General features: G+C 70.7%; 40 protein-coding genes (1 of these 40 running past the window's edge). 12 read left to right on the top strand and 28 right to left on the bottom strand.

Annotated elements, in window-relative coordinates; all coding sequences use genetic code 11:
* From AS96_RS00425 to AS96_RS00405, 5 genes are all read right to left on the bottom strand, one after another.
* Positions 1-2,852, bottom strand: part of the annotated coding region (locus tag AS96_RS00425; protein WP_231477021.1) for a LamG-like jellyroll fold domain-containing protein (this coding region is incomplete at its 3' end). The annotated region extends 814 nt beyond the left edge of the window; 2,852 of its 3,666 annotated nt are in view.
* 139 nt (positions 2,853-2,991) lie between these two features.
* Positions 2,992-3,690: a DUF4352 domain-containing protein gene (locus tag AS96_RS00420; RefSeq protein WP_036284396.1), complete on the bottom strand. Its 699-nt coding sequence runs from the start codon at positions 3,688-3,690 to the stop codon at positions 2,992-2,994.
* 31 nt (positions 3,691-3,721) lie between these two features.
* On the bottom strand, positions 3,722-4,669 hold the full coding sequence (locus AS96_RS00415) for a glycosyltransferase family 2 protein (protein ID WP_051498703.1): 948 nt from the start codon (positions 4,667-4,669) through the stop codon (positions 3,722-3,724).
* Between the two features lies 1 nt (position 4,670).
* Positions 4,671-5,402: a CDP-alcohol phosphatidyltransferase family protein gene (locus tag AS96_RS00410; protein ID WP_036284392.1), complete on the bottom strand. Its 732-nt coding sequence runs from the start codon at positions 5,400-5,402 to the stop codon at positions 4,671-4,673.
* A complete protein-coding gene (locus AS96_RS00405; RefSeq protein WP_036284389.1) occupies positions 5,402-6,391 on the bottom strand; it encodes a glycosyltransferase family 2 protein in 990 nt (329 codons plus the stop codon). Before AS96_RS00405 ends, AS96_RS00410 begins: the two co-directional genes overlap by 1 nt.
* 124 nt (positions 6,392-6,515) lie before the next feature.
* Here AS96_RS00405 and AS96_RS14845 point away from each other — a divergent pair, with 124 nt between their 5' ends.
* From AS96_RS14845 to AS96_RS00360, 8 genes are all read left to right on the top strand, one after another.
* Positions 6,516-8,792 (top strand): glycosyltransferase family 4 protein, encoded by a 2,277-nt coding sequence (locus tag AS96_RS14845; RefSeq protein WP_081767937.1) that lies wholly within the window; start codon positions 6,516-6,518, stop codon positions 8,790-8,792.
* A 97-nt stretch (positions 8,793-8,889) separates the two neighbouring features.
* A complete protein-coding gene (locus tag AS96_RS00390) occupies positions 8,890-9,351 on the top strand; it encodes an adenylyltransferase/cytidyltransferase family protein (RefSeq protein ID WP_005054525.1) in 462 nt (153 codons plus the stop codon).
* A 22-nt stretch (positions 9,352-9,373) separates the two neighbouring features.
* Entirely contained in the window at positions 9,374-9,724 is a 351-nt protein-coding gene (locus tag AS96_RS00385) for a hypothetical protein (protein ID WP_036284387.1), read from the top strand.
* A gap of 154 nt (positions 9,725-9,878) precedes the next feature.
* On the top strand, positions 9,879-11,018 hold the full coding sequence (locus AS96_RS00380) for a polysaccharide deacetylase family protein (RefSeq protein ID WP_036284384.1): 1,140 nt from the start codon (positions 9,879-9,881) through the stop codon (positions 11,016-11,018).
* Between the two features lie 118 nt (positions 11,019-11,136).
* Positions 11,137-12,270: a glycosyltransferase gene (locus AS96_RS00375; protein WP_036284382.1), complete on the top strand. Its 1,134-nt coding sequence runs from the start codon at positions 11,137-11,139 to the stop codon at positions 12,268-12,270.
* Complete coding sequence (locus AS96_RS00370; RefSeq protein WP_036284379.1) at positions 12,267-12,527, top strand: glutaredoxin family protein; 261 nt, start codon at positions 12,267-12,269, stop codon at positions 12,525-12,527. Before AS96_RS00375 ends, AS96_RS00370 begins: the two co-directional genes overlap by 4 nt.
* Before the next feature lie 116 nt (positions 12,528-12,643).
* Positions 12,644-14,425, top strand: coding sequence for an aldehyde dehydrogenase family protein (locus AS96_RS00365; RefSeq protein ID WP_036284376.1), 1,782 nt, complete (start codon positions 12,644-12,646; stop codon positions 14,423-14,425).
* Positions 14,422-16,068, top strand: coding sequence for a GMC family oxidoreductase (locus AS96_RS00360; protein ID WP_036284406.1), 1,647 nt, complete (start codon positions 14,422-14,424; stop codon positions 16,066-16,068). The genes AS96_RS00365 and AS96_RS00360 overlap by 4 nt, the downstream gene beginning before the upstream one ends.
* Before the next feature lie 31 nt (positions 16,069-16,099).
* On the opposite strand, the gene AS96_RS00355 is transcribed toward AS96_RS00360, so the two are convergent.
* From AS96_RS00355 to ypfJ, 3 genes are all read right to left on the bottom strand, one after another.
* Positions 16,100-17,689: a DEAD/DEAH box helicase gene (locus tag AS96_RS00355; RefSeq protein WP_036284374.1), complete on the bottom strand. Its 1,590-nt coding sequence runs from the start codon at positions 17,687-17,689 to the stop codon at positions 16,100-16,102.
* Between the two features lie 310 nt (positions 17,690-17,999).
* Positions 18,000-18,977 (bottom strand): prolyl aminopeptidase, encoded by a 978-nt coding sequence (gene pip, locus AS96_RS00350; RefSeq protein WP_081767936.1) that lies wholly within the window; start codon positions 18,975-18,977, stop codon positions 18,000-18,002.
* Positions 18,974-19,843: a KPN_02809 family neutral zinc metallopeptidase gene (gene ypfJ / locus AS96_RS00345; protein ID WP_036284371.1), complete on the bottom strand. Its 870-nt coding sequence runs from the start codon at positions 19,841-19,843 to the stop codon at positions 18,974-18,976. The genes pip and ypfJ overlap by 4 nt, the downstream gene beginning before the upstream one ends.
* A gap of 44 nt (positions 19,844-19,887) precedes the next feature.
* Here ypfJ and AS96_RS00340 point away from each other — a divergent pair, with 44 nt between their 5' ends.
* From AS96_RS00340 to AS96_RS00330, 3 genes are read left to right on the top strand one after another with little or no spacing between them, the layout of a single operon-like run.
* Positions 19,888-20,892 (top strand): malate dehydrogenase, encoded by a 1,005-nt coding sequence (locus AS96_RS00340; protein ID WP_036284369.1) that lies wholly within the window; start codon positions 19,888-19,890, stop codon positions 20,890-20,892.
* Between the two features lie 7 nt (positions 20,893-20,899).
* Positions 20,900-22,726, top strand: coding sequence for a cation:proton antiporter (locus AS96_RS00335; protein ID WP_036284367.1), 1,827 nt, complete (start codon positions 20,900-20,902; stop codon positions 22,724-22,726).
* Between the two features lie 48 nt (positions 22,727-22,774).
* On the top strand, positions 22,775-23,212 hold the full coding sequence (locus AS96_RS00330) for a dehydrogenase (RefSeq protein WP_036284364.1): 438 nt from the start codon (positions 22,775-22,777) through the stop codon (positions 23,210-23,212).
* Positions 23,213-23,215: 3 nt separating this feature from the next.
* Here the strand turns inward: AS96_RS00330 and AS96_RS00325 are convergent, their stop codons facing one another.
* The 19 genes from AS96_RS00325 to AS96_RS00235 all read right to left on the bottom strand — a co-directional run bounded on the left by AS96_RS00325 (position 23,216) and on the right by AS96_RS00235 (position 54,572).
* Positions 23,216-23,842: a hypothetical protein gene (locus AS96_RS00325; RefSeq protein WP_036284362.1), complete on the bottom strand. Its 627-nt coding sequence runs from the start codon at positions 23,840-23,842 to the stop codon at positions 23,216-23,218.
* Positions 23,839-24,219, bottom strand: a complete 381-nt coding sequence (locus tag AS96_RS00320; RefSeq protein WP_231477020.1) for a hypothetical protein — start codon at positions 24,217-24,219, stop codon at positions 23,839-23,841. Before AS96_RS00320 ends, AS96_RS00325 begins: the two co-directional genes overlap by 4 nt.
* Before the next feature lie 101 nt (positions 24,220-24,320).
* Positions 24,321-25,925, bottom strand: coding sequence for a hypothetical protein (locus tag AS96_RS00315; protein WP_036284357.1), 1,605 nt, complete (start codon positions 25,923-25,925; stop codon positions 24,321-24,323).
* Complete coding sequence (locus AS96_RS00310; protein WP_051498702.1) at positions 25,925-26,251, bottom strand: hypothetical protein; 327 nt, start codon at positions 26,249-26,251, stop codon at positions 25,925-25,927. The genes AS96_RS00315 and AS96_RS00310 overlap by 1 nt, the downstream gene beginning before the upstream one ends.
* Before the next feature lie 104 nt (positions 26,252-26,355).
* A complete protein-coding gene (locus AS96_RS00305; protein ID WP_005054492.1) occupies positions 26,356-26,652 on the bottom strand; it encodes a WXG100 family type VII secretion target in 297 nt (98 codons plus the stop codon).
* A 127-nt stretch (positions 26,653-26,779) separates the two neighbouring features.
* Entirely contained in the window at positions 26,780-31,288 is a 4,509-nt protein-coding gene (locus AS96_RS00300; RefSeq protein ID WP_036284354.1) for an FtsK/SpoIIIE domain-containing protein, read from the bottom strand.
* Positions 31,285-32,082 carry a hypothetical protein gene (locus tag AS96_RS00295; RefSeq protein ID WP_036284352.1) on the bottom strand — a complete coding sequence of 266 codons (798 nt, stop codon included), beginning with the start codon at positions 32,080-32,082 and terminating at the stop codon, positions 31,285-31,287. The genes AS96_RS00300 and AS96_RS00295 overlap by 4 nt, the downstream gene beginning before the upstream one ends.
* Positions 32,079-33,743: a serine/threonine-protein kinase gene (locus AS96_RS00290; RefSeq protein WP_036284350.1), complete on the bottom strand. Its 1,665-nt coding sequence runs from the start codon at positions 33,741-33,743 to the stop codon at positions 32,079-32,081. Before AS96_RS00290 ends, AS96_RS00295 begins: the two co-directional genes overlap by 4 nt.
* Positions 33,740-35,131, bottom strand: a complete 1,392-nt coding sequence (locus AS96_RS00285) for an FHA domain-containing protein (RefSeq protein ID WP_036284348.1) — start codon at positions 35,129-35,131, stop codon at positions 33,740-33,742. The genes AS96_RS00290 and AS96_RS00285 overlap by 4 nt, the downstream gene beginning before the upstream one ends.
* Positions 35,131-35,973, bottom strand: a complete 843-nt coding sequence (locus AS96_RS00280) for a PP2C family protein-serine/threonine phosphatase (RefSeq protein WP_036284346.1) — start codon at positions 35,971-35,973, stop codon at positions 35,131-35,133. The genes AS96_RS00285 and AS96_RS00280 overlap by 1 nt, the downstream gene beginning before the upstream one ends.
* A complete protein-coding gene (locus AS96_RS00275) occupies positions 35,970-37,148 on the bottom strand; it encodes an RDD family protein (RefSeq protein ID WP_036284344.1) in 1,179 nt (392 codons plus the stop codon). The genes AS96_RS00280 and AS96_RS00275 overlap by 4 nt, the downstream gene beginning before the upstream one ends.
* Entirely contained in the window at positions 37,141-39,567 is a 2,427-nt protein-coding gene (locus AS96_RS00270; RefSeq protein WP_036284342.1) for a transglutaminase family protein, read from the bottom strand. The genes AS96_RS00275 and AS96_RS00270 overlap by 8 nt, the downstream gene beginning before the upstream one ends.
* A complete protein-coding gene (locus AS96_RS00265) occupies positions 39,564-40,958 on the bottom strand; it encodes a DUF58 domain-containing protein (protein WP_036284340.1) in 1,395 nt (464 codons plus the stop codon). The genes AS96_RS00270 and AS96_RS00265 overlap by 4 nt, the downstream gene beginning before the upstream one ends.
* The gene (locus tag AS96_RS00260; protein WP_036284339.1) at positions 40,958-41,929 is read right to left on the bottom strand and encodes an AAA family ATPase; all 972 of its coding nucleotides are present in this window, start codon (positions 41,927-41,929) and stop codon (positions 40,958-40,960) included. Before AS96_RS00260 ends, AS96_RS00265 begins: the two co-directional genes overlap by 1 nt.
* 38 nt (positions 41,930-41,967) lie before the next feature.
* On the bottom strand, positions 41,968-48,072 hold the full coding sequence (locus AS96_RS00255; protein ID WP_036284337.1) for an Ig-like domain-containing protein: 6,105 nt from the start codon (positions 48,070-48,072) through the stop codon (positions 41,968-41,970).
* Between the two features lie 140 nt (positions 48,073-48,212).
* A complete protein-coding gene (locus AS96_RS00250) occupies positions 48,213-50,579 on the bottom strand; it encodes an ATP-binding cassette domain-containing protein (protein WP_036284333.1) in 2,367 nt (788 codons plus the stop codon).
* Positions 50,580-50,639: 60 nt separating this feature from the next.
* Positions 50,640-51,218: a DNA-3-methyladenine glycosylase I gene (locus tag AS96_RS00245; protein ID WP_036284330.1), complete on the bottom strand. Its 579-nt coding sequence runs from the start codon at positions 51,216-51,218 to the stop codon at positions 50,640-50,642.
* A gap of 9 nt (positions 51,219-51,227) precedes the next feature.
* Entirely contained in the window at positions 51,228-52,268 is a 1,041-nt protein-coding gene (locus tag AS96_RS00240) for an epimerase (RefSeq protein ID WP_036284327.1), read from the bottom strand.
* Between the two features lie 198 nt (positions 52,269-52,466).
* The gene (locus AS96_RS00235) at positions 52,467-54,572 is read right to left on the bottom strand and encodes an acyl-CoA dehydrogenase family protein (RefSeq protein ID WP_036284324.1); all 2,106 of its coding nucleotides are present in this window, start codon (positions 54,570-54,572) and stop codon (positions 52,467-52,469) included.
* A 162-nt stretch (positions 54,573-54,734) separates the two neighbouring features.
* Between AS96_RS00235 and AS96_RS15560 the strand changes: the two genes are divergently transcribed.
* Positions 54,735-55,487, top strand: coding sequence for a TetR family transcriptional regulator C-terminal domain-containing protein (locus AS96_RS15560; protein WP_051498701.1), 753 nt, complete (start codon positions 54,735-54,737; stop codon positions 55,485-55,487).
* 106 nt (positions 55,488-55,593) lie between these two features.
* Here AS96_RS15560 and recQ read toward each other — a convergent pair whose 3' ends face one another.
* Positions 55,594-57,612 carry a DNA helicase RecQ gene (recQ, locus tag AS96_RS00220; protein ID WP_036284318.1) on the bottom strand — a complete coding sequence of 673 codons (2,019 nt, stop codon included), beginning with the start codon at positions 57,610-57,612 and terminating at the stop codon, positions 55,594-55,596.
* Between the last annotated feature and the right edge of the window lie 59 nt (positions 57,613-57,671).

The following is a 57,671-nucleotide window of genomic DNA, read 5'->3' as shown; positions in this document are numbered from 1 at the left end:
CAGGTGCCGTCGTTGTACGCCGTCGCGGTGGTGACCGTGTTGGTCTGGCCGGTCCAGGTGCCGAACACAAGCCGTCCGTCGTCCTGCATGTAGACGTGGCGGTCGTAGGCGCCCGATCCGCCCTTCTGGTTGCCACTGAATCCGATCAGTCGACCACCGCGGGTCGAGGTCGTCTTGAACCAGGTCTCCACCGAGTAGACGGTGGGGTTGGCGTAGGCGATCGCCGAGGCCGCAGTTCCACCGTTGGTGGAGGTGCAACCGATCTGCCACCACTGGCAGGTCGTCTGGCGGAACCGGATGCCGGTGCCGACGCCGCCCGCGAGCGCGCCCGCGTCGCCGCGCACATAGTCGCCGTCGAGCACGCCCGCGACGTCGTTGCCCGACGAGTCCGCCGTCGTCGCGCCGGCCGTGTCGTCGTAGCGCCAGTAGAGATCCGGCGACGAATTGAACACGAGCGCGCCGTAGGCGTCGGTCGGCGCGACCACGGGGGTCGACGTTCCACCGGCGGCGACGTAGTGCGCACGCACCGTCGCCGCGGGCAGGACGGTCGGATACACCGCCACGTCGTCGATGTCGCCCGCGAAGGTCGACGACGACGGCTGGGAGTCCCACCCGTTGATGTTGTCGCCGCCGACGCGCCAGAAGCCGGTGAAGGCCTGCCCGGAGGTGACGTCCGCCCGCTGAGCCACGCGCGAACCGTCGACGTAGAGGTTCATCCCGTTGGAGCCGAGGCTCGCGACGATGTGGTGCCACGTGCCGTCGTTGTAAGCCGACGCGCTGGTCACGGTGCGCACTCCACCCGGGTACACACCGAATACGATGCGCCCGTCGTTGGTCATGTACACGTGGCGGTCGTAGCTGCTGGAGTTGCCGGTCGCAGCGTCGCCGTAGCCGATGATCTTGCCGCCGGAGGTCGAGGTCGTCTTGACCCACGCCTCGACGGTGAACGTGTTCGGCGCAGCGCTTCGTGCGGTCGTTCCCGCGGATGCCCCGGCGAACGTGGTCGCCGTGTTGGTGTCGCCGGAGATGGCTCCGCCCGCACCGCGCGTGTAGGTGCCGTCAAGGGTGAGCGGGGATGCCCCGGCCCAGTCGATGACGCCGGCTCCCGAGGTCTCGCTCAGTCGCCAGAAGTTCTGGGCACCGCCGTCGATGACCGACTGCGCGTACGCGGAGAGGTTCTCCGAGGAGACCGTCACCGTGATCCACGACGACTTCGCGACGTTTCCGTAGGGATCCGTGGCGGTCACGCGGTAACGGTGCGAACTGCCGGGCGCCAGGCCGGTGTCGTCGATCGTCGTCGTCTGCGGCTCCCAGAACGGTGCGCCGATCTGCTTCTCCAGGATCGGGGTGGACGTCTCGGAGTCACGGAACACGCGGTAGGTCAGCGTGTAGTCGTCGCGGTCCCAGTTGGTCCCGAACGACAGGCGCACGCGACCCGAGGAGAACGAGATGACCGAGGGGTCCCACGCCGTGCCCGACAGGCGCGGTCCCTGCTTGTTCGGTGCGATCGTCCGCTTCGCGAAGCGGACGAGGCCGTACTGCTTGGTGCCGTTGACGCTGGGGAACTCCCCGCCGTACACGACGTAGTCGCTGTTGGCCGCCACCGACCAGACCGCCTGGCCCTGTCCGGTGTAGCTTCCGGGCGTGGTCTGCGGGAACCAGTTCAGCAGCTCGGGGCGCGGCGTGCCCGGGTGGTCGGGGTAGCCGTAGATGTCGCCCGTGTTGACGCCCCGGACATCCGTCGTCCACGCCGTGGCGTGGTTGAAGCTCCACGGATCCGTCTGCGGGAAGCCCCCGCTGTTGCCGCAGTAGTGCTTGTGGCTCGCCGAATAGGCGACGCCGTTCGCGACGGCGATGTCGTACGTGTCGCCGTGGCAGTCCTCGATCCACACGCGGCTGCCATCGGCCCAGCTACCGGCGAAGGTCCCCTCGAGGTTTCCGCCTCCGCCGTAGTGCCAGCCGGTCCCGTAGAACTTCGTGCCGTCGGTCGCGAGCGACATGATGCCCGACGACTCGCCGGCGTCGCGGATCTCCGTGTTCACGCCGAGCGGGAGCCCGGCGCCGGACTGACCGTCGGCGCGGTAGAGACCGTACCCCGGATTGTCGCTGCCGCCGACGGTGGTGAAGTTGCCCGAGATGACCACCTGCGTGCCGGTCGGGTCCGCGACGATGCTCTGCACCTGGCCGTTGTCGACCGGAACCGCGAACGGCAGCACGGAGGTGCCGGTCGGAACGAGCTTCGCGACGCGCATGCGCTGGGTGGAGCCGACCGCGGTGAAGTACCCGCCGACGTAGACAGCGTCGGCGGTGGCGTACACCGTCTTGCCGATGTTGTTCAGGCTCAGCGTGCCCGGCAGCAGCCCCCCGGTGGTGAGGTCGATGATGGCGAACCGCGAGCGGTTCTGGCCGTTGACCTGACTGAACGAACCGGTGACATAGAGCTTCTTGCCGTCCGGTGACGCCGCGACGTCGTTGATCCGGCCGTTGAAGGACGGGCTGAAGGAGCTCACCAGCGCGCCGGTGGTGACGTCGTACGCCACGATGTTGCCGCGCGCGGTGAGGTTCTGCCCCGCCGCCGACCCCGCCGGGCGGACGTTGGAGAACTGACCGGCGGCGTACACCGTCGTCCCGACGATCGTCTGCGCCCACACGACACCGTTGTCCAGCTGGAGCGTGGGCAACGCATCGGCGGAGACCGTGTCGGGAAGCGGCGCCGGCGTGTCCGCCGCCGCGGTGACCGACGAACCGTCTGCAGCCACAGCGGCGACCGGCGCCGTCAATGCGGCGGCCACGACCGCGGAACAGATGAGTACGGCTGCAAAGGCGCGACGGCGCCACGTCACAACGGACACGAATTTTCCCCCCGGAAAGCCGCACGGCGACCGTTGTCCCCATACGACGTGCGAATCGACCCACCCCATAGGGTCGCGCTCATCCTAGGGCAACTCGACGCGTCGAGCAATCGCGAGGTGGCCCCGAATGCGCGGGAGGTCAGCCTACGGATCCCTCGAAGGCGACGATCGGGTCGTCGATCGAGAGGTCGACGGCGATCTGCACCCGGTCTCGCTGGTCTTTCGGCACTTCGAAGACGAACGTCCCCGACGCCGTCTGCCCGGGCTCGACGCTGTCGGGGAAAGCCGCTCCCGCGGGCTTCGAGATCGGGTTGCCGGGCTGGAGGGGATCGCCGTACGACAGCGTCACCGTCGCGGTACGCAGGTCGATGGCATCCGCAGTGGTGTTGTCGACCTCGACCGTCACGCGCAACGCGGGGCCGGCGATCTCGCCCGGGACGACCGCTTCGCCCTCGACGGCCTCGATCGAGGTGACGCGCACGCCGGGGCCTGCGGGAACCTCGGCGGTATCGTCGAGCGAGACGGGCGGAAGGGTCTCCCGACCCGGTGCGGGGGCGTCGGTCGACGCCGGCGTGCCCGAGCCGGACGGCGCCGGAACGGATGCCGTGGGCGACGCCCCGGGGGACGTCGCCGCGCCGGAGGTCGCTGCCGGCGTCGGTGATGCCGCATCGGACGCGCCGGTCCGCGCGGCCATGACCCCAATGACGATTGCGATGGCCGCCACCACAACGGCCACAGCGCCGCCGATCAGCACCCGATTCCGTCGGGCGCGCGCTGTCGCGTCGTCCGCCCGGTCGGCGTCGTCACCCGAACTGTTCTCGGAACCACTCTCGGACATGATCCGCCCCCGCTCTCGTCATCCGCAGATCTTAGTGCCCGCTCCTGCGGGCATCGACGTCTGCGCGCCCACCCCCGCGCCCGCGATCGCGGAGGCGGAGCGCCGAGCGCACGCCCCGGATCCCTCCTCGCCACGGCGCCGCCGAGAAGAGGAACTGCTTGCGGCCGCCGCGGAGGAGGACTTCGCGGGCCGACGCCCAGATCGAGTCGCCCCATGCCCGGGCATCCTCGGCCGGAAGATGCTTGCGGGCGAACAGCATGCGGTTGCGGATGTTGTAGAAGTAGTAGTTCTCCGACTTGGCGGCCGCGCCGGCGGCGCGTCCTTGCGTGCCGCCCTCGTCGTGCACGGCGACCGCGTCGGAGGCGACCGCGAGCCGGGCACCGGCACCGACGACGCGCCGCGAGAAGTCGACGTCCTCCCAATAGAGGAAGTACTCCTCGTCGAAACCTCCCGTCGCCCGCCAGACCTCGACCGGGATCCACAGGCACGCGCCCGTCAGCCACTCCCAGCGCCGGGCGCCCGCGAAGCGCTCACGCTTGGCCCTGCCGCGCGTGACGCCGTCGTCGAGATAGAGGTCGGCGCCCTCGAACCATGTGGCGCCGGCGCTCGTCACGATGCGGGGCGCACAGACCGCGTCGTGTGTCGGGTCGGCGGCGCGCAGCCGCTCGACGCACCCCGGCAGCAGGATCGCATCGGGGTTCAGTACGACCAGATCCTGCACGCCCGCGCTGAGCGCCGCTTCGACGCCGGCGTTGACACCCCCGCCGAACCCGAGGTTGCGATCCGGTTCGACGACCCGCCATTCGTGGCGTCGCGCCAGCTCTCGCACCCGCTGCCGCTCGTCGGGGCCGGTCGGGTTGTCCACCACGACCACGACATCGGCACGTGCCCGGTCCGCCGATGCCACGAGGTTCTCGGCGAGCAGGTGGGCCGATCCGTAGTTCACGACGACCAGCCCCAGCGGTCTCGATGCGTCCACGTCAACCCGCTCGGCGCATCTCGCGGAACCACCTGACGGATGCCGCAGCGAGGAACAGTGTGCTCACGAGGGCGAGCGCGCCGTAGACAGGGAGGAACGCGGGGGTGCCCCACAGCGCAAAGCTCAGGCAGAGCATCCCGAAGTCGGTGGGCAGCAGAAGCAGCGAGCGCCGCACAGTGCCCCCACCGCGGGCGTGCGTGGAGGGGATGCCTCGTGCGCCCTTGAGCAGATCGTTCAGCAGCATCCCGAAGAACGTCGTCGTCGCCACCGCCGAGAAGCACAGCGGAAGCAGGAGGACGACCGGCGGAAGGTCGGGGACGAACCGGAACAAACCGATCGCCACGGCGAGATGCAAGGAGCTGATCTTCGCCGCATCCACGAAGTGATCCAGCCATTCGCCGGCGACACTGCCACCCCCGCGGAGCCGCGCGACCTGGCCGTCGGCGGAGTCCCACGCATACCCCAGCACCAGCAGAACTGCCACGAGGATGCCGAGCCACACACTCACCGGCACCGTCGCCAACAGCACGATCGCGGTGAAGGTGTGCAGCGAGCTGACAGCGGTGACCTGATTCGGCGTCAGACCCCAGCCGTGCGCGAGAGCGGCCAGCACCCGGCCGATACGGCGGTTCACGTAGACGGAGTAGGCGGGAGCGCCCCGCGCGTGACCCTTCTGCGCGGACCGCAGTGTCTTCATCGTCTCTCGGAACCCCTGCGTCGTCGCTGTCGCCATCACGCCGCGCCCTGCCTCTCGCTGCTCATGCTCTCAGTGCTGCCGATGTCGTCGCCGTAGAGGTGCCGGCTCCTTCCCACGGCTCCTTCCCACGCACCGAGACCGCGCGCGATGTCGCGTGCGCCGCGTGCGTCGGATCGGGTAGAGCCCGTCAGCCATCCGACGATGCGACGCAGCGCCCCGACGACGAGACGCGTGGAGCCGATGGCGGCGGCAGACGCGCGGACGTACCCACGCCGCGCCCGTGAAGGGCCAGCCAGGACCGCGGTGACCCGTGTGCCTGCGGCCTCCATCCCCCGCGAGCGCGCGAGCGCATACTCCCGCGTCCTCCGCTCGGCGGGCAGGTGGTCGAGCACCACGGCATCCGCGCACCAGACCATCAGCACCCCCGCCGCACGCAGTTGCGAAGTGAACAGAGAGTCCTCTCCGCCCGATCTGCCGAACCGTTCGTCGAATCGCGCGCCGACCCGGCGCACGTCGGCGAGCCGGAGGAGCAGGTTGTTGGATGCGGCGGACCCGATCGGGTCAAGGGTACGAAGGCCCTGCCGATGTGCGCGGGCGTAGAAGCCGCCCGCGACGATCCAGCGGTCGAGTCCGCCCGGCACGACGGTGCGCACCGGTCCCGCGACGACACCCGCGCCGGACGACTGCTGCGCGGCCAGGAGGCGCTCGAGCCAGGACTCTTCGGCGGGTGTCTCGTCGTCGTCGATGAACACCAGGATGTCCGCGTCGGCCGCTTCGTCGAGCGCGCGGTTTCGCACCGCGGCGAGACCCCGGCGCACTTCGCGGACATAGCGGACGGGCACGTCACCCGCGTCGGCGATCGCGGCGGCATCCCCGGCGTTGTCGATGACGAGCACGTCGACGGACGCGCACAACCCGCTGGCTCGCTCGATCACGGGAGGCAGTGCGGTCAGAAGCCGCGTGAGATCATGCGGCCGTCGATACGTCGGGATGGCGATGACGACGCGTGGATACGCACTGATCATCGACGCCCCCCGACGCACTCACGGAGCCCCGAGACCCCATCCCCTGAGAACAGTATGGCGCCTTCACCCGCCTCGCTGAACACTCCGTGTCGAGTAGGCTTCCTGGCGACGTTGGGGGACGGGCATGGATCGTACAGACATACCGGGCGGCGATCGGGGCGAATCGGGGGCATCGGAGCAGCACCACCCGCGCCGAAAAGTCCTCCTGAGCGCCTACGCGTGCGGGCCGAACTCCGGACCCGAGGCGGGCGCCGGATGGGAGATGGCGGTCGCCGCCGCACAGACGAGCGACGTGTGGGTCTTCACGCGCCCGCGGTTCCGGACCATGATCGAGGACGCCCTCGCCACTCAGCCCCAGATTCGCGAACACCTGCACGTCATCTATCACGACCCCGCCCCGTGGATCGTCAGGCTCAAGCGGCGGTCCTGGGACCTCTACTGGTTCTATCTCCTCTGGCAGCGCGGCATCTCGCGCCTGGCCGTCACGTGGCACGCCCGGGTCGGTTTCGACGTCGCCCACCACGTCACGTTCGCGAATGACTGGATGCCGGCCGGGCTCACCCGACTCCGCGGCGTTCCGCTGGTGTGGGGTCCCGTCGGCGGATCGAGCGGCCTTCCCATCCTGCGCCTCGCTCGCTGGCTCGGCCCCCGGGGGACGCTCACGGAGCTCGCCCGCGCCGTGTTCACGACGCCACTACGGGCGTGGGGCGGCCTTCCGTCGGCGCGCCGGTCGAGAGTCGTCGTCGCGCAGAACCCGCAGGTCGCCGACTACTTTCGCCGCCACGGCGCGCACACGGTCGTCGAACCGAATGCGTGCCTCACCGCCCTGCCGCCGCGAGCCGCCGTCATCGATGAGAAGACCGCCGTCTTCGCCGGACGGCTCCTCGGTTGGAAGGGCGCCGCACTCGCGATCGACGCCGTCGGCCGCCCGGAGCTCGCCGACTGGACGCTCGAGATCTACGGAGACGGCTACGACCGGCGCCGACTTGAGCGTCGGGCCGCCGCCCGCGGAGTCAACGGGCGCGTGCGGTTCCACGGTCACGTCGACAGAGACCGCCTGTGGGAGGCAATGCGCACGGCGACGGTCTTCCTCTTCCCGTCGATGCACGACCAAGCGGGCTGGGTGGTCGCCGAGGCGAGTTCGATCGGATGCCCCGTCGTCTGCCTGCCGCTCGGCGGTCCTCCGGTACTCGCCGAGCCGAACGGTTTCGTCGCCGACATTTCCGGCGATGTGCCGCGCTCGATCGCCGAGCAGGTGCTCCGCGCTGCAGCGACGGGCGGGACGCCCACCGACCGCTGGTCGGTGACCCGCCTCCCGGCGATCGTCCAGGGCTGGTACGACCGCGCGACGGCGAGTGCGGCCGCGGACGCACCGACCCCCTCCGCCTCCGGCGACGACCGCGCACGCCCGCTGGCGATCCTGGAGTCGTTCCGCGAACCCAAGGACACGACCAATCCGTATATCACCCAGCTCTACCGGGCACTTCGCCGGTCGCGGGACGCCGAGGTGTCCGCATTCGACTACCGGACGGCGCTGCTCGGCCGGTACGACGTCGTGCACGTGCACTGGCCGGAGCTGCTCGTCGGGGGCCACAAGGGCATCGGTCGCCTGACCCGTCGCTGCCTCACCGCGCTCACCATCGCCCGATGGCGCCTGCGCTCCACCCCCGTCGTGCGGACGTTGCACAACCTCGAACGCCCTCAGGGGATCAGCCGTGTCGACCACCGCATCCTGGATCGCATCGATGCCCTCACGCGCCTCGACATACACCTGAATGACCGCACGCCCGCACGGCCCGGCATCGCGACGACGACGATCCGGCACGGCCACTACCTGAACTGGTACGAGCGCTTCCCGACCGCCGAGCCGACGCCCGGTCGCATCCTCTATGTGGGACTCATCCGCCGGTACAAAGGGGTCGAAGACCTCGTCGACGCCTTCGTAGGCAGCGACCGCGCCGACCTGTCGCTGCACGTGGCGGGCAAGGCATCCTCCGATGAGCTGATCCAGACGCTGTACGAGCGTGCGCGGGACGATGCCCGCGTGACGATCGATGCGCGTTTCCTCTCGGATGCCGAGATGGTGAACGCCATCACCTCGTCCGAGCTCGTCGTGCTCCCCTACCGGCATATGCACAACAGCGGGACCGCTCTCGCCGTGCTGTCCCTCGGCCGCGCCGTGCTGCTGCCGGAGAACGAGGTCAATCGCGCTCTCGCGGACGAGGTCGGCCGCGGATGGGTGCATGTCTACACCGGCACTCTCTCGACCGAGGACATTCACCGGGCGTGGGAGGCCTCGCGATCACGCACGGGTCTGCCGGACCTGTCCGCTCGAGGCTGGGACGAAGCGGCCTCCGCCCACCTCGCCGCATTCCGGCGCGCCGCAAGAGGCCGCCGATAGAGTATCGTCGCGTGTGTGGGTCGGGGGACCCGCATCGAGCCGGGGGGCTCGGATCGGAGCGGGGGCTCCGATTTGGAGGTCAGTTGCTGGGGGGCACATGACTGTTCGCATCGGCTATGCCGCGGGGGCGTTCGACCTTTTTCACATCGGACATCTGAACGTGCTGCGTCACGCGAAGGAGCAATGCGACTATCTCATTGCCGGCGTGGTCAGCGACGAGATGCTGCGGGCGGTGAAGGGCGTCGAACCGTTCGTCCCGACCGCGGAACGCGCTGAGATCGTTCGCAACCTCCGCTACGTCGACGACGTCCATATCGAGGTCGTGCCCGACAAGCTCGACGTCTGGCGCGAGGTCAGGTTCACGCACTTCTTCAAAGGGGACGACTGGCGCGGCACCGAGAAGGGCGCACGCCTCGAGTACGAGTTCGCCGCCGTGGGAGTGGAGGTCGTGTACTTCCCCTACACCGCCCACACGTCGAGCACGAAGCTTCGCCGCGCCCTCGACGCGGCTGTCGTCGCCGGCGAAGAACGGCGCGCCGCGCGCTCCGGGTCCGCATGATCGCTCGCGCGGGAGCCCTTCGATGACGCGGGATGCTCTCGACCTCTTCGTCGGCCAGGTGATCGCGCTGCTACCTGCGCGCAGCGCCGAGGGTGAAGACCCGGTGCGGGCGCGCGCCACAAGAATGCTCTTTCCTCGTGTCGGCGGGCTGCCCGTCGCACAGCAGACAAAGGCACCCCGGCCCCGCGTGTATTCGCTGATCACCAACGGAAGGGATCTGGGGGTGCTGACCGTAAGCGGCACCGAGATCCCGGTTCGCGTGCTGCCGCTCGACCAGGCCACACCCTCGGAGGCAACGGCCTTCCGGATCACCGAGATGGCGGGGCGCGCCCTTCGCGTCCGCGGTGTAGCCGAAGGAGATTCGGCTGCCTGACGTCACGGAGGTCGCAGCCCCCCCGAGCGGCGGGAATCTGCGACGAAAGTCGAAGAAAAACCCCGCCCATCCGGTCATTTCTGCTGCGTGACACCCTGTCCTCCTAGGATGAGCGCGGCGCGGGGGCGCGCCGTCGACCTTGGGGGTTGTTTTCATGGGTTTCGTGCACCGCCACCGCGGCCTCATCCGCGCGCTCACCATCGGCGTGGTCCTGACGGCGACGGCGAGCTTCGCCGGCTGCGCCACGGAGAACACGGATGCCGCGACGTCGTCACCGCGACCGACCACGCACACGCCTTCCCCGACCCCCACGCCGCTCACCCCGGCTCAAGCGCTCCTGGCGGCGCATGCCGATGTCCCGGGAGCGTGCGCGGTCAGCTTCAGCATCGACGGCACGACGCTCGAGCCGCAGCTGCAAGTGCAGGACCGCCTCTACGACCACCTGCCGATCCCGCGGGCGGCCGACCGCGTGTTCGCAGGCTGGTACGCCGACGCGGCGACGGCGGCCGCGGCATCCGCCGATCCCGCTGCACATGCCGGCAGTCCCGCGACGCGGATCAACGGCTCGCGGCCGGTCGCCTGCACCGCCCACCAGCAGACGCTCTACGGCGCGTGGACGACGACGGATGCCGTGGCCGCCGCCAAGGCGCGCGTGCCGATCCTCATGTACCACCAGTTCACCGCGAAGCCCGAGGGCGAGTCCGGCTGGCTGCGCGGCAACTACGCGTACATCGAGGACTATCGCGCCCAGATGCAGTACATCAAGGATCAGTCCTTCTATCTGCCCACCTGGGACGAGCTGAGCGCGTTCATCGACGGCGCGCTCTACCTGCCCGACCACGCGGTGATCATCACCGACGACGACGCCGATCCGAGCTGGCTCACGATGGCCTCGCCGATCAACGAGCAGCTGCAGCTCATGGCGACCTCCTTCGTGATCACGGGATCGGGCGTCCCCACGCAGAACCGCTTCATCCTGCAGCGGTCCCACACCCACGACATGCATCATGCGGGAGCCAACGGCAAGGGCCAGATGGTGAACCTGACCGCTCCCGAGATCGCCGCAGACATGACCGCCTCGGCGGCCGCGCTGGGCGGCGTCAAGGAAGTGATGGCGTACCCGTACGGGCACAACAACGAGACCTCGCACGAGGGCCTGCGCCAGGCGGGCTTCGAGATGGCCCGCACGATCGAACAGGGCTACGTCTCGGTGGGCAGCGACAAGCTCACCCTCCCCTGCGTGCGCATCAACTACGGCATGGGCGTCGCCGCTCTCAAGAAGCAGATCGGCTGACGCCGGCGCGAGAGCCGCAGAGACCAGAAAGAACTGACAGAGCACGCACAGGAGTTGCCCAACTCCGCCTCGGTAGGCTGAGACGGTTCTGTCCCTGACCGATCGCGAGCGCATCCCCATGGATCTTTCCGTCATCGTTCCCACCTTCAACGAAGGCGGGAACGTCGCAGAGCTGGTCCGCCGCATCGGTGCGGCTCTCCACGACGTCGACTTCGAGGTCGTCTTCGTCGACGACTCCACCGACGACACGCCCGCGACCATCCAGGCCGTCGCCGCAGCGACGGAGTTCCCGGTGCGACTGATCCATCGCGATGAGCCGGAGGGCGGATTGAGCGGTGCGGTCCTCGAGGGCTTCCGCAACGCCCAGGCCCGCTGGTGCCTGGTCATGGACGGCGACCTGCAGCATCCGCCCGAGGACATCCCGCGCATGCTCGACCGCGCCGCCCTCGGCGACGTCGACATCGTCGTCGCCTCTCGCTACGTCGCTGGCGGGACGGCGGGCGGCCTCGCCGGCGCCACGCGCACCGCGGTCTCGCGGACCTCGACGCTGCTGACGAAGGCGATGTTCCCGCGGAAGCTCCACGGCTGCACCGACCCGATGACCGGCTTCTTCCTCGTCGACCGCGACACCGTCGATCTCGACGACCTCCGCCCGCGCGGCTTCAAGATCCTGCTCGAGATCCTCGCGCGCCGTCAGATGCGCATCGGCGAGATCCCGTTCGCGTTCGCGACCCGCTTCGCCGGTGAGTCCAAGGCCACCTTCAGCCAGGGCATGCGCTTCCTGACGCAGCTGGCGATGCTGCGCTTCGGCCGCATGTCGGCGTTCGCCCTCGTCGGCGGTGTCGGGGCGATCGCGAACCTGGTGATCATGTGGGGCCTGATCCACCTCGGCATGAACTACCTGACGGCCGCGATCATCGCGAGCGAAGTGACGATCATCGGCAACTTCCTGCTGCTCGAGTACCTCGTCTTCGCCGACATGCGCTCCGAGTCCGGCCAGATGTGGGTGCGTTTCCTCAAGTCGTTCGCGTTCAACAACGTCGAAGCCGTCGTCCGCATCCCGATCATCCCGCTGCTCGTGCAGGGCGCGCACATCCCGAGCGTCCTGGCGGCAGCGATCACACTCGCCGCGGCGTTCGTGGTGCGCTTCGTCTACCACGCGCTCTGGGTCTACGCCCCGAAGAACAAGTCCACCTCCCGGGTGGCGACCCGGGGCGTCACCCGCGCGGCCGAGCGTACGCTGGAATCATGACCTCCGAGAACACCCCGATCACGATGTTCGGTGCCGATTGGTGCCGCGACTGCGTCCGTACCAAGAAGCAGCTCGACGAGCTGGGTGTGCCGTACACCTACGTCGACCTGGTCGCCGACCCCGCCGCGGCGGACGTCGCCCGCGAGATCTCCGGTCGCACGAACATCCCCGTCGTCGTCTACCCCGACGCCTCCCACCACGTCGAGCCGACCAACGCCGACGTCGAGGCGAAGCTGCGCGAGCTCTCCCTCATCTGAGGGGCGTCGGCGAGACGACGCGACATCGCGTCGCACCTTTTCGGGAACTGCGTCTCATCCGGTCGTAAGCTGGAGGCCCGCGCGCGAGCGCGACCACCGCTTCGAAGGAGAACGCCGTGACCGCAGAAGCTCCGAGCGCACCGAAACGGTCCACAGTCGCGCCCACCCTCGACGATGACGTGCGCGCCGATCTGGATGCCGCGATCACAGCTCTGCGCACAGGACAGCGCGCGTGGCGCGCACTCACTCTCGCCCAGCGGCGCACGTTGCTGCAGCGCGTGCGCGTCGCGACGTCCGCGGTCGCAGCGGAATGGGCGGATACGGCATCCGTGTCGAAGGGCCTCGCCCCCGGACACCCGCTCCGCGGCGAGGAGTGGCTGTCGGGCCCGTACGCGGCCATCGTCGCACTCGACGCCTACGCCGACACGCTCCGGGCTCTCGCCGTCGGACGCTCGCCGCTGGACGGCGTCCGTATCGGCGCGGCTCCCGGAGACCGCACGGTCGTGCACACCTCGCCGCTGTCGGCGACCGACGCCCTGCTGCTGTCGGGCTACGCCACCGAGGTCTGGCTGCAGCCGGGGGTGGATGCCGCGACGGCGCGCCGAGAGGCGGGGCTCGGCCAGCTCGATCCGGCGAGCGCGGGTGGCGTCGGGCTCGTGCTGGGTGCCGGCAACATCACCTCCATCCCGTACCTCGATGTGCTGTACGAACTGCTGGCGTCCAACCGTGTCGCAATGCTGAAGGTCAATCCGACGCAGGACGCGCTCGTGTCCGTCTTCGAGCGGGCGCTGGCACCGCTCATCGAGCCCGGATTCCTGCGGATCGTCCGCGGTGGCGGCGACGTCGGCGCCTACCTCACTCAGCATCCGGAGATCGACCACGTCCACATCACGGGGTCGGAGGCGACGTTCCGCTCCATCGTCTGGGGCCCGTCGCACACCCCCGCCGCCGCCGGTGCCGCCACACGGCGCCGCCGCGACGGCAGGCCGCTGCTGAAGAAGCCGATCACGGCCGAACTGGGCGGCGTCTCGCCGATCATCATCGTGCCGGGGAGGTGGTCGAACGCCGACCTGCGCTTCCAGGCCGAGCATGTCGTCACCATGCGTCTGCACAACAGCGGTCACAACTGCATCGCCGGGCAGGTCGTGCTGCTCTCGGACGATTGGGAGCAGCGCGACGCGTTCCTCGATGAGCTGCGCGCCGCGTACGACAGGGCGCCGTCCCGTCCGGTCTGGTACCCGCAGAGTCAGGGAAAGCTCGACGCGGCCCGCACCTCCTACCCGGATGCCGCGTGGTGCGGCGGCGGCACGCGCGCCCTCGTCGAAACGAGCCCGGCCGACGCCGGGGCCCTCGAGACGACGGAGTACTTCTCGCCGGTTCTCGGGGTGGTAGCCCTGCGCGGAACGGGCCAGGAGTTCCTCGACAACGCCGTGGCGCATGCCAACGAGCGCCTCGTGGGAACCCTCGGCGCCAACGTGCTGATCGATCCCGAGACGCAGAAGGCTCTGGGCGACGGGTTCGAGAGGGCGCTCGCCGACCTCCGCTACGGCACGGTCGCGGTGAACGCATGGACGGCCTTCGGCTTTCTCACACCGACCGCCACCTGGGGCGCCTTCCCCGGCGGCACCCTCGAGGACGCGCCCAGCGGCATCGGCGTCGTGCACAACGCCCTGCTGCTCGACCACGTCGAACGCACGGTCGTGCGGGGACCCTTCCGACCGTTCCCCCGCTCGGCGTCTTCGGCGATGCGGGGCTACGGGCTGTCGGTGCTGCCGAAGCCGCCGTGGTTCGTCACGTCGCGCACAGGCGCTGCCGTCTGCGAGGGCTTCACCCGCTTCCGCATCGACGGCAATCCGGCCAAGATGGCGCTCACCCTCGTCAAGGCCTTCGGCGCATGAGCCCGCGACGGGCAGCGACGGGCGGCGCCCCCGACGCCGACTACGTGATCGTCGGAGCGGGTTCGGCGGGCGCCGGGCTCGCGGCCCGACTCACGGAAGACCCCGCCGTCAGCGTGCTGCTGCTCGAAGCCGGCCCCACCGATGCCGCCCTCGAACTGCACGTGCCGGCGGCATTCTCGACGCTGTTCCGCGGTCGCTACGACTGGAACTACGACACGGTCCCCCAGCGGGAGCTCGAGGGGCGCACGATCTACTGGCCGCGCGGCAAGACCCTGGGCGGATCGTCATCGCTGAACGCCATGATGTGGATCCGCGGGTTCGCGGCCGACTACGACGCGTGGGCGGAGGCCGCCGGCGACACGTGGTCGTGGGACGCCCTCGCCGCGTACTTCGTACGGGCGGAGGCCACCCAGGACGCCGCCGATGCCACCCAGGGCACCGGCGGGCCGCAGCCCGTCGAGCACCAGCGCGACCCCCGACCGCACACGGCCGCGTTCCTCCAGGCGGCGCGGGAGCTGCGGCATCCGGTCACTCCGGCGAACCTCCCGACACGGCAGGGCTTCTCGCAGACGATGGTCACGCAGCATCGCGGAGCCCGGGCCTCGACCGCCGACGCCTACCTGCGCCCGGCGCGCAGGCGCCCGAACCTGCGTGTGCTCACCGATGCGCTGGTGCGGCGGGTCACCTTCGCCGACGACGACACGGATGCGGCGCCACGGGCGACGGGCGTCTACGTCGACCTCGGCGGCATCACCCGGCACGCCCGTGCCCGTCGCGAAGTCATCCTCTGCGGCGGCGCGATCAACACCCCGCAGCTTCTGATGCTGAGCGGCATCGGGCCCGCCGACCACCTCGCCTCCCACGGCATCCGCGTTCGCGTCGACGCGCCGCAGGTGGGCGAGAATCTGCAGGACCATCTGGTCGCCGGTCTCGCGCCCGCGGCGCGCGGGGGAACGCTCTACGGAGCGCGCAGGCCCGCCCAGCTCGCCCGCTACCTGAGCGCCCGGCGCGGCATGCTGAGCTCCAACGTCGCCGAAGCGTACGGCTTCGTGCGCACGGCCGTGGCCGATCGCACCGACGCGCCCGCCGACCTGCCCGACATCGAGATCATCTTCGCGACGGCGCCGTACGTCGGCGAAGGCCTGGTACCGCCGCCCGCGGAGGGCATCACGGTGGGCGCGATCCTGCTGCAGCCGCGGAGTCGCGGTACCATCCGCCTCGCCTCCAGCGACCCGACGGATGCCGCGATCATCGATCCCGCGTATCTGACCGACCCCGCAGGCATCGACGCCGAGACCCTGCGCGCCGGCCTCGCGGAGTGCGAGCGCCTCATCGAGGCCCCGGCACTGCGCGCCGTGACGACGGGCGGCTGGGTGCAGCCGGTCGGTGGCGAGCGGATGAGCGCGGCGGAGCGGATCGAGCTGTCACTGCGGCGCTACTCCCACACGCTCTACCATCCGGTCGGGACGGCGCGGATGGGGCTCGACGCGGCATCCGTCGTCGACTCCGACCTGCGGGTGCGGGGCGTCGACGGCCTGCGGGTCGCGGACGCGTCGATCATGCCGACGGTCATCCGCGGGCACACGAACGCGCCCGCCATCATCATCGGCGAGCGCGCCGCCGATCTGATCCGCGGCATCTGAGCGCACGGATCGGATCAGCGGGCGATCGAGATCAGCGCCCGGCGCGTCGCGGTCCGCCGTTCTGGCGGACGACGGAGCCGACCATGAGCTTTCCGCCGCCGGTGCCACCGCCGTGCGAGGCACGACGGCCGGTGGCGCGGGCGTTTCCGGATGCCGCGGGCTGCGCCGACCGCTCGGCAGGGCGGTGGTCGCGAGCAGGACGCTGCTCGCGCCCGGCGGCGGAGCGCTCGGCGGCCGGACGACCGGAACGGTCGGTGCGAGGCTGACCCGCCTGCGCTCCCTGACCGGCGCCGCGGCCACCACGGCCGCCCTGACCACGAGCGCCGCCCTGATTCTGGGCGCCTTCGCGCGCGGCGCGCTTGCGCTGTGCGTTGGCGCCCTGGCTGCGACCGCCGCCGCCCTGGCCACGGCCGGGCTGCTCGGCCTTCGGCGCGGGAGCGACATAGGGGGCGACCTCGCCGACGAGCGCGGTGACCTGGGGCGAGGTCGGCGTCACGGGCACGGGGGTCGCGGTGATCGCCGCCTTGCGGAGGAGGTCCTTGACGTCCTTCTCCTGACCGGGCAGCACGAGTGTGACGACCGAGCCCTCGGCGCCGGCGCGGGCGGTGCGGCCGGAGCGGTGCAGGTACGCCTTGTGCTCCATGGGCGGGTCGACATGGATGACGAGTTCGACGTCGTCGACGTGCACGCCGCGCGCCGCGACGTCGGTCGCGACGAGCACCTTGGCGGCACCGGAGCTGAAGGCGGCGAGGTTTCGGTCGCGGGCGGGCTGCGAGAGGTTGCCGTGCAGGTCGACCGAGGGGATGCCCTGCGACGTCAGCTGCTGCGCGAGCTTCTTGGCGTGGTGCTTCGTGCGCATGAAGAGGATGCGACGGCCGGTGCCCGAGGCGAGCGTACGCACGAGCTCCTTCTTCTCCTCGACGCCACCGACGTGGAACACGTGGTGGGTCATCGCGGCGACGGGCGAGTTCGCCTCGTCGACCGAGTGGAGCACCTCGTTCTGCAGGAAGCGCTTCACGAGCTTGTCGACGCCGTTGTCCAGCGTCGCGCTGAACAGCAGACGCTGGCCGTCGCGCGGGGTCTTGTCGAGAATGCGCGTGACCGAGGGCAGGAAGCCGAGGTCGGCCATGTGGTCGGCCTCGTCGATGACGGTGATCTCCACGGCATCCAGCTTGACGAAGCCCTGCGAGATGAGGTCTTCGAGACGGCCGGGGCAGGCGACGATGATGTCGACGCCGGCCTTGAGCGCGGCGACCTGACGGTTCTGGTTGACGCCGCCGAAGATCGTCGTGGTCGTCATGCCGTACGCGGCCGCCAGGGGCTCGAGGGTCGCGTTGATCTGCGTCGCGAGCTCTCGGGTCGGCGCCAGCACGAGCCCGAGAACGCGGCCGGAGCGGCGGGTGCCGCCGGCGAGCGGGCCGCCGAGGCGGGCCGCGAGCGGAATCGAGAAGGCGAGGGTCTTGCCCGAGCCGGTCTTGCCGCGGCCGAGCACGTCACGACCGGCGAGTGTGTCGGGCAGGGTGTCGACCTGGATGGGGAACGCGGTGGTCTTGCCGTCCTTCGCGAGGACGTCGAGGAGGGGGGCGGGCACGCCGAGCGCGCCGAAGGTGATGTCAGACATGGTGGTGTTTCTGGGCACGGGGGCCCGGATCGGTGGCCTCTGCGCGGATGCGCACAGGGTCGCCGTACGAAGAATGTCAGCCGATCATCCGGTCAGAACCGGGCGGCGAGGGAAGCGTTCTACGACGCGAGAAGCACCCGAGTGGTGCCGCAAGTGGTTCCAGCCTACCAGCGCCGCCGGTTCTCCGGCGGCGGAGCCACGGCATCCACCCCGCCGGTGTCCCACTTTCTGTCGCCCGCACCCCGCTCGGGAGACAGAAAGTGGGACACCCGCCGCCGACAGTGGGACACGGCGTGCGGGGGTGGGGGTGTCAGGTGGCGAAACGGTCGGTGGCTGCGCGGAGGGCGCGAGCGATGCCCGGCTCGGATGCCGCGTGGCCCGCGTCGTCGACGACGACGAACTCGGCCTCCGGCCAGGCCCGGTGCAGATCCCACGCCGTCATGATCGGCGTGCAGATGTCGTACCGGCCCTGCACGATGACCGCGGGGATGCCGCGGATCGCGCCGACGTCGTCGATGAGCTGCCCTTCGCGCAGCCACCCGCCGTGCATGAAGTAGTGGTTCTCGATGCGCGCGAACGCGACCGCGGTGGCCGCATCGGTCATCGAGGCGACGAGGTCCGGGTCGGGATGCAGCGTCAGCGTCGACATCTCCCACGTGGTCCACGCGATCGCGGCCGGCTCGTGGACGGCGGGATCCGGGTCGGTGAGCCGGCGATGATACGCCTCGATCAGCCGCGAGCGCTCCAGAACCGGGATCGGTGCCAGATAGCTCTCCCACCGGTCGGGGAAGATCGCCGCGGCGCCCCCCTCGTAGAACCACTCCAGCTCGTGGCGTCGCAGGGTGAAGACGCCGCGCAGGACGATCTCGCTCACGGCATCCGGATGGCATTGGGCGTAGGCCAGCGCGAGCGCCGAGCCCCACGAGCCGCCGAAGACCTGCCACGTCTCGATGCCGAGGTTGCGTCGCAGCAGCTCGATGTCGGCGACCAGGTGCCAGGTGGTGTTGAACCGCGGGTCGGCGTCGGGTGCGCTCATGTGGGGCGTGGACTTTCCGCACCCGCGCTGGTCGAACAGCACGATCCGGTACTTCTCCGGGTCGAAGAACCGCCGGTGCCACGGGGAGGTGCCCGAACCGGGACCCCCGTGCAGGAACACGACCGGCTTGCCGTCGGGGTTGCCGGACTGCTCCCAGTAGACGCGCTGCCCGTCGCCGGCCAGCAGGTATCCGCTCTCGTACGGCTCGATGTCGGGGTAGAGGATGTCGTCCAGGTGGGCGGGGCCGTTCACAGTTCTCCTCCCGACACCGAGAAGGTGTCACAGGCTCCGAGCCCGTTCTGATATCCCGCCGTGAACCAGCGCTGCCGCTGGGCGCTCGAGCCGTGGGTCCAGGTCTCGGGGTTGACGCGGCCCGACTGGGCCTGGATGTTGTCGTCGCCGACGGTGGCCGCGGCGTCCAACGCGTCGCGCAGTTCCGCGTCGGTGGGCCGCTGGAGGTAGGCGACACCGTTGACGTCCTTCGCCTCCGTCGCGTCGGCGATCCACGCGCCGGCGTAGCAGTCGGCCTGCAGTTCGGTGCGCACCCCGTTGCTGGCCGGGCCGGTCCCGTCGTTCGGGTAGCGGTCCATGATGCCGGTCAGCTGCTGGATGTGGTGACCGTACTCGTGGGCGAGGACATACAGCTGGGCGAGGCTGCCGGCCTGCGCGCCGAACTGGCTGCGCAGCACGCCGAAGAACGTCGGGTCGACGTAGATGGTCTCCTCCGGCGGGCAGTAGAACGGACCGGTCGCGTTCGAGGCGGTGCCGCAGCGGGTTGAGGCGGCACCGTCGACGATGATCAGCTGCGGCGCGCGATAGCCCTGCACGTGCGTGGACCAGTACACGTCGAGCGCCTTCTGCCCGAAGACCAGGCGGCAGTCGTCGTTCGCGTTGGCGTCCGCGCCGGTGTCGCAACCCTGGATCGCCGAGTCCTGCGCGGTGCCGCCGGCGCCGCCGAGCAGGCTCGTGACGTCGCCGCCGGTGAAGAGGATGAGCAGCAGCACGGCGATGCCGCCGAGCCCGGCGAGCCCGCCGCCGGCGACGGCTGCGGTGCCTGGCCCGCGGCCTCGGCGCCGTGCGGTCGTGCCTCCCAGCTCTGCATTGCTGTTGAAGGTCATGCCCCACCGTATCGTCCCGTGACGCGTCGCCGTAGGCTCGAGGCATGGATGCGACGACAGTCACCGTGACCGGAGCCGGCGGACAGATCGGCTACGCGCTGCTGTTCCGCATCGCCGCCGGCGCCATGCTGGGGCCCGATCGCCCGGTGCGCCTGCGCCTGCTGGAGATCCCGCAGGGCCTGAAGAGCGCGGAGGGCGCGGCGCTCGAACTGCAGGACTGCGCGTTCCCGCTGCTCGCGGACGTCGAGATCACCGACGACCCGCGCGTCGCCTTCGACGGAGCGAACCTCGCAATGCTCGTCGGGGCGCGCCCGCGCGGCGCCGGCATGGAGCGCGCCGACCTGCTCGCGGCCAACGCGGGCATCTTCGGACCGCAGGGCGCGGCGCTCAACGAGGTCGCCGCCGGCGACATCCGCGTCGTGGTGGTGGGAAACCCCGCCAACACCAACGCGCTGATCGCCGCGGCAGCCGCGCCCGACATCCCGGGCGAACGCTTCGCCGCACTGACTCGGCTGGATCACGATCGGGCCCTCGCCCAGCTCGCCGCCGCTCTGGAGGCGCCCGTGGCGGCGGTGCAGGGCGTCGCCATCTGGGGCAACCATTCCGCGACGCAGTTCCCGGACGTCGCCCACGCGAGCGTGGACGGTCGTCCGGTGCTCGACGCGCTGGCGGAGAAGCTCGGCGGGGCGGATGCCGCGGCATCCTGGCTCGACGACGTCTTCGTGCCCCGCGTCGCCAAGCGCGGGGCGGAGATCATCTCGGTGCGCGGCTCGTCCTCGGCGGCCTCCGCGGCCAACGCCGCGATCTCCCACGTCCGCGATCTCGTCCACGGCACGGCGAACGGGTGGACCTCGGCGGCGGTGCTCTCCCACGGCGAGTACGGCGTGCCGGCGGGGCTGTACTCCTCGGCACCCGTCACGAGCGATGGCACGGCTTTCCGCGTCGTGGAGGGGCTCGACCTCGACGCCCGCGGCCGCGCACGCCTGGACGCCTCCGTCGCCGAGCTCGTCGCCGAGCGCGACGCGGTGCGGGCCCTCGGCGTGATCTGAGTCGACCGTGACCGACCTCACGTGGCTGATCGCCGGCATCGCGGTCATCGGCGTCTCGACGGTGCTCGCGCGCCGACTGGGTGTCGCCGGCCCGCTCATCCTCGTCGCGATCGGGCTCGTCGCCTCACTCCTGCTGCCCGAGTTCTCGGTGCCCCCGGAGCTGATCCTCGTCGGCATCCTGCCCCCGCTGCTGTACGCGTCGGCGGTGCGCCTGCCGGCGATCGAGTTCCGCCGCGACGCCCTGCCGATCGCCGGGCTCGCCGTCATCCTCGTCGTCATCAGCGCCCTCGCGCTGGGAACGCTGTTCTTCTTCGCGATCCCGGGACTGAACTTCGCCCTGGCCGTCGCGCTCGGGGCGATCATCAGCCCCACGGATGCCGTGGCCACCTCCATCGCGAAGAAGCTGGGCATCTCCCCGCGCGTCATCACGATGCTCGAGGGTGAGAGCCTGCTCAACGACGCGACGGCGCTCGTGCTGCTGCGCAGCGCCGTCGCGGCATCCGCAGCGGGATTCTCGCCGGGCAGCACGATCGGCGCCTTCGCCTGGGGCGTGCTCGTCGCCGTCGTGATCGGCGTCGCGGTGGGCCTGCTGACCCTGCGGGTGCGGCGGTGGATCGGCGAGCCGGTGGCGAACACCGCCGTCGGCTTCATCGTGCCCTTCGTCGCCTACCTGCCCACGGAGCACCTCGGCGGGTCGGGACTGGTCGCGGCGGTCGCCGCCGGCATCACCGCCGGCCAGGGCGCCGCGCGATGGTCGACTCCCGAGCAGCGCGTGTCGGACGAGCTGAACTGGCACACGCTCGAGCTGCTGCTGGAGGGCGCGGTCTTTCTCATCATGGGGTTGGAGTTGCGCGACATCGTCAGCGCCAACGTCCAGAAGCACAGCGGTGTGGGCGTGGGGATCGGCCTCGCCCTCGCCGCCCTCGCGATCGTGCTCGCGGTGCGGGCGCTGTATGTGTCGGGGCTGGTGACGCTGATCGGTCGTCGCGCCCGCCGGATGCAGCGCGACAGACTGCAGGCCTTCAGCGATCGGCTGGACGCCTTCGACGTCGAGAAGGGCGACCTCCGCGACCTGCGCCCGCAACCGGGCGAGAACCCGAACGCGGCGCCGCGCCGCGGCGGACTCGTCCGCCGCACGACCGGTCGTGCGGCGGGGAGCGTCGCGAGGCGATGGGCGCAGCGCACGCCGGATGCGGCGTCCGCTCAGCGCCGGGTCGAGGGTGTGCGCGCCCGCGTGGGACGCGTCCTGAACGACATGGACTACTACCAGGCATCCCCGCTCGGCTGGAAGGAGGGCGTCGTCATCGTCTGGGCCGGGATGCGGGGCGTCGTCACCCTCGCCGCCGCGCAGACGCTCGACCCGGAGACGACACCCGCCCGCGAGCTCCTGATCCTCATCGCTTTCGTCGTCGCGCTCGTGAGTCTGATGGTCCAGGGCCTCAGTCTGCCGTGGGTGATCCGCATGCTGCGCATTCCGTCGGCCGCCGGCGACGGCAGTAGCAGCGAGGAGGCCGAGCGTCTCGCCGACGAGCTGCGGGAGGCCGCGCTGGCGCACCTGCGCACACCCGGGCTCGCCGATTCCTCGGGCCAGCCGTTTCCGCCCGAGGTGCTCTCCAAGCTCGCCGAGCGCATGAGCAGCCCTCCGATCGAGGCGCCCGAGATCAGCACCGCGAGTGTCATCGACCTGCGGATCTCCCTGATCGAGGCCATGCGCGAGCGTCTCGTCGACGTATCCAGCGAGGGGTCGTACTCCTCGGCGACGCTCCGACACGCTCTCGCGCAGCTGGACGCCGACCAGCTCAGCATCCAGCTGCGACGCGACCCCGACGACTGAACCGGATCGCGCAGCGGATCGGCTCGCGTGTCGGCGCGGTAGGACACAATGGATGCCGTGAGCACCGATCAGCCGGACGACCAGCGCGCCCCCGCCGACTACGCCGAGTCGGTCGCGCTTCCCGCCGTGACCTCGGCCGTGCCGGTCGTGGTGTCCGGCACCGACTGGTGGGCCGCTCGTCCCGCCGGCTCACGCCTGGTGGGACTCGTCGTCGCGCGCGACGATCTGCCCTCGGTGATCGCGCAGCGTGACGCCCTCGCAGACTTCGGGGTGCCGATCGAGGGCTTCCGTCATCCCGCCCCCGAGACCGGGGAGAGTTGGGCCGAGCGCCTCAACCGCCTCTTCGGCCGTCTCGTGTCGGGCGACGTCGTCGTCGTCGCCGACAAGCATGCCCTCGGTCGCACGGTCGACGAGGAGACGCACGCCATCGCCGAGCTGCGGCGCCGCGGCATCATCGTGAAGGTGCTGGGCCACTACCGCAGCTGAGCGTCAGGCCGCGTCAGCCGCGCCCCACGACGATGCGGCGACGATCGCGTCGAAGAAGCGCAGCATCGCGTGCGGGATGTCACCGAGCGGCGTCGACATGTTCACCAGCGCGACTTGTTTGCTGTTCGGAACGGTGTACCAGTAGCGCGCGACCAGACGTCGCTGCACGGCCGACTGCCCGTCCTCCTCGATCACCTGCGTGCTCACGGCGTGCAGACGCAGCACCGCCGAGCCGGCGGCATCCATTCGTGTCGCCGTCTCCAGATCGGGCTCGCGGGTGTGGGGCAGGCTCAGCTCGAAAGCGCGCATCACCGACTCGGGAGCCGTTCCCACGGCAGGCGTGATCGTGATCGGGGTGTGGACCGTGATGGCGACAGGAGTTGGCACGCCCGGCGCGATCTCGCGGCAGATCAGCAACAGGCGTGCCGAGGCCTCGCGCGCTGCGGCAGCCGCATCGTCCAATCCGGACTGGATACGGCGACGGAGCAGCGGCGCATCGTCCGCGGGCCCGACGATCTCCCGGGCGAGCGACGCATTGTGATCGCGAGCCGCGTCTTCGTCTCGCGGGTCCACCGAGATCCACTCCCCCGGCAGGCGGAAACGCAGCTGTGGGCCGACGCTTTCACTCATTGCCGACCGGCGAGCCGGCGAACATCAGCGGCGCTGAGCTCGAGGAACTCCTCGGCCCCTCGACCACCCACGGTCTCCGCGACCGCCGCCATGACGGGAACTCCCGACGATCCCAGCACGACGCGGTCGGTATGGTCGGCCGGCGAGCCCTCGACAGCGGCGAGGGTGAGGTCCTTTCCTGCCAAGTCCGGGTCGTTGGCTGCCACGCGCGCGACGCGGGTGACGTCGTCGGCAACGGCCGGAGCGCTCGTGTCGTCGACGAACATCCACACCACGATCTTCTCGTTGGTGGGCAGACCGGGGTGCTGCACTTCCACGAGCGCACCGTTGAGACCAGCCTCGCGGCCGAGCCGGTCGGACACATCCTTTTCATTCATTCCCGAACATCCCGTCAGAATCAGCGCGAGGACTGCGGTGGCAGCCATCGCGTGCCAGAGTCGATTCCTGGACATCTCTCGTCACCTCTCTGCCGCTGCGTTCACCCGCGCACGTAGACCTCTTCGTGCACGTGCTCCGTGGTTCCGACCGCGTTGCCGGCGAAGAAGATCTCGTCTCCGGGGCGCACGTCGGGGACCACGTCGTCCGCGAGCTCACCGTACATCGTCGAGTCGTGTATCCGCGGGTCGACGGGATGGAAGGTCTGCCAGTTCGGCCCGGGAACGTCGTCACGACCGTACCCGACGAGCTCCAGGTGGTGCACCGGATCCCAGACGTTGTTGACCTGTGTGACGCGCACCGACGGATCGATCGCGTCGGCATACTTGTCGATGGCCGACCCGGCCGTCACCACGGACTGCACGCGCCCGTCGAGGGCCGGATCGGTGGCGATGTCGCCGGCCATCATCCCACCGAGGCTCCACCCCGTGAGCATGATGGGTGCATCGCTGTCGAACACACCCGCCCGGCGCATCGCGTCGTACACCGCGCGTTCGTACTGCGTATGCACGGAGGGATTCAGGGCGAGCATCGCATCGGTGGAGAGGTCATTGAGTCCTCCGTGCTCGTTGAAGGGGCTCCAGTTCTGGGTGCTCGGCAGCTGCACCCGCCAGGCCACGACCTTTCCGTCCTGCATGATCGCGACCACCCGGATGTGCGTCGAGTCCTGCCCACCGCGAACGTCCTGCCTCCCGACATCCTCGAACAGGTCTCCGTAGTCGGCCGGGGCTTCACCGTGGGCGTCGGGGGCGGCCGGCGACCGGTCGAAGGTCTTGGACGCATCGTCCACGTGTCGAGGCTGGCGCGAAGAGCTGCCGTCGCGCAGGGTGAACAGAAGCAGGAGGGAGCCGACGATCAGTACCGCGAGCACCGCGAGGGCGATCCAGCCGATCACGGCAGCGATCGCTGCGAGCAGGGCGACCACGATGACGATCGCGACGAGGATCACGACGATCGCCACCAGAACCGCCAACAGCTGGCCGAGGAACTCGAGCACGCCCTTCAGCACGTTGGCGGCCCAGTCGCCGATCCACTTGGCAGCGCCCTCCCAGAACTGGTTCCAGTTGTCGTACGCCGAATCGCTGTCGCCCTCGATGGCCGTTTCGATCTTGGCGATCGCGGCGTCGGCGATCGCGCGCAGGCGGTCACGAGCGGAGGAGAGCTGCTGCCGGGCATCCTGCAGCTGGGCGTAGGCGTTCGACTCGGACTGACGCAGGCGCCGCAGATCGTTCTCGATCTCGTCGATCTGATGTTGCGGCGCGTCGACGGCCTCGGCGCGCAGCAGGTCGCCCTCGCGCCGTGAGATGTCGTTCGGTAACGTCGCCGACCTCTGGTCGTAGTATTCCGCCGTGGCGATCGCCGCGCGGGCGTCCTTCTGGATGGGGCGCAGATCCGCGGCGTAGGTCTGCAGGGCCTCCCCGGTGTTGCGGTATCTCGTGCGGGCCTTGTTGAGCGATCGCGCGACCTCCGTCGCGGTACGGGCCAGGGCATCCGTGGACTGCGAGATCTGCCCGTCGATGAGTCCTCGGAGCGACTGCGCCGCCTGCTCGATCGCTGCCGCCGCCGTGACGAGGTCGGCCGCGCGGGGGTCGAGCTGGTCGGGGTTACCGAGAAGGACATCCTCGAACTCAACCGAGATGGCGCTCATCAGCCCTCCCCCTCGCCGTCGGTCTGCGTCTCGGGCGCGGCCTCTTGCGCCTGCCGCGCGAGTTCGTCGTCAACCTCGGTCATGCTGTCGACGATCGCATCGATGCTGTCGCGCAGGAACTGCAGCTTCTCGGTGAGCTTTCCCCGGTTGTAGTCCCAGTTGTCGGCGAAGTCTCGGACCTTGCCGGCAAGACGATCCTCGCCGGTGAGGACGGCAAGGTCGTCCCCGACCGTTCCGGCCGACCCGAATGTCGAGAGCGCCTCATCGACGCGCACGCGCGCGGCGCGCAGGGCGTCGAAGTCGAGCTGCACATCTGTCATCGTCATCCCCCAAGGTTCGCGAGGCCCTCCACCTGCACACTCGGCGCACCGGCGCGAGGTGGAAGGCCTCGTGAACCTGCGGGGCGCGCGAGCGCCCCGCAGGTTCCCGATCACTGACCGAGCTGGCTGGCGAGCTGCTCGTCGGTGGACTGCAGGGCCTGAGCGGCCTTCTCGAGGAACGAGGCCATGCCCTCGATGCCCTGGACCGTCTTGGTCGCACCGGTCGTGAACTCGGTGTAGGAGGCGTCGAAGGCGCCCGAGGCGCGGCTCGTGGTGAAGCCGTCCTGGACGAGCTGAGCGACGAGCTGACGCAGGCGCTGCAGGTTCGCCTCGAGCTCGTTCTGTCCGTCACGCAGGCGCGAGGCGGCCGAGTTCATCTGGTCGTAGGTGACATTCAGATTGGCCATGAGGGCCCCTTTCATCTGGCCCGGCCGGTGTGCCGGGAGGTCTTGTTGTTTCGAAGATAGGCGGCGTCGCGGCCGGTGACCATGGGGAGAACTCCCCATGAGCGCCCGCGCGCCCGGCCCACCGCGGTCATGTCTGCGCCCCCGAGGAGGCGAGGGTACCCGACTCGACGCCGACCGGGACGTCCCCGACCACCAGCGGGAACTGGATGCGCACGGTCTTGCCGCGATGAGCCAGGATTCCGCGTCCCACCGGGAGCTCGCCCCGCACCAACCGGGGGAACGGCGTCTTGAGAACGACCTCGCCGTCGATCGTCTCCGGCTGCAGCACGACGCCGCGCCGCGCCGCCTTGATCTCGCCGAGCAGCCCGAAATTCGTCGTCCACTCGCTCATCTCCCCGACCACGACGAAGAACACCTCACCGCGACCGGCGCGTTTGACGAGCGTGGAGAGGTTCATCTCGATGATCGACGTGGCGAACTCTCCGATGCCCTCCAGCACGACCAGCGGCACGGGTCCGCCCGCCTGGGCGCGGTCGGCCGCCTCATCGACGGCGCCGAGCACCGCCATGGCCGCCGAGGGAGACTCGGCGGTCGCGGTCCACGCGACGACGTCCTGCACGGGCGATCGACGGTCGCCGATGTAGAACGCGGGCGTGTCGGGCCGCGCGCGCAGCGTCTGCCGCGCGATCGCGGCGGCGGCGGTCGAACGGCCCGCGCCGGGCGAGCCGGCGACGATGAACGTGCCGTGGGCGTCGATGCCGAACGGACCGAGGTCGAGATCGGACAGCCCGATGGCCACCCCCGTCGGCGTCGCGGGCGGCAGCTCATCGGCCGTGTACTCGGTGGGCAGCGCGCGGATCGCGGGCGCAGCGACCGTGCCGCGGCGGATCATCACCTCGGCCATCCGATCGATCGCCAGCGACTGGTCCTTCGTGCTGGAGGTGCCCCCGATGACGGCGATCTGCGCCTCGTGGTCGTCGACGATGGCCCGACCGGGCGCTGCGTCGACGCCGAGGATGTCACGCGGCATCCCGAGGAGTGCATAGCCGTCTTCGTCGGCCATCCGCAGCACGATGCGGCGTTGGATCATCGCCTGAAGAGAGGTGGGCACGCTCTGGCCGCGGTCGGCGGTGAGGGCCACGTGGATGCCGAGGCCGCGACCGTCGGTGAGCACCCGCTGGAACGCGCGGTAGGCCTCCGCGCGCCCGGACACACCCTCGAACGCGGTGCGGAACGCGGGGAACCCGTCGATGAGCAGCAAGATGCGCGGCTCGTCGGGGCGACCCGCGAGGGCGCGGTACTCGGTCAGGGTGGAGGCACCTGCCGCGGCATACGCGTCACCGCGACGGTCGAGCTCGCTGCGGAGCGTGGCGAACAGGCGATCGATGCGTTCCGTGTCGTCGCCGGAGATGACGGCACCCACGTGCGGCAGCGACTCGAGCATGCGCAGGCCCCCGGTCGCGGCGTCCAGCCCGTAGACGTGGACGGGACCGCCGCGCGGGGTGATCCCGGCCGACACGGCGAGCGTGCGCAGGGTCACCGACTTTCCGGAGCCGCCGGTGCCGAAGATCGCGAGGTGGCCCTCGGTGTCGGGTTCGAAGAAGAACGGCACCTGGTCCTGCCGCTCGGGCACGTCCACGACGCCGAGCACCAGCCGGGCGTCGGTGCGCTGGTGCAGCTTGGTCTGGTCGAAAGTGGTGGCCAGCTCGTCGAGCCACGGCCGACGGGGCGGCGCGATGCGGGCCAGCTGCGCGGCGTCGCCGAAGCGCGCCACGAGCAGCTGCTGATCGTTGGGGCCGAGGTCTTCGGTCTCGGCAGGCGCCTCGACGGCGGGCTTCTCCCACGCCGGCGCGTCGCCGAGCAGGAACGGGCGCACCTCGACGGCGGGTTCGGCTTCGGCCCGGAGGCTCCAGCCTCCCGAGTAGGCCGACTGGAAGAGGTTCATGCGACCGGGACCGGTCTTGGCGATGCCGCGACCGGGGATGCCGGGATCGAACAGGGCGGCCTCCTTCGACCCGATGACGTCGTCGGAGTCGGTCTCGTCGGCCATGCGCAGCGCGACGCGGAGGTTGGTGTTGGCACGCAGGTTGTCCTTGATGACACCGGCGGGGCGCTGCGTCGCCATGATGAGGTGGATGCCGAGCGAGCGCCCGCGCTGGGCGATGTCGACGACGCCGTCGACGAACTCGGGCACCTCCTTGGCGAGTGCGGCGAACTCGTCGATGACGAGGACGAGTGCGGGGGGAGCGTCGGGGTCGGCGGCCTTCTCGAGCTCGAGGAGGTCTTTCGCCTTCTTCCGGTTGAACAGGTGCTCGCGGTGGTGCAGTTCGGCGCGGAGGCTCGTCAGCGCCCGACGGACGAGATGCGGGCTGAGGTCGGTCACGAGGCCCACGCAGTGCGGGAGGCTGACGCAGTCGGCGAAGGCCGAGCCGCCCTTGTAGTCGACGAAGAGGAACGTCACGCGCTCGGGGCTGTACTCGGCGGCCATGCCGAGCACCCAGGCCTGCAGGAACTCGCTCTTGCCCGAGCCGGTCGTGCCGCCGACGAGCGCGTGCGGACCCTGCTGGCGCAGATCGAGGTGCAGAGCGCCCTGCGCGCCCTGTCCGACGAGGGCACGAAGCTTGGGCTGGTAGCCGGCGCCGGAGCGCGTCGCACGGATCGACGCATTCTGCGTCCACCGGTCGATGACGGCGTCGGCGCTGGTCGCCATGTCCGACCCCAACAGCTGTAGCAGGGGGATGGTGCGCGGCACGTCCCCGGCGTCCTCCGCGACATCGCCGATGTCGGTGATGCGGGCCAGGGCCCGGGCCACGACGCCGAAGCGCGCGGCATCCAACGCCTCGACACGCAGGGGGGCGATGACGGTGCCGAGGCGCACGAAGTTGGCGCTCGCCTCCCCGTCGGCGGGAAGCTCGACCCACGTGCGGCAGGCGGCGGGCAGGTCGGACACGCGCGAGGTCGCCCACACCGGGATGACACCGCTGCCGGCGGCACGCTCACTCAGCTGGATGAGCCGACCCCGGTCGACGGGCGCGTCGGGCGTGATGATCACGACGTATGCCGGAAGCGGCATCTCTTCCTCGCGCCCCCGCGACTCGCCGACCTCGGCGCCGGCGGCGGTCGCGGCATCCGTCGCCTTGAGCGCCCGCAGACGCCGCAGCTGCTTCGTGCGGGTGTCGACCAACTCCTCCAGCTCGGCCAGCAGGCGCGAGGCGGTCGCCGCGTTGTCGGCGATGGGGGCCGTGCCGAGGGCGTCCTCGGCGGCCCACGTGTGCGGCAGCCACTTGAGGTCGGCAAGCGCCGCACGGGTGGCCGGGCCGACGAAGGCGACGATGTGGACGTCGGACGGCGCGTGCAGCCCCGCCGTCTGGGCCAGCAGCGCCCGCGCCGTGTCACCGACGCGCGCCGTCGAGCCGGCGATGCCGATCGCGCCGGCCTCGGCCAGCGACTCGAGGATCGGCACGTCGTCGACCTCGCGGAACGCGTCGACGACCTCGTCGAGGCGGTCGACGTACGACGGGATCGCCGCGTCGCGCTTCGTCGACTCGGCGACGGAGTTGCGGCTCGGGGCGGTGCCGTCGCCGAGACGGACGTGCAGGAACGACCAGTGCTCGGGCCGGCGCGTCCACACCAGAGGCCCGGCGGCGAGCGCGTCGGCGCAGATGGGATCGAGCTCGGGCACCTCGCCGCGGCGGACGCGGCGCTCGGTCTCGCGCTCCTGCTCGAGGCGGGTGGACAGGCGGGTGAGCTGCTGCTCGAAGCGGTCTTTGTCGCGCTGCAGCTGCGCGCGGCCCTGCAGGCGCGTCGTCAGCCAGGTGCCGAGCATGAGGAGGGGCGACGCCGCGACGAACACGAGCGCCATCGGATTCTTCATGACGAAGAAGAGCACGACGCCCATGATCACCGGAGCGATCATCGCGAGCCACGGGAACATCTGCGGCGCGGGCGGTGCCGGCAGGTCGGTGCCGGGCAGCTCCTCGCCGAGGTAGCGCGCCTCCACCCGCGGCGAGCGCACGAACGGCACCTGCCGCCACGTGGAGGGCGCCGCCGTGGCGTCGGCGGGAGCCGCCGTGATGCGCAGGCGCGTGTCGCCCAGCACGGCGTCGATCTGGCCGTCGGCGGCCGTCAGGTAGGTGACCGGCGCCCCGTCGACGAGGATGCCGTTGGCGGAGTTCAGGTCGACGAGTTCGGCCCGGCCCTGCCCGACCTCCAGCCGCGCGTGCCGCTTGGAGACCAGCGGATCGTCGAGCACGATGTCGCACTGGGGGTCTCGTCCGATGATGACCACCCCGCGCTGCAGCGGGATCGTGGTGCCGGCGCCGGCACCCGAGGCGATCTCGACGTCGCCGAGTTTCTGCGGCGGCTGATAGCCAGTCGGCACGATGCGCACGGCCGAGCCCGCACCCAGCTGGACGTGCGACACGGATGCCGCGGCATCCAGCACCTCTCCCGGGCCCGGAGCGATCGTGCCGAACGCCTCGAGCGTCACCTCGTCGCCCGCCGCCGCCCCGCCGCCGCGCGGATCGAGCTCGGCGATGGTGCGTGCGAGGTCGCCGACGGTCGCATCGGCATCGGCGTTGATGACGAGATCTTCCGGCTCGCCTCCGGGGCGGACCAGCGTGGTGCGCAGCTTCATCCCTGTTCCTTCCTGCGCGGTGCGTCATCGGCGGCGTCGCGATCGAACGCGGCGGGGTCGTCCAGCATGGCGAGGTCCTCTCGCACCACCAGTCGCGAGGCGACGGCGTGCTCCACCAGGCGCACGCGGCGGTTCGTGGCCGAACTGGTCACGCCGCCGCGCAGGCCCGGCACGCCCTGACGGTCGAGCTTGTCGCAGACGTTGTCGAGCTTGCGATTGAAGCGGGTGATGCTCCAGCCCAGGCGCTGCGCGGCAGCGGCCGAACTGGGCAGCTCGCTCATCCCGGTGCCCTCGCGCCGCAGCACCGGCTCGGCCAGAGCGAGGATCAACAGCTTCTGGCTCGGTGTCAGGGGAACGGCGCCGATCGTCGACTCCCCGTCGAGGACGCTCTCGGCCGCCGTCTCGCGGAAAGCCGGCTGCGCCGTGTGCACGGACAGCTCGTAGGTGGTGGGACCGGCGCTGAAGACGACCGTGGTCACTCCGAACACGATCGGCAGGCGGGCGCCCGGGGCGAGTTGGGCCTGCACCCGCCCCTCCGTGTCGGTGACGGTGGCCGACAGGCGCGAACCGATGTTGACCAGCCACCACAGCCCGGCGGACTGCTCGATCGAGAGGAAGTGGCGGTGCAGGAACCGGTTGTCGTCGATCGCGAGATCGCCCTCCCGGCCGATCGTGAACCGTGTGCCCGACGGCACCGTGATGTACTCGCCCGCGAACTCCACCGTGATGTCGCTGCTCGCAGCATCCGCTGCGGCCTCGTCGAGGGGCGGAACCGTGTCGTGAATGTCGGTCATGGGACGCACTTCCGCATCTCGGTGCCCGCCACGCCGCTCTTGCGGACAAGAGTGACCGCGACGCAGGTGGTGCCACCGGCATCCACGGGAACGGACACCGTGGGCTCGGTGACCTTGCGGACGTCGCCGTTGCCGGCCAGCGTGTACGCGTACCAGAGGTAGCCGTCGCCGTCCTTCGGGTCGGGGTTCGTCCAGGTGAAGACGACGTTGCCGCCCTCGATCCGGCCGGCGAGCTGCGTCACGGCAGGCACGACGTCTTCGAACGGATCCTGCGCGACCGCGGTCGTCGACGGCGTCGGAGACGCCTGCGGCTCGACGGCGGGCGTCAACAGGCTCGCGCCGACGGCGACGGCTCCCACAACGACGACGGCCGCGGCGATGCCCAGACCGATCCACAGACCGCGGCGAGACCGGGGGGTCGCCGTCTCGTCCGCACCGGCAGCGGTCTCCGGGGCGGTCGCCGTGCGTGCGTCCGTGGGATCGAGCGTGTGCGCGGGCAGCGGTGCACCCGTGGCAGGGCGGCGGATGGTCGACGAGGTGTCGATGTCGACCTGCGGGGCGATCGAGACGGGTCCGCGCAGCAGCGTCGGCTCGGCCGTGTCGGCCGGGGCCGCCGCGACGGTGGATGCCGCCGGCAGCGTGCCCGTCGTCTCGGGCGCCCACGGGTTGTCCCTGTCACGGCGGCGCGTGGGGCCGGCGGCCGGGTTCGTGTTCGGCTCGATGCTCACGATGCCGCGGACCCGGGTGAGCTCACCGTCGGCGTCGTCCTCTGCATCCTCGTGCGGGGCATCGTCGAGGATGTCGATCGGGGTGACCGAATGGGCGAGCTCGATCTGCACGCGCTGCAGGGCACGGGCGAAGGCGAGGGCGGATTCGTACCGATCGCCCGGACGCTTGGCCATCGCGCGCTCGAGCACCAGTTGCAGCGAGGCAGGGGCGTCGGCCCGCGTCAGCGGCGGCACCGGCTGCGACTCGATGCGCTGGATGAGATCGGCGCCGCCGTTACGGCCGCCGGGCTGCTCGAACGGCGAGCGCCCGGCCAGCAGCGTGTAGACGGTCGCGCCCAGCGCATAGACGTCGGTGGCGACGCCGGATGCCGGTGCATCACTGAACGCCTCCGGCGGCGACCACGGAATCGACATGCCTCCCGACGACTCCTCCGACTCCGCCGTCGTCGCGATGCCGAAGTCGGTGAGCGCGGGCCGGTTGTACTCGGTGACGAGGATGTTGGCCGGCTTGATGTCGCGATGCAGGATGCCGGCGCGATGCGCGGTCTCGACGGCGGCCGCGACCTGCACACCCACCCGCAGCGCCTCGGCGACGGAGAACGCCGCCGTACGGGAGCGCACCTGCAGGTTGGGCCGCGAGCAGTACTCCATGACCAGGTAGGGCCGGCCGTCGTCGGACACGCCGGCCTGGTAGATCGTCACGATCGCCGGGTGCGTCGACAGCAGGGCCATGACGTTCGCCTCGGCGGTGAACTGCTCGGCCGAGCCCGAGGCCAAGCGGTCGGGCAGCATGACCTTCACCGCGACGCGGCGGCGGGGAAGCTGCTGCTCATAGAGATAGACGTCCGCGAACCCACCCGAGCCGAGCACGTCGACGTAGGTGAATCCGGGCAGGGCGGGCGGCGGTGCCGGCGGACGCTTGGCGGCGCTCACGGGAGGTCCTCGAAGGTCACGGTCACGTCATCGCCGAGATCGAGGACGTCACCGGTGACGACCATCGTCGGCTCGTTCGGGTGCAACCGCACCGGTTCGCTGCCGCCGCGCAGCAGCACGGTGCCGTTGGTCGTGTCGAGGTCGGTGACGAGCACGTGCTCGCCCTCGGCGCGGATCTCGACGTGGCTGCGGGAGATGTCCTGATCGGGGCTGTCCACCGCGACCAGGGTCGGCAGGTCGGCTCCGGTGGTGCGCGTCGATTTCGGGCGACGACCGATGATCACCGGACGCTCGAGCTCGACGACACGTCCGGTCGACAGCCGGATGCGTCCGCGCGCCGGCCGACGCGCGGGCACGTTGTCGGTCGAATCGAACGCGGGTCGCTCGGCACGAAGGGCTCGCATCTCGGCGACGGCGATCGTCGCCCCGTCGTGGTCGCCGAGATCATCGCCGTCGCCGGCGGAGGTCGCGTTGTTCGCGGCGGGCGCCGCGGGGGACGCTTCGGCCGCTGACTCCGCCTCGGGGTCGACGGCGGCGATCGCAGCGGCGGACACCGGACGGGCCACGGTCTCGCCCCAGAGCAGGTCGTACTCGTCGACGGGGGCGGCGACCTCCTCGGCGGCGGTCGCCTCGGGGATCAGCGTGTCGGCCGAGGTGTCGGCAGCCGGCGCCGCCGGCTGCGGTTCGGCGTCCGGCGCGGGCTGCGGTACGGGGGCGCCGCCGAACAGCCCTGGCGGCACCGAATCTATGACGGATGCCGAGGAGATGGCGGATGCCGAGGAGGTGGCGATGCCCGATTGCTCCTCGGCATCCGACGCATCCTCGGCAACCGACGGCCCGGTGGCCGGGGCCACGGCGACGGCCACGGCCGGAGCGGAAGCTGCAGGAGGAACAGGAGAAGCGGACGCCGCGGACACGACGGCGAGGTCGATCTCGACGAGATCGGTGCGCACCACTCCGGACCGCAGCGGCAGGTCCGCGGCCGGCGCCGGCGCGCCCGCGTGAGGGGCGACGCTCACGCACACGGCCCCCGGCACGAAACGCTCGGTCCACGTCGCCACGCCCGCGCCCGACACCGCCTCGGGGTGCTGGCCCTCGACGACGACCTCGACGTCACCGCGCACGGCCACGCGCACGCCGCCGGCCTCGGCGATCGCGAGGGCGAACGGCGGGATCGCCGTGAGCGACGTGCCGAACGCGCTCGTGAGCGCCTCGAGGACGGCGCCGATGCCCCCCGTGCCCAGCCCGCGCCACACGCCGGTGGCCGTGGCCGCCGACACCGCCGGAGACAGCAGCACGACGGCATCGCCGTCGACCGCGAGCCACCACGCGTCGTCCGTCGCCGCCGGCCGATAGTCGATCCGCGTCTTCGTCATCGCATCCGTCATCACACATCACCTCTCGTGCCCGCGCGCGGTCGGGTGTCGCCGTCCGCCTCCGCCTGGCGCGCCCCCGCGGGGGCCGTGTCGTACACGTCGTCGTAGCCGGCGACGTGGACGGCATCCACGACCACCGCGGTGACGTTGTCGCGTCCGCCGTGCAGCAGCGCCTCATGGATCAGTCGCGTCGCCGCGGCTTCGGGATCGCTCTCCTCGGCGAGGATGTCACGCAGCCGATCGGCCGGCACCTCGCCGGACAGCCCGTCGGAGCAGACCAGGATGCGATCGCCCGGCTCGGCCGGCACCATCCAGTAGTCGGCCTGGCCTTCGCTTCCCGCCCCGATCGCCCGCGTGATCTCGTTGCGGCGACTGTCGGTGGCGGCATCGGCTCCCGACAGCACGCCGGCGTCGAGGAGCTCCTGCACGACCGAGTGGTCGACGCTGATCTGCTCGAGCACGCCCTGCGCGAAGCGGTACGTGCGGGAATCGCCGACGTTGACGGTCAGCCAGTATCCGACCCCGCCGACGTCGGCGACGACGACGCCCGACAGTGTCGTGCCCGCCGCACGTCCGTCGCTGGCGATCGCCTCGACGCGCGAGCGCGCACGACGAAGCGCCGCGCGCACCTGGTCGATGGCGAGGCTCGGACCACCGACCAGGTGGGCGAACTCGGCCACGACGGCAGCGCTGGCGCGGTCTCCCGCGTCATGCCCGCCCATCCCGTCGGCGACGAGGAAGAGGGGAGCCTGAGCGAGGTACGCGTCTTCGTTGACGCGGCGGCGAAGACCCGTGTGCGACGCCGCGCCGACGCGGACGACGATCGGGGGCTCCGCCGGCGTGGCGTCGATCACGAGGTCACCTCGACGCTCACCTGCCGGTCGCCGAACACGAGCACGTCACCCGCCTGGACCCGAGTGCGCTCCCCCGGCTCCAGCGGGAGCAGGTCGTCGCCGCGGCGCACCGCGACACCGTTGGTGGAGTGCCGGTCGACCACCCACACGGCGCGATCATCGTCGGGGATCAGTTCGAAATGCGTCTTCGACAGCGACAGGGTCTCATCGCGCACGGGTGAGACCATCGCGCCCGTCTCGGGGGCGGGATTACGGCCGAAGAGCGTGCGGCCGTAGAGCGCCTGCCGCGTTCCGTCGTCCCACACGAGGCGCGCGAAGGGACGTTCGCCGGTGGAGATCCGTGTCTCATCGATGCTCTCGATGACCACGCCGGCACCGGATACGGGCCCGCGATCGGCGGCCGGCGCGCCGGAGACCGGCGGCGGCGCGTCGGACACCTCCACCGTCGGCAGGCCGGGTGCGGGCGCGGGCGCGGGCTGATCGAGTCGGTCGGCGTCGCTCACCCCGGGGACGAAGGAGATGACGCCGCTCGCGAGCGGAGTGCTCCGCACCGGCGCGGGAGGCTCGGCGGGCGACCAGCCGCCGAGTTCGGGCGCCTGCCCCACCGGCAGGATCGGGGCGGCCGGCAGCACCGTCGGCGCCAGAGCCGACGCGGGCGAGGTGGGCGCGGCATCCGCGCCGGAATCGGCTGCGGGCGACGGCACGGGCGAGCGGCCGGCGACATCGGTCATGACGGCCCCCACGGCGCGGTCGTGCCATCCCCGGTGCCACGGCGACGAGTCGAAGAGCGGGGAGAAGTACCCGACGACGATCGCGCCGCCCAACGCCCAGACGAGGTTGCGGCCGAGCGCGCGGCCGAAGCCGAGGCGCGATGCCGGGGCCGACGCATCGACCGCCCCGCCCTCCCGCACGAGTCGCAGCCCGAGCGCGCGCATACCGAGCGAGCCGGCGCCGGCCTGCATCAGGGTGTAGACGACGAACCAACCGAGACCGATCACGTACGCCAGGGCCACGGCCAGCGGCAGGGGCAGTGCCCCTCCGGTGCCGAAGGAGATACCGGCGAACACGCCCACCGCGATCAGCAGGACGACCATTCCGATCGCCGCGTCGATCAGGTAGGCACCCACCCGCCGGCCCACCTGTGCCGGGCGCCGCACGAGATCCAGATCAGTCATCGGAGGACTCCGTTCCACGAGGGCGGATGCCGCGGCGCACACGAGCGACGACGGCGCGACCGGTGCCGGCGATCGCCTGGCCGACGGCGTGCCACGACCAGCCGCTGCGGCGCAGCGACCGCACACTCAACCGTGCGCGAAGGCGCTGCCAGACGGTCGTCGATCCGCGCATCTGGCCGACGATCTCATCGACCTCGCGCCAGAACGCGTCGACATCCTCCGGTGCCGGGTCGCCCGGACCGAAGACATCCACGTCGGCGCGGGTGGCGAGCTGCGTAACGCGCGGGTCGTCGAAAGTCGAGCCGACGACGAGCGCGCTCTCGGCACGGGTCGCCCCGATCGCCACCGGAGCCCGTAGGTCGACGGCCGAATCGACCAGTTCGTCCCAGCCTCCCGAGATGCGGTCCGCGGTGCGCTCGGCGTTGCGTCGGCGCGCACGGCGCACGCCCTTGATCACGCCCATCACGATGAACGGCGCCGCCAGCAGCAGCAGGATGCCGAGGGTGAGGCCGCCGTACAGCAGCACGGGTCCGAGCCAGCTGAGGTCTGCGGCCTGCTCCTCGTCCTGGTCGCGGTTCTCCGCGATCGCCGGCGGCAGGTCGGCGGGCTGCTGGGCGGGCGGCGGCGGCTGGAGCACCTGCGGCTTCGGGTTGGCCTTCGGCTTGGTCGACTGGTCGTTGGGCTTGTTGTCCTCGTCGGGGGTGGGATCGAACGGAACCCAGCCATAGCCCTGGAAGGCGATCTCCACCCACGCGTGCAGGTTGCCGCCGGTGGCGGTGAGCGTCGGCCCGTCCTGCGGGTGCTTCTCGTCGGCGTGCCACCCCATCACGACGCGCGCCGGCATGCCCAGCTGCGTCGCCATGAGGGCCATCGCGACGGCGTACTGCTCGTCGTCGCCGACCATCTGGTCACCGCCGAAGAGCGACGTGATGCGGTTGGCGCCGTGGCCCGACAGCGAGACGACGCCGTCGCCCAGACCGTGGCTGAAGAAGCCCTGCGTGTGCAGGTAGCTCTCCAGGGCTCGCGCCCGCTCGATCGGGGTGTCCGCGCTGGCTGTCGCCTTGGAGGCGATGTCGGCGATCTTCTCCGGAATGCCCGTCTGCTTCGGCATCTTCAGCGCCGCGAACGGCACGTCGGCCAGCGCCGTGTCGCTCGGCAGATCGGGGATGAGGGTGTCGATCGTGTACGCATCGCCCGTCGCAAGCCCCGCGGGGGCGACGGCGGTGCCGGTGGCGTCGTTGAAGTGCGTCGTGCGGGCGAGCTCCGATGCCCTCGGGCCGTCGAACGTGAAGTCGCGGACGGCGCCCACATCGGGCACCCACACTCCGCTCAGGTCGCCGATCTCGATGCGCAGCGTCGCCGCCGTGCCGGTCGCACCGGGCGACATGTTCGAGCGGATCGGCGTGAACGCGCTGGAAGAGCCCGCTCCGTCGTCGGACACGTTGTAGACGATGCCGTCGTAGGTGTCCATCGTCGCCAGGCGCACGCGGCCGTCCTTGGGCAGTCCCGTCACGGTGAACAGGGTCTTGTCGGCGTCGTCGCGCACGTAGCCGCGGAACGACTGCAGCGGGCTCGGGTAGTCGGTGATGTCGAACGGCGGAACGATGAAGTCGCGAAGGATGTACCGCGGCGGCGTGGCGACGGCGGCGGTGGCGATTCCCGCCGCCGAGGCGACCGCCAGCACGATGCCCCCCGCGACGAGTCGGCGCGTGCGCGAACTGTGCACCGCCGCGGCATCCGAGACTCCTGCCGACTCGATGCGCACGGCGGCACGATCATGGTCCCACGCGCGGCGCAGCGCGAGCCAGACGGTGCCGGCGACGGCGAAGACGATGCCCTGGACGAGCGGGGCCGCAGGCTGCGCGACACCCAGCAGGATCGTCGCGATCAGCACCGCGAGCGCGGGCAGCAGAGCCCAGGCGCCGTGGCGCGCCCGGAGTGCGAGCGACCCGGTGAGGACTCCGCCGACGAGGGTGAGGATGAAGGGGACCACGAGATGACCATCGGATGCCGCGACCGGCGGCACCGTGGTCAGCAGCTGCTTCCATGACGTGATCGTTCCGAGGGCGAGCTGCTGCAAGGTCTCGAGCGTCGGGATGACGCCGAGCAGCGTCGTGTGCGGCAGCGCGAGCGCTCCGCCGAACACGACGTAGGCGCCGATCGTCGCGCCGGCCAGGCTCAGCACGCCGAGGCGCCACCGCGTCCCCGCCCACGCGAGCGCCAGCCCGAGAGCGAGACCGCCGATGGCGGCGACGAGGTACTGCGGCGAGTCGAAGGTGGGGGCGAACCCGATGATCGACACGGCGAGCAGCAGCGCGGCGGCGGTCAGATCGAGAACGAGAACGCGCGGCTCGCGCGTCGTCTCCGCACGCGCGGTGGAGCGCGGGAGCCGACGCGGCAGCCGCAGACGCGCGCTCACGAGAGCACCTTCCGCACGGCGCGGGGCAGCTGGTCGAGCGCGCCGACGGTGACGACATCGGCCTCGCCGATGCGCTGAAGCGCCGGCGCATCCATCCGGGTGTCGGCGACGACCGCGAGCGCGCGCACGCCGAGCGGCAATCGCGAGCACGCGAGGCGGAGCTCGGCCGCGTCGGTGCGCGATCCGGTGACGAGCACGACGACCGCGGCATCCGGTGCGTGGGCGGCGATGCCGCCGGCGAGGGCGACGATGCCGCCGAGCCGGGCGCGCGAGTGCCCGAGCATCGAGAGCTCGTCGAGGAAGCGACGGGAGCTGAGCGAGCGCAGCGGCCCCTGCTGGGTGCGGGCGTCGAGAACGCGCGAGTCCCGCAGGGCGCGCAGACCGATGGAGCCGGCGACCGAGATGGCGAGCTCGAACTCCGCCGCCTCGCGATACTCGTCGGGAAGCGTGGACAGGCCCACCACGAAGTGCGAGCGGCGCGTCTCCTCGTACTGGCGCACCATCACCTCACCGACCCGGGCCGTCGACTTCCAGTGCACGTGGCGCAGGTCGTCGCCGGGCTGGTACTCCCGCAGCGCGTGGAAGGACACGTCGTCGCGCGCGAGGTGCTGCACCGGCAGACCTTCCAGGTCACGGAGGTGCCCGAGTGACAGGCCGTCCAGCGCCGTGGTCTGCGGGTGGACGTACAGGTCGACGGCCTGGCGGCGGTCGTGCGCGCGCTCGAACAGGCCCAGCGGGTCGCCGCGGCGGACGCTGACGGGTCCGACCGAGAGCACGCCGCGTGTCGTCGTCGGAATCGCGAAGACCTCTTCGTGCTCCTCGTCGGGAGCGAGGCGCGGCACCTGGAAGACCCCGCGGCCGGCGCCGACGGGCAGGATGACCTCGGAGGGAAGGAGCGTCCGCGGCGTGCGGTTGGCGAGCATGAGCCCGCCGACGGCGCGCTCGCCCACGACGACGCGGGTGCGCGTGAGGTCGAGCCCGATCTCGTACGTCGTGCGGCCGAAGAGGAAGCCGAGGCTGATGATCAGCGTCACCGTGATCACGGCAGCGATGACGAGGAACTCGCGCCAGCCGTAGGCGAAGGCCAGCCACCACACGAGCACGGCGGTCGCGATCAGCACCCACCCGAGCGGCTGCACCACGTCGCCGATCGCCCGCAGCACGCGGACGACGCGGCGGCGCACCGCCTCGATGCGCTCCCGGCGACGCTCGGCCGCGGTCGCCTCACGCGGGGCGACGAGAGGCGCGTCGCCGCCGTCAGGATCACCCCCGGCATCCGGCGTCGGCGGGGTCTGGGCGGCGGGCGTGGTGGCATCCGCGGGCGCGCCGGAGACGTCGCCCCGTCGGCGCGCGCGGCGCGACGGGGTGAGAGTGTCCGGTGCCGGCGACATCAGCTGGCGGCCCGCGCCAGGGGGGCCTCCACGGCGGAGACCGCCCGCTGGACGACGCTCTCGGCGGTCGTTCCGGAGAACTCCGCCTCGGGGTCGAGCACGAGGCGGTGCGCCCATACCGGCACGGCGAGGGTCTTCACGTCGTCGGGCACCACGAAGTGGCGACCCTGCGCGGCCGCGTAGACCTTGGCGACGCGCATCATCGAGATCGCTCCGCGCACCGAGACGCCGAGGCGGGTCGCCTCCGACGCGCGCGTGTGCTCGACGAGCTGCGCGGCATACCGCGCGACCACGGGGTCGACGTGCACGGTGGCGGCAAGGTCGGCCATGTCGGCGACCGCGCTCGTGGTGATGATGGCGCCGAGGGATGCCGACGGGTTGCGGTCGACCGCCCCCGCGAGGATCCGCTCGGTGACGGCGAGCGTCGGGTAGCCGATCGAGGTCTTCAGCATGAAGCGGTCGAGCTGCGCTTCGGGCAGCTTGTACGTTCCCGACTGCTCGATGGGGTTCTGCGTCGCGATCACGAGGAACGGTCGACCCACCTCGTGGGCCACGCCGTCCACCGTGACGCGCGACTCCTCCATGACCTCCAGCAGCGCCGACTGCGTCTTGGGCGAGGCACGGTTGATCTCGTCGGCCAGCACGATCGAGGAGAAGACCGGTCCGCGGTGGAACTCGAACCGGTGGTTCTGCTGATCGTAGATCGTGACCCCCGTGACGTCGGAGGGCAGCAGGTCGGGCGTGAACTGGATGCGCGTGCTCGTGCCCTGCACCGACGCGGCGATCGCCTTGGCGAGGCTGGTCTTTCCCGTTCCGGGAGCGTCCTCGAGCAGCACATGGCCTTCAGCCAGCATCGCCGAGAGCACGAGGCCGACGACCTCGCGCTTGCCGAGGAGCGCCTGATCGACGTTGTCGACGAGACGCGTGAAGGTGTCGCGGAACCACGCGGCCTGTTCGGGGGTCATGCTCATTCGTTCGTTCCTTGTCGTCGTTGATCGATGCGGCCGGGTCAACCCCGTGGCCACCATGTCTTCTCGGTGTCGACCGACCCGCCCCATCCGAGGATGTCGACCCACGCGTTGTTGCCGTCGGCGCCCTTCCAGCACTCGAGCTGGACGGAGCCGTTCGCCGGCAGGTTGAAGGCGAACGTGCCGCCAAACTGCGTAGGGCCACCGGTGTCGTGCCAACACTGGATGCTGTACCGGCCGGCGGGGAAGTTCTGCGTGTTCACCACGTACTTGTAGCAACCGTTGACGCATCCGCCGCCCGGGACGTAGTCGCCACGACTGACCCACACCCGCGGCTGCGGGGGCGGCGGGGCATCGACCGTGCGTGCCGAGTCGGACGCGGTCGTCGTCTGACCGGCCGCGCTCGTGCGCACCTCGATGCTGTGCGTCTCGCTGTAGCCGTAGCCGCGCGTGATGGAGCCGCTCGCGTCGCGGCTGACGAGGCCTCCGTCGATGTACACCTCGGTGGCGATGTCGCGCCCGTTGCGGGACGGCGACGACCACGAGTACGTGATGTTCGTCCCGGATGCCGAGGCGTTCGCTGACGGGTTGCCGATCGGCCCGTAGGGCGACACGGCGTTCGAGTCGTTGGAGGCCCCACTGGCGTAGGTGCTGCCGTCGACGGTCGAGACGGCGCGCACGCGGATCGTGTACGTGCCGTTGTTGTTGACCTGGCCGTTGCCGATCGTGCCGGCGCCGTTGGTGCCGCCACCGACCCAGTCGCCGCGCCAGCCGCCGCCGTTCACGGAGTACTGATACTGGATCTCGTTCGCGTTCGCGCCGTTGCCGGAACCGGCCTGCCACGTCACACCCACCGCGTTGTTGCCCTCGGTGGCGGCGACCCCCGTCGGCGCCGCCGGAGCGGTGACACCGCGGCGCGGGGCGGACTGCGGGCTGCGGTCGCCCCAGCCGGCCTTGTTCTGAGCGCGGACGTCGAACGTGTAGTCCGTCGTCGAGGTGTCGACCTTGACGGCCTGGCTCGTCTGGCTGCCCGAGACCGGGATGGTGTTCACCACGGAACCGCCGCGCAGGACGCGCAGCTCGTACCCGGAGATCGCGTCGCCGTTGTTGGCGGGCGCCTTCCAGTCGACCTGGATCTGGGCTTGCGAGCCCACCGGCGACAGGAGCGTCGTGGTGGGCGCGGCGGGCGCGTCCGGCTTTCCGGCCGGCACCATCGACGCCGACCAGGGGCTGAACTCGCTCGGATCCGGCGCCTTGTTGTGGGCGCGCACGCGCACCTGGTACGACGCCCCGTTCTCGAGGCCATCCCAGACGATCGAGGTTCCGGTGACGCCCGTCTTCTGCACGATGCCCGACGGCGGCGCCGGCGAGATCTCCAGCGTGTACGACGTGACCGGCGAGCCCTCCGAGCGGGGCGGCACCCACGACACGGTGAGGCTGCGGTCGCCGAACTGCAGCGTCGGCGGCGCGGGGGTGTCGGGGCGCACGTCGGGGCGCGCGGTCTCCGACGGCAGCGACGGGTCGGACGTGCCGACCTTGTTGCTGGCGGTGACCACGAAGTTGTATTCGACGTTGTTGGTCAGCCCGTCCAGGGTGCACGTGGTCGACGCGCACTGCTTCAGGTAGTTGTTCGCCGTCGACGTGACGGTGTACCCGGTGATCGGCGACCCGTTGTCGGTCGGCGGGGTCCACGAGAGCACGACCGTGCGGCTCTGGATGCTGGAGACGACGGGGCGACCCGGGGCATCCGGCTTTCCCTGCACCGTGATGCGGATGCGTCCCTCGACGGCGCGGTCGGGGTCTCCGGTCGCGTCCATCACGCGGTAGCGCGCGATGACGGTGCCGACGAACGCCTTGTCGCTGGTGACCTCCACCCGGTCGCCCTTGACGGCCACCTGGGCCTGCCCGGTCTCCAGCACCGCGCTCTCGATCTTGAGCGGGGTGTCGGGGAACGGGTTGACGTCGTTGGCGAGCACGGGCACCGACTCGGTCGAGCCCTGGGCCGACTCGGCGATGACGTCGTCGTTGGCGCTGGCCAGCGGCCGCGTCGACGCGGTGACGGTGATCGAGATCGTCGCGTCCGCCGGCGTCGTGGTGCCGTCGTCGGCGGTGACCGTCAGGTCGGCGCGCGTCCCCTTCTTCGTGGATGCCGCGGCCGACACCTTCAGCTGCGTGCCGTCGACCGAGGCGGTGAGTCCGTCGGGCGTGGAGCCCTTGACGGCGAACTTCAGCTTGCCCTGATCGCCGGGATCGGGATCCGTCGCGAGCGCCGCGAGGTCGAGCACGGCCGCGTCCTCACCGGGCGCGACGTTCATGGAGGCACCGAGCATCGTCGGCGACTGGTTGTCGGGCGGCAGCACCGTGATCGGGATCGTCAGCGTGGCCTTCCGACCGGTCGGATCGTCGGGGCCGTCGCCGTCGGTGACCTCGAAGGTCAGTGCGTCGGAGCCGAAGTAGCGGTCGGCCGACGTGTAGACGAGAGTCTGCTGGTCCTTGATGAGGCTCGCGCCGTTCGCGTGCACCGCCGACACCTTGGCGGCCTCGGTGATCACGACGCTCTTGCCTCCGGCCGCGCGGACGTACTGCGAGAGCGGAAGCGAGATCGTCTCGCCGCTCTTGACCTCGACCGGCTTGGTGGAGATGAGGCTCGGCGGCAGCTCCGACAGCGCCGGCACGCGGATGAAGGCGGAGTCGGTGAGGCCGTCGGGGTCGGTGACCGTATAGGTGATGAGCTGACGCTGGTCGGTGACCTGCACACGGACGGTGCCGTCTGCGCCCACGCGCGCGTTCTCCCCGCCCGCACCGAGGGTCACCGTGAGATCGCTCTTCGTGCCGTCGGGATCGTCGTCGTTCTCGAGCACCGCCACATCGGCCGTAGTGCCGTCCTTGACGTCTTCGGCGCGCACGCGGTCGTCGCGGGCGATGGGACGCTCGAGCGGAACGTTCGGGTCGACGGTGATCTGCACGCTGGTCGAGGCCCGCGCGCCGCGCGAGTCGGTGATCGCGTACTGCAGCGACGTGTTCATCTGCTCGTTCGGAGCCGTGATGAGCAGATACTTCCCGCTGACGCGCGCCTTCAGGCCGGGGACGTTTGGCGGCAGCGTCACCGGGTCGTCCGGGGCGAAGCCGAACTCGTCGCCGTCGGGGTCGGAGTCGTTGGCGAGGACCGGCACCGCGACCTCGCGTCCCGGGCGGATCGTCACCGTGTCGCGCACCGCGTAAGGCGCCTGGTTCACGGATGCCGCGGGTGCGATTCCGACCTGCACGGTGGCCGTGGCGTCCTTGCCGAGGCTGTCGCGCACCCGGTAGGAGAACCGGTCGACGCCCGCGGAGTCGCCGAATGCCTCGTAGGTGAACGAGTTCGCGCCGGTCTCGACGATGCGCCCCTTCTTCGGCGCGTCGGCGATGCCGACCAGCTCGACCGAGTCACCGTCCTGGTCGATGCCGTCCAGCGGCACGGGGATCGTGACGGTCGAACCGCTCAGCGTGCGCGCGGTGAGATCGCGCGGCTTCGGCGCGGAGTTGGCCTCGTCATTGCGCGGCAGGATCTGGATCGTGACGTACCCTGCGTCGCGCTGACCGGTCGAGTCGACAGCCTCGTACGTGACGTAGACGGTCTTGGGGGTGCTGCCGGCGCGGAAGCGGACCTTGTCCTCGGAGACGAACGCCTCGCCGTCGGCGGGGTCGACCAGAGGAGGCACGAGGTCGGGGGCGACGTGCATCGTGTCGCCGTTGGGGTGATAGTCGTTCGCAAGCACCGGAATGGTGACCGTGTCACCGACGCGCACGACGGCCTGGTCGTCGTTGGCGACCGGAGGACGCAGCTTCGCGGGCGGCGGCACCGGGATGACGACGATCTCGCCCTCGGCTGTGCGCGCACCGTTGGAGATCGTGTAGCCGACGCGCACCTGCGTGCTCAACGACCCGACGTCGCTGATGCGCACGGTCTCGTGGCCCAGCACCGCGGCTGCGACACCGGAGCCGGGGACGGCGCTGACCGACTGCACCACGAGAATGCCGCCGGCGGGGTCGGTGTCGTTGGAGAGCACGTTGACGAGCACGTCGCCACCGACAGGCAGCAGAGCGACGTCGCGCACGGCGACGGGCGGCAGGTCCTCGTTGGATGCCGGGAGCACATCGATGCGGACGAGACCCGGCACCGAGTTGGGGCCGGCAGACACCAGGTACTGCGGGTAGTACGTTCCGGGGCTCGACGCCGTGAACGTGAAGGTCTTGTTCGCGAAGTCCGGAACGATCGTCGCGCCCGGAACCTCGTCGACGCGGGTCAGTCGTAGCGGTTCGCTGCCCGAACTCGTGTCGTTCGTGAGCGGGGAGACCGTCACGGTGCGCCCGACCTGCGTGACGACGTGGTCGGAGTTGGTGACCGGAACCGTCGTGCCGAGCGGACGGATGTCGTAGCGCGCGATGCCGGGGCCGTCGGCCGTGCCGTCCGACACGACGATCGGTACGTCCTTGCGGCCCTGGACGCCGCCGATCGCCCGGTACGTGATCTGCCCATCGGGCGTGAAGTCCGCCTCGTCGCCTCCGTCCGCGGCGACATCCTTGAGGAAGATGTCATCGCCGTCGGGGTCGATCCAGTCCGACAGCACGTTGTACGAGGCCGTGCCGCCGGACTCCACGGTGATGGGCGTGGTGCGCTTCTGAACGGGAGCCGCATTCACATCGAACGGGTGCACCGTCACCGTGACGGTCGCGGTGGCTTCGCCGCCACGGCCGTCTTCCACGGTGTAGCGGAAGCTCGTCGAGCCGGTCGCCCCGTCGGGAGCGGTGAACTGCAGAGCGGCCCCGTTGTTGATGGGCTCGACGCTGCCGAACGCGGGCGTCGAGGCGGGTGCGGCGACGAGCACGTCGCCGTCGGCATCCGTGTCGTTATCGAGCACCGGCAGCACCGTCGTGCGGCCGGGTCGCACGCCGTACTGGTCGTCCTGCGCGATCGGTGGCGTGTTCTGGTCGGTCCGCTCGGGGAGCGTGGTCTGCACCGTCTCCTCGGTCGTCTTCTCCTCGTCGTCGCCGTCGCCCTCGGGCGGCGTGATGTCCTGCCAGTTGTCGACGCGCTGCATCGAGTCCGAGGCCATCCACGCGGCACCGCCGAAGACATCGTTGAGGACGACGACGTCGCGGTTGACCCGGAAGTGCAGCACGCTCGTCGACTCGACGCCGGGAACGTCCCGTGCGGCGTCGTCGGCGTCGCCGGGGCAGTCGCGCACGAAGCGCCCGCTGCCCGACCAGGCGCCGTAGGCGCAGCCGGCGACGTACACCGGCTCGGCGGGGGTGCCTTTCGAGCCGCCGGCCTCGATCGTCTGGGGATCGCCGCCACCCGTGGGAATGCGCACCAGCGACGTCGGCGTCGCGAGGGTCACGGCGTCGGCCGTGCCCGAGGGCTGCTGCAGCACGGCGTCGCCCGGCACCTGCACGCGCAGCCCGTCGCCGCCGTAGAGCGTGTTGGTGTCGTGGTCGAGCACGTACGGCGTGGTGCCGACGACGGTGATCGACAGGGTGTGGTCGGCCGTCACTCCGGGAAGATCGCGCGACGACTTCTGCACGGTGGTGCCGTCGTCGCCCTGGCCGTACGAACGGACGGTGGCCTCCGACGCGGAGGCGGCGTAGACCGTGCCATCGACGCCGACGGCGATCTTCGCGTTCTTGCCCTCGTCGGCGACGGGCTCGGCGCCCTGGGCCCCGATGCCGCTGATCGCCGTGAACGGGCTCGTCCAGAGTGAACCGGTGGGCTCGATGACCGCGACGGTGTCGGCGCCCATCGCGACGGTGGACCCGGGCTTGAGTTCGGCCGAGTCGGACATGATCACGCGAGCGGGATCGACGGCCGCGATCGACGATGCGGTCGAGTCGACGACGAGCACACGGGTGCCGCTCTGCAGGATGTCGTAGTCGGAGGTGCCGGCGCGCAGTCCGCCATCGAGCACGCGCGAGGAGTGGTTGAAGTGGCCGATCAGTAGGCTGGACTGCTTCGTGACCCACACGCCGCCGTCGTTGAGGTCGACCTCGGTCGTCGGCTTACCCTCGTACGACACCGCGAAGAAGCCGACCACGAGGGCGGCCGCGGTGACCGCGGCGGTAGAAATCAGCGTACGCGGGCGCGCGCGAAGCCACGCAAAGGACTTCATTGTGGGCTCGGCTCCCCTCCGGGCTCGTATTCATTTGCGTGGCGTCGGGACCTGTTGCTGAAGCAGGCGCACACGTCGTGCAGACCCGGATAGGCTACGTCACGAAATCAACGGCTGCGTGGCCTTGCGCATGGGGAGAACTACCCACTATTGGATCGTCCTGCTCCGACGTAGGTAGCCAGATGACGAGCCGTGAGCGTCTCACCCGTGGCGATCAGGTCCTCAGGTGTTCCCGCGAACACGACTCGACCACCCTCGCGACCGGCGCCCGGACCGACGTCGATGATCCAATCGGCGTGCGCCATGACCGCCTGGTGGTGCTCGATCGCGATCACCGAGTTGCCGGCATCCACGAGACGATCCAGCAACGCGAGCAGGTTGTCGACGTCGGCGAGGTGCAGGCCGGTCGTCGGCTCGTCGAGAACGTACACGGCGCCGGGCTTGGCCATCGCGATCGCGAGCTTCAGACGCTGCCGCTCACCGCCTGACAGCGAGGAGAGCGACTGGCCCAGCGTCGTGTAGCCCAGCCCGACGTCGATCATCCGCCGCAGGACCGCGTGGGCCGGCCCCGTGCCGACGAAGGGGGCAGCCTCGTCGGCCGACATCGCCAGCACCTCCGCGATCGTCTTGCCCTGCCACCGGTACTCGAGGACGGTGTCGCTGAACCCGCTGCCGCCGCACAGCTCGCAGCGGGTCTCGACACTCTGTGTGAACCCGAGATTGGTGATGATGACACCGAGGCCTCGACACGCGGCGCAGGCGCCTTCGGAATTGGCGCTGAACAATCCGGGCTTGACGCCGTTCGCCTTCGCGAACGCGTTGCGGATCGCATCCAGCACACCGGTGTAGGTCGCCGGATTCGAACGGCGCGAGCCTTTGATGGCCGTCTGGTCGACGACGACGACGACGTCGAACGCCGGCAGGCTGCCGTGGATGAGCGACGACTTGCCCGATCCCGCGACTCCCGTGACGACGGTGAGGATGCCGAGGGGCACGTCGACGTCCACGGAACGCAGGTTGTGCAGACTGGCGCCGCGGATCTGCAGTGCGCCGCGCGCCGTACGCGTCGCAGTCTTGAGTCGCGCACGGTGATCGAGGTGGGTGCCAGTGAGCGTTCCCGAGGCACGAAGCCCCGCGACGTCGCCCTCGTACACGATGCGTCCACCGGCGCGGCCCGCACCGGGTCCGAGGTCGACGACGTGGTCGGCGATGGCGACGACCTCGGGCTTGTGCTCGACGACGAGAACCGTGTTGCCCTTGTCACGCAGGAGCAGGAGCAGGTCGTTCATCCGCTGGATGTCGTGCGGGTGCAGGCCCGTGGTGGGTTCGTCGAAGACGTACGTGACATCGGTGAGACTCGAGCCGAGGTGGCGGATCATCTTGGTCCGCTGGGCCTCGCCTCCCGACAGTGTGCCGCTGGCGCGATCCAGCGACAGGTAGCCGAGGCCGATCGCGACGAAGGAGTCGAGCGTCTGACGCAGGCCCGCGACGAGCGGGGCCACCGAGGCATCGGTGATGGAGGCGACCCACTCCGCGAGCTCGGTGATCTGCATGGCCGCCGCGTCCGCGATGCTGACCCCGGCGATGGTCGACGACCGGGCTCCGTCATTGAGGCGCGTACCGCCGCAGGCGGTGCACGGCATGAACTTCACCGCGCGGTCGACGAAACTGCGCACGTGCGGCTGGAGACTGTCACGATCCTTCTGCAGGATCGACTTCGTGATCTTGAGGGTGAGTCCTTCGTAGGTCATGTTGATGCCGGCGACCTTGACCTTCGTCTGCTCCTTGTAGAGCAGGTCGTTCAGCTGCGTCGCGGTGAACTGCGCGATGGGCTCGTCGGGCGGGAAGAAACCGGACTCGCTGTACCCCTTCACCATCCAACCGTCGGGCGTGTAGCCGGGCACGCGAATGGCTCCGTCGCGCAGAGACAGCGAGCGGTCGAGCACCTCGTCGATGTCGATCTCGCTCGCCTGCCCCAGGCCCTCGCACGCCGGGCACATCCCGCCCGTGATCTCGAATCGGCGGTGCTGCGTCGTGGACGCGCCCGCCGCGACCGTGAGGGATCCCGATCCGGACGCGGATGGCACGTTGAAGGAGAACGCCTGCGGCGAACCGATGTGCGGATGGCCGATGCGGCTGTACAGCACCCGCAGCATCGCGTGGACATCGGTCGCCGTCCCGACGGTCGAGCGTGCGTTCGCGCCCATGCGCTCCTGGTCGACGACGATCGCCGGACTGATGTTCTCGAGCGCGTCGACCTCGGGACGGTTCACCTGGCCCATGAACTGCTGCACGAACGTCGGATAGGTCTCGTTGATCAGCCGCTGCGACTCGGCCGCGATGGTCCCGAAGACGAGACTCGACTTGCCCGAGCCGCTGACGCCGGTGAAGACCGTGAGCCGATGCTTCGGGATCTCCACGTCGACGCCCTGCAGGTTGTTCTCGCGTGCGCCCACGACGCGGATGAGGCCGTGGGAGTCGGCGACGTGTTCGGATGCCGGTGTCATGGCGACAGTCTGCCGCGAGGGTGCGACGTCGCCCAGTCCCGCGTCGACCCGCTCGCGCGTTCACACCGCGCGATGACACCCCGCGAGGTGATCGTCGACCATCCCGGCCGACTGCATGAGTGCGTACATCGTCGTCGATCCCACGAAGCGGAAGCCGGCGGCACGCAGCGCCTTCGAGAGCGCATCGGATGCCGCGGTCACGGCCGGCACGTCGGCGAACGCGACCGGACGCTCGCCCTCGGCCCGCACCGGCGGCGCAAACGACCACATGAGATCGTCGAGCGCACCCGGCTCCATCTCCCGCACCAGGCGGGCGTTGCCGATGGTCGCGAGGATCTTCGCGCGGTTGCGCACGATCCCGGCATCCGCCATCAGCCGCTCGACATCGTCCTCGTCGAACTCCGCGACCACGGCGGGCTGGAAGTTTGCGAACACCTCGCGGAATCGGGGGCGCTTGCGCAGGATCGTGATCCACGACAGCCCCGCCTGGAAGCCCTCGAGGCTCATCTTCTCGAAGAGGGCGCAGTCGCCGTGCAGGGGACGACCCCACTCCTCATCGTGGTAGCGCCGGTACTCGGCGTCGTCGCCCACCCAGCCGCACCGGAGCAGGCCGTCCGGGCCTTCGCGCAGATCATCCACTCGGTCAGGCTAACCGCGGGCGCCGACATCCCCGCCGACGCCGGCGCGGGCGCCGCGCGGGGCGGCTGATGCGAGACTCGCTCGCAGCGCCTCCTCCAGGTCACGGTGCGCGAAGACGAACCCGGCCGCGGTCAGCCGCTCGGGGACGACCCAGCGGCTCTTCAGCACGAGCTCCGGCTCGGTGCGCAGCAGCCACATCGCCGGCTCCAGCATCCAGCGGACGGCGGGCACCCCGAAGGGAGCGCCGACGATGCGCCGCAGTGTGCGCATGAGCGTGCGGTTGTCGGAGGCCTGCGGCGCGACGACGTTGACGACGCCGGCCAGCTCGTCACGCTCGATCAAAAAGTGCATCGCGGCCACGACGTCGTCGATGTGCACCCAGCTGAAGCGCTGGCGTCCGCGGGTGCGGTGGTGCGGCGCGCGCCCGTCGCCGCTCGGATGCGGCCCGATGCCGCGGTAGCGGCGGTGCTGCAGCCACCAGCCGTCGCGCTGAGATCCGCCGAGGCCGAGACGGGCGAGCGTCGTCAGCATCCGGGTGGCGGGGCCGTCGCCCAGCACGATCGCCATCCGCATCGCGACACGGCGCGTCTGCGGAAGCTCTCCCGCGAAAAGCTCCTCCTCCCACGCCCGCGCCACGTCGACGGAGAATCCCGTGCCGAGCTCACCGGCATGCTCGGTGTGCGGGGCATCGGTGCGGTGCCGGTAGATCGTGGCGGTGGACGCGTTCAGCCACACGGCCGGAGGCAACGACGCCGCGGCGATCGCCGCCCGCAGGGCGCGCGTCGTCTCGATGCGTGAGCGCAGGATCTCGTCACGGTTGCGGTCGGTGTAGCGGCAGTTGACCGACTTCCCCGCCAGGTTCACGACGACCTCGGCTCCCTCGACGGCTCTGACGAGTGCAGCGGCGTCGTTCCAGGCCACCCCGGCGGTGCGACCGACGACCGTGACCTCGTCGCCACGAGCGCGCAACGACTCGACGACGGCCCTCCCGATGAAGCCCGACGCCCCGGCGACGACGACGCGCCGCCGTGTCTGCTCGTGCACCGGCATCCCCTTTCTGAACGTGTTCAAAACAAGCTACCCTCGGAGGTATGAGCGCGTCCAGTGGTACGGCCGTCTCCCGCGACGTGCCGCAGCTTCACCGACGGACTCCGCAGAAATGCACGAACTCCGCACGATGCGGGCGCAATCGTGCGGAGTTCGTGACATTCTGCGGAGTCGGCGGGGCAGGCGGCCTCCGCCGCGCGGCTACTTCTTCTTGAGCGACTTCTCCGAGACGGGGGCCTTGCCGGAAGCGGCGAGATCGGCGTAGTACGCCCGCGCCTCGCGCTGGCGCTCCTGCTCGACCCCGGAGGCGATGGGTGCGCGCACGTGCTCCGGCTCGAACGCGAACGCGTCGACGAGGTCCTGGGCGTGGGGGCGCAGCCGCAGCAGCAGGCGGTCGATGTACTTCGAGACGGATGCCGCGCGCTGCGCCGACAGTCGGCCGTTGATCAGATACCAGGCGAGGTGCTTCTCGATGAGGTGCAGACCGAACAGATCGCGCAGCCACCCCAGCACCTGCGCCGTGCCGGGATCGGAGATGCCGGCGATGCCGTCGCTGAACGCCTCCCACTGCAGCAGCTCGCCGTGTGCCCGCGCCGCCTCGATCAGCTCGGCCTGATTGGCATTGAAGATCGCCGCCGCCTCGGCGGGCGATGCCTTGGATGCCGGGCGCAGCCGCCCGGCGATGTCTTCGATCATCTGCCGCACGCGCTCCGCGAGCAGCTCGTGCTGCTGCTCGGCCCGCAGCCCGAGCTCGACCGAGCGCGCGGTGGAGCCGAAGTCGGTGACGGCCTGACCGAGCTGGCGCAGCCCCGCCCCGTGGAACACCTTGCCGGCGGTCTGCTTCGCGGCGAAGGACGCGAGCTTCGCGGCATCCGCGCCCTTGAACTGCTTCGCGAAGTCGTTGAGCAGGCGCTTGCCGACCAGCTGGAGCAGGACGTTGTTGTCGCCCTCGAAGGTGACGTAGACGTCGAGGTCGTGGTGCAGCCCGACGAGACGGTTGTCGGCCATGAAGCCCGAGCCTCCGCAGGCCTCGCGGCATTCCTGGATGGTGTCGAGAGCGTTCCACGTGGACAGGGGCTTGAGCGCGGCGGCGAGGGTCTCGAGGTTCTCGCGCTCGTCGGGGGTGTCGGTGCGTCCGCTGAACACGCCGTCGAACGTACGCAGCAGCTCGTCGTTCGCGAAGAACTGCGCGTACACCTGCGCCAGTCGGGGCAGCAGGCGCCGCTGGTGCTTTCCGTAGTCGAGCAGCACCACCTCGTCGCTGCCCGACCCCGAGTCGAACTGGCGACGCTGACCGGCGTAGGTGATCGCGATGTGCAGCGCGAGCGCGGTCGCGGTCGTCGCGGCGCCGTCGAGCGAGACCCGGCCCTGTACGAGCGCGCCGAGCATGGTGAAGAAGCGGCGTCCGGGGCTCGGGATGTCGGAGCTGTAGGTGCCGTCGGCGGCGACATCGCCGTAGCGGTTCAGGAGGTTGAATCTCGGGACGCGAACATGGTCGAACGCCAGCCGTCCGTTGTCGATGCCGTTGAGCCCGCCCTTGACCCCGTCGTCCTCGCTCTGCACGCCCGGCAGCATGTTGCCCTCGTCGTCGCGGATGGGGACGAAGAAGCAGTGCACGCCGTAGTTGACGCCCCCGGTGATCAGCTGAGCGAACACGGTCGCGGCCCGACCGTGCACGGCGGCGTTGCCGAGGTAGTCCTTCCACGCGCCGCGGAACGGCGTGTTGATGACGAACTCCTCGGTCTCCGGGTCGTAAGTGGCGGTCGTGCCGATCGCGGCGACGTCGGAGCCGTGCCCGATCTCGGTCATCGCGAACGCACCCGGCAGCGTCAGCTCGATCACGTCGCGCAGCCACGCCTCGTGGTGCTTCTCGGTGCCGAGCTGGTAGATCGCGGAGCCGAACAGGCCCCACTGCACGCCGGACTTGATCTGCAGCGACGGGTCGGCGAGCACGAGCTCCATGAAGCCGGCGAGGTTGGCTCCGTTGTCCTCGAGGCCGCCGTACTTCTTCGGGAACGCGCGCCGCGACCCGTTGTTGTCGACGAGGATCTGCAGCTGGCCGAACACGCGTTCGCGATGGTCGGCGACCGTCAGCCCTTCGATCTTCCAGAGCGCCGGATCCTTGATCATCTCGCGGGCTTCGCGCCGGGTCTGCGCCCACGTTCCCAGCAGCAGATCGGTGACCGTGTCGACGTGGATGCGCGGCTCGTGGGCCTCTGCGGCGGTGTGTGCCGCGGTCGGGGCTCCGCCGGCGGGCGTTCGCGTGTTCGTGGCGGGCTTCTTCGGACGGACGGCGGCGTCGGTCATCGGCGTACCTTTCGACAGCGGACAGGAAAACTCATGCTCGACGGTAGGAGCGCGTACGGCGGCTCGCAAAACGCTTGCGCGCTGCCCACAAAGCGGCGCGCCTCCGCGGCATCCTCCCCTGTGTGAGACCCACACCCACGTTTTGTGAGACCGAGTTCCACCGTGGCTCCCCGCGAAAGCCACGGCGCCTCCGCACGGGCACGAGCGCCCGGTGCCGTCGCATCGGATGCGCTCGAGGCCGTGACCGAAGCGGAAGAGCGGGTCGGCGGTGTCGAACGGGACGTCGGGACGCGAGGCCTTCACCGCGTCCATCGACCGCGGCAGATCGAACGGGAGCTTGCCGCGCACCGGCGCCCGGCCCGACAGCACGTCGAACAGCGCGGCAGTGCCGGCGCCCCAGTTCGCGGTGAGACTGACGCCGAGCGCGGCGAAGGCCGTGAGGATCGCGGGACGATCGAGGAAGACGTGTATGCGGCGCTCGTCGGCGAAGGCTCCACCCGGGGACACCCCGCCCACGCCGCGATGCGCGAGCGCTACAGCCGGCTGCGCGAGGTGTTCGTCGCCCAGCTGTCCGAAGCCCGCACCGTCGGCGCCGTGCATCCCCGCCGCGACGGTCACGGTGAGGCCATCCGCATCGCGGCCGTCTGGGACGGCCTGCAACTGCTCCAGCTCTACCTGCCCCGGCGCATGGACTTCGCGCAGCGCTTCGCCGCCACGATCGACCATTTCACCGCCGTCCTCCGCGCGGCGCAGCAGGACGGCGACCTGCCGGCCCACCGCGATCCCGCGCGTGAGGCGATACGGCTCGTCGCACTGTGGGACGGCTTGCAGTACCAGTGGCTGTACGACCGCGAGAGCGTGGACGTGGCCGCAGAGCTCGCCGCCCACCTCGACGACATCCTCCCCCGGCGCTGATCGGCCACCGTCGGCCGCGGGTGGCCTGCGGACTACGGCTCGCATCGGATTCGGTCGTCGCTGCATGGACGGGCACCCCGCTGAGCCCGCAACTCGCGCACGCGCGTCAGTGCGCGGCGATGACCGCGAGCACGCCCTCGCCGTAGGCCTCGCGCTTCTTCGCGCCGATGCCCGTGATGCCGTCGAGCGCCGCGATGGATGCCGGGCGCTGCTCGGCCAGCGCCCGCAGCGTCGCATCGCCGAAGACGATGTACGCGGGCACGCCCTGCTCCTTCGCCACCCCGGCGCGCCAGGCGCGAAGAGCTTCGAAGAGGTCGCGGTCACCGTCGGCCACAGCATCCGACGCCGCCGCCTTGCGCACGCGCGGGGCACCCCCGCCGCGTCCGAGGACGTCGCGGCGCAGCGGCACCGGGCTCTCCCCGCGCAGCACCGCCGCGCCCTCGTCGCCGACCGCGAGCACGCCGTACTCGCCACGGGCGACGATGACGCCACGGGCGAGCAGCTGTCGGATGACGCTGCGCCAGTCCTGATCGCTGAGGTCCGCTCCCAGCCCGTAGGTGGCGAGCGCGTCGTGGCCCTGCTGACGGATGCGCTCGGTCGATGCTCCGCGGAGGATGTCGACGAGGTGCCCGGCGCCGAACGCCTGATTGCGCTCGCGCTGCAGCCGCACGATCGTCGACAGCAGCTTCTGCGCGGGAACCAGCCCGTCCCAGGTGTCGGGGCTGTCGAGGCAGGTGTCGCAGTTGCCGCACGGCTCGGAGCTCTGCCCGAAGTAGGCGAGGAGGTTCTGCCGACGGCACGACACCGTCTCGCAGAGCGCGAGCATCGCGTCGAGGTGCTGGCCGAGCCGCATCTTGTACGACCGCTCCCCCGGCGATTGGTCGATGAGACGCCGCTGCTGCACCACGTCGCCGAGCCCGTAGGCCATCCACGCGATGGCGGGGTCGCCGTCCCGGCCGGCGCGACCCGTCTCCTGGTAGTAGCCCTCGACCGACTTCGGCAGGTCGATGTGGGCGACGAAGCGCACGTCCGGCTTGTCGATGCCCATCCCGAACGCGATCGTGGCGACCATCACCACGCCGTCTTCGCGAAGGAAGCGCTGCTGGTGGTGGGCGCGCACCGCGGCATCCAACCCCGCGTGATACGGCAGAGCGTCCACGCCCTGCGTGCGCAGATACTCGGCCGTCTGCTCCACCGACTTGCGGCTGAGGGCGTAGACGATCCCGGCAGAGCCGGCCGGCTGGGCGCGAACGAACTGCAGCAGCTGACGGCGCGGATCGACCTTCGGCTCGATGCGGTACTGGATGTTGGGCCGGTCGAAGCTCGCGACGAAATGCCGTGCGTCGGGCAGGCGCAGCCGCTCGGTGATCTCCTGATGGGTCGCGCGCGTGGCCGTCGCCGTGAGCGCCATGCGCGGCACCCCGGGGAAGCGTGCGCTCAGATCTCCGAGCGCGAGGTAGTCGGGACGGAAGTCGTGACCCCACTGACTGACGCAGTGCGCCTCGTCGATGGCGATCACACTGAGTGTGCCCCGCTGCAGCAGGGCACTCGTCGCTGGAGCGCTGAGGCGTTCGGGCGCGACGTAGAGCAGGTCGAGCTCGCCGTCGAGGAAGTCCTGCTCGACGCCGGCACGTTCGGCCGCATTCTGGGTGGAGTTCAGGTACGCCGCCCGCACACCGTTGGCCCGCAGGGCGTCGACCTGGTCGTGCATCAGTGCGATGAGCGGGCTGATCACGAGCCCCGTGCCGGGACGAACGAGCGCGGGCACCTGATACGTGATCGACTTGCCGCCGCCGGTGGGCATGAGCACGACGGCGTCGCCGCCCGCGACGACGTGCGCCACGATGTCGGCCTGATCGCCGCGGAACTCGTCGTAGCCGAAGACCTCCTTCAGCACCGCCCTCGGATCGGACGCAGAAGCGGGTCGCGGCGCGGCCGGGCGAGCGGGTGCGGTGACGGCCGGGTTGGCGGCAGGTGCCGCGTCCCGTGTCGCGCGAGCGAGCGCACCGGCATACCCGTCGTACTCCGGCGGCGGGGCGTCGGCGTCGTCGGGCGGAGTCAGCTCATCCACATCCCACGGCACGTCCGCGTAGGGGTCGTCGTACCGATCGGTGGCTGCACTCACCCGTCCAGGCTAGCCGCGGCATCCGACACTCGACGCCGTCCTCCCCACCCGCCCCGCGA

This window comes from Microbacterium sp. MRS-1, from assembly GCF_000585455.1.
Classification (GTDB): domain Bacteria; phylum Actinomycetota; class Actinomycetes; order Actinomycetales; family Microbacteriaceae; genus Microbacterium; species Microbacterium laevaniformans.
The sequence above is the reverse complement of the archived record's forward strand: the minus strand, read 5'-3'. Positions and strand labels throughout refer to the sequence as shown.

What these genes read in the sequence shown, in the direction of transcription:
- AS96_RS00420 (WP_036284396.1), bottom strand. Translation starts at nt 3,690, where the DNA reads ATGTCCGAGAGTGGTTCCGAGAACAGTTCGGGTGACGACGCCGACCGG.
- AS96_RS00410 (WP_036284392.1), bottom strand. Translation starts at nt 5,402, where the DNA reads ATGGCGACAGCGACGACGCAGGGGTTCCGAGAGACGATGAAGACACTG.
- AS96_RS00405 (WP_036284389.1), bottom strand. Translation starts at nt 6,391, where the DNA reads ATGATCAGTGCGTATCCACGCGTCGTCATCGCCATCCCGACGTATCGA.
- AS96_RS14845 (WP_081767937.1), top strand. Translation starts at nt 6,516, where the DNA reads ATGGATCGTACAGACATACCGGGCGGCGATCGGGGCGAATCGGGGGCA.
- AS96_RS00390 (WP_005054525.1), top strand. Translation starts at nt 8,890, where the DNA reads ATGACTGTTCGCATCGGCTATGCCGCGGGGGCGTTCGACCTTTTTCAC.
- AS96_RS00385 (WP_036284387.1), top strand. Translation starts at nt 9,374, where the DNA reads ATGACGCGGGATGCTCTCGACCTCTTCGTCGGCCAGGTGATCGCGCTG.
- AS96_RS00380 (WP_036284384.1), top strand. Translation starts at nt 9,879, where the DNA reads ATGGGTTTCGTGCACCGCCACCGCGGCCTCATCCGCGCGCTCACCATC.
- AS96_RS00375 (WP_036284382.1), top strand. Translation starts at nt 11,137, where the DNA reads ATGGATCTTTCCGTCATCGTTCCCACCTTCAACGAAGGCGGGAACGTC.
- AS96_RS00370 (WP_036284379.1), top strand. Translation starts at nt 12,267, where the DNA reads ATGACCTCCGAGAACACCCCGATCACGATGTTCGGTGCCGATTGGTGC.
- AS96_RS00360 (WP_036284406.1), top strand. Translation starts at nt 14,422, where the DNA reads ATGAGCCCGCGACGGGCAGCGACGGGCGGCGCCCCCGACGCCGACTAC.
- AS96_RS00355 (WP_036284374.1), bottom strand. Translation starts at nt 17,689, where the DNA reads ATGTCTGACATCACCTTCGGCGCGCTCGGCGTGCCCGCCCCCCTCCTC.
- ypfJ (WP_036284371.1), bottom strand. Translation starts at nt 19,843, where the DNA reads ATGACCTTCAACAGCAATGCAGAGCTGGGAGGCACGACCGCACGGCGC.
- AS96_RS00340 (WP_036284369.1), top strand. Translation starts at nt 19,888, where the DNA reads ATGGATGCGACGACAGTCACCGTGACCGGAGCCGGCGGACAGATCGGC.
- AS96_RS00330 (WP_036284364.1), top strand. Translation starts at nt 22,775, where the DNA reads ATGGATGCCGTGAGCACCGATCAGCCGGACGACCAGCGCGCCCCCGCC.
- AS96_RS00325 (WP_036284362.1), bottom strand. Translation starts at nt 23,842, where the DNA reads ATGAGTGAAAGCGTCGGCCCACAGCTGCGTTTCCGCCTGCCGGGGGAG.
- AS96_RS00320 (WP_231477020.1), bottom strand. Translation starts at nt 24,219, where the DNA reads ATGAATGAAAAGGATGTGTCCGACCGGCTCGGCCGCGAGGCTGGTCTC.
- AS96_RS00315 (WP_036284357.1), bottom strand. Translation starts at nt 25,925, where the DNA reads ATGAGCGCCATCTCGGTTGAGTTCGAGGATGTCCTTCTCGGTAACCCC.
- AS96_RS00310 (WP_051498702.1), bottom strand. Translation starts at nt 26,251, where the DNA reads ATGACGATGACAGATGTGCAGCTCGACTTCGACGCCCTGCGCGCCGCG.
- AS96_RS00305 (WP_005054492.1), bottom strand. Translation starts at nt 26,652, where the DNA reads ATGGCCAATCTGAATGTCACCTACGACCAGATGAACTCGGCCGCCTCG.
- AS96_RS00300 (WP_036284354.1), bottom strand. Translation starts at nt 31,288, where the DNA reads ATGAAGCTGCGCACCACGCTGGTCCGCCCCGGAGGCGAGCCGGAAGAT.
- AS96_RS00295 (WP_036284352.1), bottom strand. Translation starts at nt 32,082, where the DNA reads ATGACCGACATTCACGACACGGTTCCGCCCCTCGACGAGGCCGCAGCG.
- AS96_RS00285 (WP_036284348.1), bottom strand. Translation starts at nt 35,131, where the DNA reads ATGACGGATGCGATGACGAAGACGCGGATCGACTATCGGCCGGCGGCG.
- AS96_RS00275 (WP_036284344.1), bottom strand. Translation starts at nt 37,148, where the DNA reads ATGACTGATCTGGATCTCGTGCGGCGCCCGGCACAGGTGGGCCGGCGG.
- AS96_RS00265 (WP_036284340.1), bottom strand. Translation starts at nt 40,958, where the DNA reads ATGTCGCCGGCACCGGACACTCTCACCCCGTCGCGCCGCGCGCGCCGA.
- AS96_RS00260 (WP_036284339.1), bottom strand. Translation starts at nt 41,929, where the DNA reads ATGAGCATGACCCCCGAACAGGCCGCGTGGTTCCGCGACACCTTCACG.
- AS96_RS00255 (WP_036284337.1), bottom strand. Translation starts at nt 48,072, where the DNA reads ATGAAGTCCTTTGCGTGGCTTCGCGCGCGCCCGCGTACGCTGATTTCT.
- AS96_RS00250 (WP_036284333.1), bottom strand. Translation starts at nt 50,579, where the DNA reads ATGACACCGGCATCCGAACACGTCGCCGACTCCCACGGCCTCATCCGC.
- AS96_RS00240 (WP_036284327.1), bottom strand. Translation starts at nt 52,268, where the DNA reads ATGCCGGTGCACGAGCAGACACGGCGGCGCGTCGTCGTCGCCGGGGCG.
- AS96_RS00235 (WP_036284324.1), bottom strand. Translation starts at nt 54,572, where the DNA reads ATGACCGACGCCGCCGTCCGTCCGAAGAAGCCCGCCACGAACACGCGA.